General features: G+C 66.7%; 55 protein-coding genes and 1 tRNA gene (2 of these 56 cut by a window edge). 23 read left to right on the top strand and 33 right to left on the bottom strand.

What is annotated here, in order from left to right:
- The 3 genes from ON37_RS01375 to ON37_RS31435 all read right to left on the bottom strand — a co-directional run.
- A protein-coding gene (locus tag ON37_RS01375; protein WP_040715709.1) for a low temperature requirement protein A crosses the window boundary here: on the bottom strand, positions 1–769 show its 5' portion. The gene continues 440 nt to the left of window position 1, outside the view; only the first 769 of its 1,209 coding nucleotides appear in the window; it begins with the start codon at positions 767–769; its stop codon lies off the left edge, out of view.
- A gap of 67 nt (positions 770–836) precedes the next feature.
- Positions 837–1,295: an SRPBCC family protein gene (locus ON37_RS01380; protein WP_040715558.1), complete on the bottom strand. Its 459-nt coding sequence runs from the start codon at positions 1,293–1,295 to the stop codon at positions 837–839.
- Positions 1,296–1,575: 280 nt separating this feature from the next.
- Positions 1,576–1,761, bottom strand: a complete 186-nt coding sequence (locus ON37_RS31435; RefSeq protein ID WP_083892630.1) for a DUF1918 domain-containing protein — start codon at positions 1,759–1,761, stop codon at positions 1,576–1,578.
- Positions 1,762–1,948: 187 nt separating this feature from the next.
- Between ON37_RS31435 and ON37_RS01390 the strand changes: the two genes are divergently transcribed.
- On the top strand, positions 1,949–2,524 hold the full coding sequence (locus tag ON37_RS01390) for a dihydrofolate reductase family protein (protein ID WP_040715560.1): 576 nt from the start codon (positions 1,949–1,951) through the stop codon (positions 2,522–2,524).
- A gap of 126 nt (positions 2,525–2,650) precedes the next feature.
- Here the strand turns inward: ON37_RS01390 and ON37_RS01395 are convergent, their stop codons facing one another.
- Positions 2,651–3,067, bottom strand: coding sequence for a secondary thiamine-phosphate synthase enzyme YjbQ (locus tag ON37_RS01395; RefSeq protein ID WP_040715561.1), 417 nt, complete (start codon positions 3,065–3,067; stop codon positions 2,651–2,653).
- 389 nt (positions 3,068–3,456) lie between these two features.
- Here ON37_RS01395 and ON37_RS01400 point away from each other — a divergent pair, with 389 nt between their 5' ends.
- Both ON37_RS01400 and ON37_RS01405 read left to right on the top strand, forming a co-directional pair.
- Positions 3,457–4,722 carry an aspartate kinase gene (locus ON37_RS01400; protein ID WP_040715562.1) on the top strand — a complete coding sequence of 422 codons (1,266 nt, stop codon included), beginning with the start codon at positions 3,457–3,459 and terminating at the stop codon, positions 4,720–4,722.
- Positions 4,723–4,800: 78 nt separating this feature from the next.
- On the top strand, positions 4,801–5,835 hold the full coding sequence (locus ON37_RS01405; protein ID WP_040715564.1) for an aspartate-semialdehyde dehydrogenase: 1,035 nt from the start codon (positions 4,801–4,803) through the stop codon (positions 5,833–5,835).
- A gap of 59 nt (positions 5,836–5,894) precedes the next feature.
- Here ON37_RS01405 and ON37_RS01410 read toward each other — a convergent pair whose 3' ends face one another.
- Entirely contained in the window at positions 5,895–6,476 is a 582-nt protein-coding gene (locus ON37_RS01410) for a TetR/AcrR family transcriptional regulator (RefSeq protein WP_083892632.1), read from the bottom strand.
- A gap of 95 nt (positions 6,477–6,571) precedes the next feature.
- On the opposite strand from ON37_RS01410, the gene ON37_RS01415 reads away from it, so the two are divergent.
- A complete protein-coding gene (locus ON37_RS01415; RefSeq protein ID WP_157171321.1) occupies positions 6,572–6,988 on the top strand; it encodes a nuclear transport factor 2 family protein in 417 nt (138 codons plus the stop codon).
- A gap of 61 nt (positions 6,989–7,049) precedes the next feature.
- On the opposite strand, the gene ON37_RS01420 is transcribed toward ON37_RS01415, so the two are convergent.
- The gene (locus ON37_RS01420) at positions 7,050–8,396 is read right to left on the bottom strand and encodes a serine hydrolase domain-containing protein (protein ID WP_040715566.1); all 1,347 of its coding nucleotides are present in this window, start codon (positions 8,394–8,396) and stop codon (positions 7,050–7,052) included.
- A 433-nt stretch (positions 8,397–8,829) separates the two neighbouring features.
- Between ON37_RS01420 and ON37_RS01425 the strand changes: the two genes are divergently transcribed.
- Together ON37_RS01425 and ON37_RS01430 are read left to right on the top strand one after the other, a co-directional pair.
- On the top strand, positions 8,830–9,273 hold the full coding sequence (locus ON37_RS01425) for a Fur family transcriptional regulator (protein ID WP_040715567.1): 444 nt from the start codon (positions 8,830–8,832) through the stop codon (positions 9,271–9,273).
- A gap of 54 nt (positions 9,274–9,327) precedes the next feature.
- Positions 9,328–10,794, top strand: coding sequence for a catalase (locus ON37_RS01430; protein ID WP_040715719.1), 1,467 nt, complete (start codon positions 9,328–9,330; stop codon positions 10,792–10,794).
- Between the two features lie 90 nt (positions 10,795–10,884).
- Here ON37_RS01430 and ON37_RS01435 read toward each other — a convergent pair whose 3' ends face one another.
- Positions 10,885–11,103 carry a hypothetical protein gene (locus tag ON37_RS01435; RefSeq protein ID WP_040715569.1) on the bottom strand — a complete coding sequence of 73 codons (219 nt, stop codon included), beginning with the start codon at positions 11,101–11,103 and terminating at the stop codon, positions 10,885–10,887.
- A 93-nt stretch (positions 11,104–11,196) separates the two neighbouring features.
- A complete protein-coding gene (locus tag ON37_RS01440) occupies positions 11,197–11,805 on the bottom strand; it encodes a TetR/AcrR family transcriptional regulator (RefSeq protein ID WP_040715570.1) in 609 nt (202 codons plus the stop codon).
- 99 nt (positions 11,806–11,904) lie between these two features.
- On the opposite strand from ON37_RS01440, the gene ON37_RS01445 reads away from it, so the two are divergent.
- Complete coding sequence (locus ON37_RS01445) at positions 11,905–12,639, top strand: SDR family oxidoreductase (protein ID WP_040715571.1); 735 nt, start codon at positions 11,905–11,907, stop codon at positions 12,637–12,639.
- 712 nt (positions 12,640–13,351) lie between these two features.
- Here the strand turns inward: ON37_RS01445 and ON37_RS01450 are convergent.
- Positions 13,352–14,017, bottom strand: coding sequence for a LutC/YkgG family protein (locus ON37_RS01450; protein ID WP_040715574.1), 666 nt, complete (start codon positions 14,015–14,017; stop codon positions 13,352–13,354).
- Positions 14,018–14,278: 261 nt separating this feature from the next.
- Between ON37_RS01450 and ON37_RS01455 the strand changes: the two genes are divergently transcribed.
- A complete protein-coding gene (locus tag ON37_RS01455) occupies positions 14,279–14,779 on the top strand; it encodes a DUF4240 domain-containing protein (protein ID WP_040715575.1) in 501 nt (166 codons plus the stop codon).
- Between the two features lie 149 nt (positions 14,780–14,928).
- Here ON37_RS01455 and ON37_RS01460 read toward each other — a convergent pair whose 3' ends face one another.
- A complete protein-coding gene (locus ON37_RS01460; protein ID WP_040715577.1) occupies positions 14,929–16,563 on the bottom strand; it encodes a GMC family oxidoreductase in 1,635 nt (544 codons plus the stop codon).
- 324 nt (positions 16,564–16,887) lie between these two features.
- On the opposite strand from ON37_RS01460, the gene ON37_RS01465 reads away from it, so the two are divergent.
- Positions 16,888–17,379 (top strand): glutathione peroxidase, encoded by a 492-nt coding sequence (locus ON37_RS01465; RefSeq protein WP_083892634.1) that lies wholly within the window; start codon positions 16,888–16,890, stop codon positions 17,377–17,379.
- A 10-nt stretch (positions 17,380–17,389) separates the two neighbouring features.
- On the opposite strand, the gene ON37_RS01470 is transcribed toward ON37_RS01465, so the two are convergent.
- On the bottom strand, positions 17,390–17,956 hold the full coding sequence (locus ON37_RS01470) for a TetR/AcrR family transcriptional regulator (RefSeq protein WP_174362054.1): 567 nt from the start codon (positions 17,954–17,956) through the stop codon (positions 17,390–17,392).
- Positions 17,957–18,127: 171 nt separating this feature from the next.
- Here ON37_RS01470 and ON37_RS01475 point away from each other — a divergent pair, with 171 nt between their 5' ends.
- Complete coding sequence (locus ON37_RS01475) at positions 18,128–18,796, top strand: class I SAM-dependent methyltransferase (RefSeq protein WP_040715581.1); 669 nt, start codon at positions 18,128–18,130, stop codon at positions 18,794–18,796.
- 27 nt (positions 18,797–18,823) lie between these two features.
- Here the strand turns inward: ON37_RS01475 and ON37_RS01480 are convergent, their stop codons facing one another.
- The 7 genes from ON37_RS01480 to ON37_RS01510 form a co-directional block, all read right to left on the bottom strand.
- The gene (locus tag ON37_RS01480; protein ID WP_040715582.1) at positions 18,824–19,897 is read right to left on the bottom strand and encodes a glucosidase family protein; all 1,074 of its coding nucleotides are present in this window, start codon (positions 19,895–19,897) and stop codon (positions 18,824–18,826) included.
- Positions 19,884–20,615: a class I SAM-dependent methyltransferase gene (locus tag ON37_RS01485; RefSeq protein WP_040715584.1), complete on the bottom strand. Its 732-nt coding sequence runs from the start codon at positions 20,613–20,615 to the stop codon at positions 19,884–19,886. The genes ON37_RS01480 and ON37_RS01485 overlap by 14 nt, the downstream gene beginning before the upstream one ends.
- Positions 20,609–21,868 (bottom strand): glycosyltransferase family 4 protein, encoded by a 1,260-nt coding sequence (locus ON37_RS01490; protein WP_040715585.1) that lies wholly within the window; start codon positions 21,866–21,868, stop codon positions 20,609–20,611. The genes ON37_RS01485 and ON37_RS01490 overlap by 7 nt, the downstream gene beginning before the upstream one ends.
- An 83-nt stretch (positions 21,869–21,951) precedes the next feature.
- Positions 21,952–22,812, bottom strand: coding sequence for an LLM class F420-dependent oxidoreductase (locus tag ON37_RS01495; protein ID WP_040715586.1), 861 nt, complete (start codon positions 22,810–22,812; stop codon positions 21,952–21,954).
- Positions 22,813–22,862: 50 nt separating this feature from the next.
- Positions 22,863–24,347 (bottom strand): FAD-dependent oxidoreductase, encoded by a 1,485-nt coding sequence (locus ON37_RS01500; RefSeq protein ID WP_040715589.1) that lies wholly within the window; start codon positions 24,345–24,347, stop codon positions 22,863–22,865.
- 14 nt (positions 24,348–24,361) lie between these two features.
- Positions 24,362–24,814 (bottom strand): carboxymuconolactone decarboxylase family protein, encoded by a 453-nt coding sequence (locus ON37_RS01505; RefSeq protein WP_051031032.1) that lies wholly within the window; start codon positions 24,812–24,814, stop codon positions 24,362–24,364.
- A complete protein-coding gene (locus tag ON37_RS01510) occupies positions 24,811–25,734 on the bottom strand; it encodes an NAD(P)-dependent oxidoreductase (protein WP_040715593.1) in 924 nt (307 codons plus the stop codon). The genes ON37_RS01505 and ON37_RS01510 overlap by 4 nt, the downstream gene beginning before the upstream one ends.
- 391 nt (positions 25,735–26,125) lie before the next feature.
- Here ON37_RS01510 and ON37_RS01515 point away from each other — a divergent pair, with 391 nt between their 5' ends.
- The 5 genes from ON37_RS01515 to ON37_RS01535 all read left to right on the top strand — a co-directional run bounded on the left by ON37_RS01515 (position 26,126) and on the right by ON37_RS01535 (position 31,351).
- Positions 26,126–26,674, top strand: a complete 549-nt coding sequence (locus ON37_RS01515; protein ID WP_040715596.1) for a nuclear transport factor 2-like protein — start codon at positions 26,126–26,128, stop codon at positions 26,672–26,674.
- A 5-nt stretch (positions 26,675–26,679) separates the two neighbouring features.
- Entirely contained in the window at positions 26,680–27,921 is a 1,242-nt protein-coding gene (locus ON37_RS01520) for a hypothetical protein (RefSeq protein ID WP_040715725.1), read from the top strand.
- 39 nt (positions 27,922–27,960) lie between these two features.
- Positions 27,961–29,574: an acyl-CoA synthetase gene (locus tag ON37_RS01525; RefSeq protein WP_040715599.1), complete on the top strand. Its 1,614-nt coding sequence runs from the start codon at positions 27,961–27,963 to the stop codon at positions 29,572–29,574.
- A gap of 130 nt (positions 29,575–29,704) precedes the next feature.
- The gene (locus tag ON37_RS01530; RefSeq protein WP_040715601.1) at positions 29,705–30,388 is read left to right on the top strand and encodes an acetoacetate decarboxylase family protein; all 684 of its coding nucleotides are present in this window, start codon (positions 29,705–29,707) and stop codon (positions 30,386–30,388) included.
- A 195-nt stretch (positions 30,389–30,583) separates the two neighbouring features.
- Positions 30,584–31,351, top strand: coding sequence for an SDR family NAD(P)-dependent oxidoreductase (locus ON37_RS01535; RefSeq protein ID WP_040715602.1), 768 nt, complete (start codon positions 30,584–30,586; stop codon positions 31,349–31,351).
- A 91-nt stretch (positions 31,352–31,442) separates the two neighbouring features.
- Here ON37_RS01535 and ON37_RS01540 read toward each other — a convergent pair whose 3' ends face one another.
- Positions 31,443–32,264 carry a crotonase/enoyl-CoA hydratase family protein gene (locus ON37_RS01540; RefSeq protein WP_040715605.1) on the bottom strand — a complete coding sequence of 274 codons (822 nt, stop codon included), beginning with the start codon at positions 32,262–32,264 and terminating at the stop codon, positions 31,443–31,445.
- Between the two features lie 136 nt (positions 32,265–32,400).
- On the opposite strand from ON37_RS01540, the gene ON37_RS01545 reads away from it, so the two are divergent.
- The gene (locus tag ON37_RS01545) at positions 32,401–34,023 is read left to right on the top strand and encodes a succinic semialdehyde dehydrogenase (protein ID WP_051031033.1); all 1,623 of its coding nucleotides are present in this window, start codon (positions 32,401–32,403) and stop codon (positions 34,021–34,023) included.
- A gap of 127 nt (positions 34,024–34,150) precedes the next feature.
- Here ON37_RS01545 and ON37_RS01550 read toward each other — a convergent pair whose 3' ends face one another.
- Positions 34,151–35,494, bottom strand: coding sequence for a lipase family protein (locus ON37_RS01550; protein ID WP_051031040.1), 1,344 nt, complete (start codon positions 35,492–35,494; stop codon positions 34,151–34,153).
- A gap of 169 nt (positions 35,495–35,663) precedes the next feature.
- Positions 35,664–36,770 (bottom strand): Nickel transporter NicT, encoded by a 1,107-nt coding sequence (gene nicT, locus ON37_RS01555; RefSeq protein ID WP_040715608.1) that lies wholly within the window; start codon positions 36,768–36,770, stop codon positions 35,664–35,666.
- Positions 36,771–37,099: 329 nt separating this feature from the next.
- Between nicT and ON37_RS01560 the strand changes: the two genes are divergently transcribed.
- Positions 37,100–37,933 (top strand): SAM-dependent methyltransferase, encoded by an 834-nt coding sequence (locus ON37_RS01560; protein ID WP_040715612.1) that lies wholly within the window; start codon positions 37,100–37,102, stop codon positions 37,931–37,933.
- Between the two features lie 12 nt (positions 37,934–37,945).
- Here the strand turns inward: ON37_RS01560 and ON37_RS01565 are convergent, their stop codons facing one another.
- Positions 37,946–38,938 (bottom strand): isopenicillin N synthase family dioxygenase, encoded by a 993-nt coding sequence (locus tag ON37_RS01565; RefSeq protein WP_040715732.1) that lies wholly within the window; start codon positions 38,936–38,938, stop codon positions 37,946–37,948.
- Between the two features lie 250 nt (positions 38,939–39,188).
- Between ON37_RS01565 and ON37_RS01570 the strand changes: the two genes are divergently transcribed.
- Complete coding sequence (locus ON37_RS01570) at positions 39,189–40,229, top strand: ABC transporter substrate-binding protein (protein WP_085997206.1); 1,041 nt, start codon at positions 39,189–39,191, stop codon at positions 40,227–40,229.
- 149 nt (positions 40,230–40,378) lie between these two features.
- Positions 40,379–41,653: a low temperature requirement protein A gene (locus ON37_RS01575; RefSeq protein ID WP_040715613.1), complete on the top strand. Its 1,275-nt coding sequence runs from the start codon at positions 40,379–40,381 to the stop codon at positions 41,651–41,653.
- 12 nt (positions 41,654–41,665) lie between these two features.
- Here ON37_RS01575 and ON37_RS01580 read toward each other — a convergent pair whose 3' ends face one another.
- Complete coding sequence (locus ON37_RS01580; protein ID WP_157171322.1) at positions 41,666–42,001, bottom strand: hypothetical protein; 336 nt, start codon at positions 41,999–42,001, stop codon at positions 41,666–41,668.
- Positions 42,002–42,534: 533 nt separating this feature from the next.
- On the bottom strand, positions 42,535–44,307 hold the full coding sequence (locus tag ON37_RS01585; RefSeq protein WP_157171323.1) for a hypothetical protein: 1,773 nt from the start codon (positions 44,305–44,307) through the stop codon (positions 42,535–42,537).
- 78 nt (positions 44,308–44,385) lie between these two features.
- Between ON37_RS01585 and ON37_RS34425 the strand changes: the two genes are divergently transcribed.
- Positions 44,386–44,508 (top strand): hypothetical protein, encoded by a 123-nt coding sequence (locus ON37_RS34425; protein ID WP_281004666.1) that lies wholly within the window; start codon positions 44,386–44,388, stop codon positions 44,506–44,508.
- Positions 44,509–44,774: 266 nt separating this feature from the next.
- Here the strand turns inward: ON37_RS34425 and ON37_RS01590 are convergent, their stop codons facing one another.
- Positions 44,775–45,596 (bottom strand): protein phosphatase 2C domain-containing protein, encoded by an 822-nt coding sequence (locus ON37_RS01590; protein ID WP_040715621.1) that lies wholly within the window; start codon positions 45,594–45,596, stop codon positions 44,775–44,777.
- Positions 45,590–46,420, bottom strand: a complete 831-nt coding sequence (locus tag ON37_RS01595) for a nitrogenase iron-molybdenum cofactor biosynthesis protein NifE (protein ID WP_040715623.1) — start codon at positions 46,418–46,420, stop codon at positions 45,590–45,592. The genes ON37_RS01590 and ON37_RS01595 overlap by 7 nt, the downstream gene beginning before the upstream one ends.
- A gap of 224 nt (positions 46,421–46,644) precedes the next feature.
- Between ON37_RS01595 and ON37_RS01600 the strand changes: the two genes are divergently transcribed.
- Positions 46,645–46,950, top strand: coding sequence for a hypothetical protein (locus ON37_RS01600; RefSeq protein WP_040715626.1), 306 nt, complete (start codon positions 46,645–46,647; stop codon positions 46,948–46,950).
- A gap of 636 nt (positions 46,951–47,586) precedes the next feature.
- Here ON37_RS01600 and ON37_RS34860 read toward each other — a convergent pair.
- From ON37_RS34860 to ON37_RS01620, 4 genes are all read right to left on the bottom strand, one after another.
- The gene (locus tag ON37_RS34860; RefSeq protein WP_505785195.1) at positions 47,587–47,826 is read right to left on the bottom strand and encodes a hypothetical protein; all 240 of its coding nucleotides are present in this window, start codon (positions 47,824–47,826) and stop codon (positions 47,587–47,589) included.
- A gap of 241 nt (positions 47,827–48,067) precedes the next feature.
- Positions 48,068–48,141, bottom strand: a tRNA-Pro gene (locus ON37_RS01610).
- Positions 48,142–48,197: 56 nt separating this feature from the next.
- Entirely contained in the window at positions 48,198–49,172 is a 975-nt protein-coding gene (locus ON37_RS01615; RefSeq protein ID WP_040715630.1) for a DUF8017 domain-containing protein, read from the bottom strand.
- Positions 49,173–49,646: 474 nt separating this feature from the next.
- Positions 49,647–50,633, bottom strand: a complete 987-nt coding sequence (locus tag ON37_RS01620) for a metallophosphoesterase (RefSeq protein WP_040715737.1) — start codon at positions 50,631–50,633, stop codon at positions 49,647–49,649.
- 158 nt (positions 50,634–50,791) lie between these two features.
- Here ON37_RS01620 and ON37_RS01625 point away from each other — a divergent pair, with 158 nt between their 5' ends.
- A complete protein-coding gene (locus tag ON37_RS01625) occupies positions 50,792–51,256 on the top strand; it encodes a GatB/YqeY domain-containing protein (RefSeq protein ID WP_040715632.1) in 465 nt (154 codons plus the stop codon).
- Between the two features lie 20 nt (positions 51,257–51,276).
- On the opposite strand, the gene ON37_RS01630 is transcribed toward ON37_RS01625, so the two are convergent.
- Positions 51,277–53,646, bottom strand: coding sequence for a penicillin-binding protein (locus ON37_RS01630; protein WP_040715635.1), 2,370 nt, complete (start codon positions 53,644–53,646; stop codon positions 51,277–51,279).
- 281 nt (positions 53,647–53,927) lie between these two features.
- Between ON37_RS01630 and ON37_RS01635 the strand changes: the two genes are divergently transcribed.
- Positions 53,928–54,251 carry a WhiB family transcriptional regulator gene (locus ON37_RS01635; RefSeq protein WP_030516437.1) on the top strand — a complete coding sequence of 108 codons (324 nt, stop codon included), beginning with the start codon at positions 53,928–53,930 and terminating at the stop codon, positions 54,249–54,251.
- Between the two features lie 126 nt (positions 54,252–54,377).
- On the opposite strand, the gene bagB is transcribed toward ON37_RS01635, so the two are convergent.
- Positions 54,378–55,586 (bottom strand): ATPase BagB, encoded by a 1,209-nt coding sequence (bagB, locus tag ON37_RS01640; protein ID WP_051031034.1) that lies wholly within the window; start codon positions 55,584–55,586, stop codon positions 54,378–54,380.
- Positions 55,586–55,775: the final stretch of an ATPase BagA gene (gene bagA, locus ON37_RS01645; protein WP_051031035.1), read on the bottom strand. 848 nt of this gene lie beyond the right edge of the window; the window shows 190 of its 1,038 coding nt (coding positions 849–1,038); its start codon lies off the right edge, out of view; it ends in the stop codon at positions 55,586–55,588. Before bagA ends, bagB begins: the two co-directional genes overlap by 1 nt.

Here is a 55,775-nt window from a genome sequence, read left to right on the forward strand (position 1 = left end):
CCCGGGCGGCGACGTCGAAATACGCCCACCACAGCAGCGCCGAAACCGCCAGCGCCAGCAGCGATCCCACCGTGATCGGCCAGGAGATGGGCAGTCCGGCCACGCCGACGCCGATCGAGACGATGGATTCGCCCAGCGCCACGATCACGATGAGGCCGTGGCGTTCGGCGAAGTGCGAGGCCGAATTCAACCGCCAGTCGTTGCCGGCGAAGAAGGTCCAGACCATATCGCCGGCGATGGCGGCGATCCACAAAACGATCTGTACGGTGCCGTGCTCGATCGCTGCCACGACCAGCAGCGTCGTCCCGATCGTGATCGAGCCGATCGCCCAGCGGCCGACCTGACCACGCAACTGCCGGTCCTCGGTGCTGGCCAGCCAGAACATGGCCAGGTGGATCAGCCGGATGACGAGATATCCGATCGCGAACACCAGCGGCCCGTACCAGCCACCGGGCATATCGTGGAAGGCCTCCGGAATCACCTCGGCCACAATGAGTCCCGCGCCCATGGCGGCGAACATCGCCACCCGGGCGATGCCCTCGTCGGCCTTGACCACATTGCCCAGCCAGGCGTACGCGATCCACACCCACCACATCACGGCCAGCACCAGCAGGGCGCGCAGCAGGTTCGCCGCGGTGACCTCGTGCGCCGCCAGGTCGGTCACCTGGGTGAAGGCGAATACCAGAACGAGATCGAAGAAGAGTTCCAGCTGGGTCACCGAGGCGTTCTCGGTGACCACCTGTAAGCGTGAGCGTCCGACACCGGTCATTCGCACATCGTGTCAGGTGCCGGGCCGCCACGCGCGGGAGCCGAATCGCGCACCCGGCCTCGGTGGTTCAGCCGACCTCGTAGTTCTCGCCGAACGGAAATTTCTCGATGTATTCGATGAGGTTCTGCACCGCTTCGTCGTTGGCCCGCGACAGCGTGCGCTTGAGCAGCAGCCCCGGGACCGGAATGGGCAGATACACCTCGGAGTGGTACCAGACCTCGGTGCCCTCGTCGGTTTCCTCGATGTCGAACCAGCCCTTGCCACCGCCACCGGCGGCGCTCTCCACCACTTCCCAGGAGATGCGTTCCGGAGTGCAGGTGTACTGGAGGACCTGGCGGTCCGAATTGTTCAGCACCGTCACCGTCGCATACACCCGTTTCGGCCGGTCGAATTCGTCGCGGGTCGCCACGCGCACATCGCGATGCGCAGGGGACCATTCCGGAATCCGCTCGACTGCCAGCAGTGCTTCCTGAACCTGGTCGGGTTCGACGTCGATGATGAATCGGTGGTCGGTCTTCGTGCGCATGTCTTGCCCTCCACCCCCCGAACTGCTTCGGCCGATTGTCCCCAGCGTCACACTCGGACGTCAACCATCTGGTCTGTTCCGCGGTAACAGAGACCGACCAGTCTGATTTGGTGCGAGCGCGCGTCCGAGGTTTGCGGCGGCGCTGCGGGCGGGCGCGGGCGACGTGCGATTTCTTCCCGAACGGAAGGAATCGCCGCCGGATTGCGGGTCGCGTGGTAGCCGCGCAGCGGTCGATCGGCCCCCGCCGGGTAAGGGGGCTAGACGTAGCTCGTTGTCACAGTTACCGGTGGTGAAGGACTTCCCAGTCGGGGCCGGGGAAGACCAGACTTTCGTGTCCGTCGTCGAATCGGACCACGAACGGTGGGGTCCCGTCGCGACCCCGGGCCTCGAGGATTTCGCCGGTGCGCTCGGGCATCCCCACTGCATTGCTGTGCACGAGTATCTGATCGCCTACATGCGCCTGCATGCCGCCATTATCGACTCTTGTGATACTCATCACAACCCGCTCGAGATCGCCTGCGGCGACACGGTATCGCCGAGGTGATCGCCTGTCGGGTCCGTACTCGGCACACGATCCCCGGTTGACACCACTGCACTCGTAGTACTACGTTCAGACCACTACAAGCAGAGTGCAACAAGCAAGGCGGTATCACATGCGAAAGCTCGTCTACTTCGTCGGCGTCTCGCTCGACGGCTATATCGCCGGGCCGGGTGGGGAGTACGACTTCTACCCGATCGCCGAGGACATCACCGCATACGCGACCGCGCACTATCCGGAGTCGGTTCCGGCCCACCTGCGCTCTCATTTCGGGATGGCCACCGACGAACCCAACAAGGAATGGGACACCCTGGTGATGGGGCGCGGCACGTACGAACCGGCGCTGTCGGCCGGCATCGCCAGTCCCTACCCGCATCTGAAGCAGTACGTCGTTTCCGGCACCCTGGCCGACATCGACGATCCGGCGGTCGAGCTGGTGCGGGAGGATCCGGTCGGACTGGTGCGTCGCCTGAAACAGGAGGACGGCAAGAACATCTGGCTGTGCGGCGGCGGGCAGCTGGCCGGAGCGCTCGTCGACGAGATCGATGAGCTGATCATCAAGAGTTATCCGGTGGTCGCGGGGGCGGGTATCAGCGCGTTCTCCGGCAACTTCCGCCCGACCGCGTTCACGCCGGTGCGGCGTCGCGAATTCGACAGCGGCGCCCAGCTCAGCTGGTTCCGGCGGGCCTGACCGCGAAGCGGTCGCCCCGGATCCCGGTCCCTCCCAACCCATTGGCGGTAGATATGCGAAAGAACAACTCCGGCAAGCCGATTCACCAGCGGTACCCCAACCCGGCGGCGCGGGGCGCGGCCAAGATCAACTGGGCTCGCGCAGGAAGGAGAGGCGTACCCGGCGGATCGGGTTGTCGACGTTGAGGTCGACGAAGGCGATCGACTGCCAGGTCCCCAGTGCCAACTCGCCGTCGAGTACCGGCACGGTGGCGTACGGGGCGATCAGCGCGGGCATCACGTGTGAGCGGCCGTGCCCGCGCGAACCGTGGGCATGACGCCAGCGATCGTCGGCCGGCAGCAGGTCTCGCAGGGCGTGCAGCAGATCGTCGTCGCTGCCCGCGCCGAGCTCGATCAGGGCCACGCCGGCGGTGGCATGCGGAACGAAGACGTGCAGCAGGCCGTCGCCGGCGCCCGCCTCGCGCAGGAAGGTGGCGCACTGCGGCGTCAGGTCGTGAACGACCTCGCGATCTCCGGTGTGCAGCTCGATTTCGGTGCTCTTCATAGGGCCATCCTGCGCTTTCGCCGGGGGCGGGTGCGGGAAACCCGCGCAGAGGGTACGCCGACCGGGGGCTAAACCGGCTGGTGTGATTACTCACACCGGTACGCCGGCTGTTCGGCCGGCCCGGTCCCGAGCTATCCCGGTGGCGGTTGAAAGGGCTGGTCAGCGGGCTGATGCGGTCGATTTCGAGGTGGTCCGACCGTGCTGCTCCCGGGTCGGAGCCGGGGTCCGGCGCGTCGGAGGGGCGATCAGCGCTGGTCGGCGTATCGAACGGGGCGGGTTCGGCCGGCGGGTCCCGCGCTCGGGTGCGGAGGTAGCCGACCACCGAGCGGACTCCGATCGGTAGTCTTGTTGGCTGTAACAGCAGCTAGTCGATCTTGGAGGACCCCGCCGTGGCTCTCGTCGTTCAGAAGTACGGAGGATCTTCGCTCGAATCTGCCGAGCGGATCCGGCGCGTCGCTGAGCGGATCGTGGAGACGAAGAAGCAGGGGCACGACGTCGTGGTGGTGTGCTCGGCGATGGGCGACACCACCGACGAACTCCTCGACCTGGCCCAGCAGGTGGCGCCCGCGCCGCCGGCTCGCGAGCTGGACATGCTGCTGACCTCCGGCGAGCGCATCTCGAATGCGTTGGTGGCCATGGCGATTCACTCGCTCGGCGCCGAGGCGCGGTCGTTCACCGGTTCCCAGGCCGGGGTGATCACCACCGGCACCCACGGCAACGCCCGGATCATCGACGTGACCCCCTCGCGGGTGCGCGACGCCCTCGACGAGGGCATGATCGTGCTGGTCGCGGGCTTCCAGGGCGTTTCCCAGGACAGCCGCGACATCACCACGCTGGGTCGCGGTGGTTCCGACACCACGGCGGTCGCGCTCGCCGCGGCGCTCGAGGCCGATGTCTGCGAGATCTACACGGACGTGGACGGCGTCTTCACCGCCGACCCGCGCATCGTGCCGGACGCGCAGAAGCTGGAGCAGGTGAGCTTCGAGGAGATGCTCGAGCTGGCCGCCACCGGCGCCAAGGTGCTCATGCTGCGCTGCGTGGAGTACGCCCGCCGCTACAACGTTCCGGTGCACGTGCGGTCGTCCTATACCGACCGCACGGGCACCTACATCTACGGATCGATGGAGGACATCCCCTTGGAGGACGCAATTCTCACCGGCGTCGCACACGATCGCAGCGAGGCCAAGGTGACCGTGGTGGCGCTGCCGGACGAGCCGGGCTACGCGGCCAAGGTGTTCCGCGCCATCGCCGACGCCGAGATCAACATCGACATGGTGTTGCAGAACATCTCCAAGGTCGAGACCGGCAAGACCGACATCACCTTCACCCTGCCCAAGTCCGACGGCCCGCGCGCGGTGGAGTTCCTGACCAAGCGGCAGAACGAGCTCGGCTTCACCCAGGTGCTCTACGACGATCACATCGGCAAGGTCTCGCTGGTCGGTGCGGGGATGAAGAGCCATCCCGGCGTCACGGCGACCTTCTGTGAGGCGCTGGCCAAGGCGGGGATCAACATCGACCTGATCTCCACGTCCGAGATCCGCATCTCGGTGCTGGTGAAGGACACCGAACTGGACGAGGCCGTGCAGGTGCTGCACAAGGCCTTCGATCTGGGCGGCGACGAGGTCGCGGTCGTGCACGCCGGAACGGGGCGCTGACATGGTCGGGTCAAGCGCGGAGGCGGCAGCGCAGCGTAACCACGTAGCGCTCCCGAATATGTCGAATGGAGCGGAGCCATGGGAGTACGCGTAGGTGTGGTCGGCGCGACCGGTCAGGTCGGTGCCGTCATGCGGAAACTGTTGGAAGAGCGCAACTTTCCCGCCGACGAGGTGCGGTTCTTCGCATCCTCGCGTTCGGCCGGGAAGAAGCTGCCCTGGCGCGGCGGCGAGATCGTGGTCGAGGACACCGAGACCGCGGATCCGAGTGGCCTGGACATCGCCCTGTTCTCCGCCGGCGCGACGATGTCGCGGGTGCAGGCGCCGCGATTCGCGGCCGCCGGGGTGACCGTCATCGACAACTCGTCGGCCTGGCGTAAGGACCCCGAGGTGCCGCTGGTGGTCAGCGAGGTCAATCCCGAGCAGACCCGCAACCTGGTCAAGGGCATCATCGCCAATCCGAACTGCACCACGATGGCGGCGATGCCGGTGCTCAAGCCCCTGCACGACGAGGCGGGGCTGCAGCGGCTGATCGTCTCCAGCTACCAAGCCGTTTCGGGCAGCGGACTGGCCGGCGTCGAGGAGCTCGCGACCCAGGCGCGGGCCGTGATCGACGATGCCGAGAAGCTGACCCACGACGGCGGCGCCGTACAGTTCCCAGCGCCGAACAAGTACGTCGCGCCGATCGCCTTCAACGTCCTGCCGCTGGCGGGCTCGCTGGTCGACGACGGCTCCGGGGAGACCGACGAGGATCAGAAGCTGCGCAACGAGAGCCGCAAGATCCTCGGCCTGCCCGATCTGCTGGTCAGCGGCACGTGCGTGCGGGTTCCGGTGTTCACCGGGCACTCGCTGTCGATCAACGCCGAGTTCGCGCGGCCGCTGTCGGTGGAGCGCGCGAAGGAGCTGCTGGCCGGCGCCGCCGGCGTGAAGCTGGTCGACGTGCCGACCCCGCTGCAGGCCGCCGGTATCGATGAATCCCTCGTCGGACGGATCCGCCAGGATCCGGGTGTGCCGGACGGGCGTGGGCTGGCGTTGTTCGTCTCGGGTGACAACCTGCGAAAGGGCGCCGCGCTCAATACGATTCAGATCGCAGAGGTACTGCTCTCGCAGCGCTGAGCGTCGAAGCCGACGAGCGGGCCGTCCGATCGCGGGCGGCCCGCTTCGCTGTGTGCCGGCTAGTGAGTGCGCAGGCCGTCGAAGACGACGGCGAAGGCGCGACCCCGCTGCTCCTCGGTGGCGGTCTGGGTCGCCGCGAAGGTGCCCTTCAGCACTCGCATCAGATCGTCGACGTCGATATCGGAACGCACGGCGCCGGATTCCTGCGCGCGCCGCAGTGATCCGGCGATCGCGGCCTGGAATTCTCGGGTGGGGCCGGTGATCTCGATCGTCTCGTGGCCGCCGAGGGCGTCGGCGAGATCACGCTTCACCCCACCCTCGGTGACCATGTGGTCCAGGAGATCGAAGAAGGCGGCACCGGGATCCGCGGTCTTTTCCAGACTGCGCGCGTAGTCGATCATCCGCTCGATGTTGTCGACGATGGCGGCCTGAAACAGCGCCTCCTTGGTGGGGAAGTGGCGGTAGACCGTACCGGGACCGACCCCGGCGCGCCGGGCGATGTCGTCCAGTGGAACCGAAATGCCCTCGGCGGCAAAGGCTTCCCGCGCCGCCGCGAGAACCCGCTCCCGATTCCGGCGGGCGTCGGCGCGCAGGGCTCGGCGCGGCTCGGCCGCCGGGTCCGCTAACTGTTTCTCCGCCACAGCGCGAGTCTACCCGGCGCTGTTGACAAACGGGGCGAGCGTTCCGGATCATAAGCGGGGCGATAGTTCCGCTTATGATCGGTGAGGAGTTTGTCATGGTTTCCAGTTCAGCGCGCAGCCCGCGCGAGGTGGTCGAGCGATTGTTCTCGACATTGCCGGTGCGTGATGCCGATGCGTTCGTCGCGGCGCTGGCGCCCGACGCGGTCTTCGAGATTCCGTTCTCGATTCCGGGAATGCCGGAGCGCATCGAGGGGCGGGAGGCGATTCGCGAACATCTCGCCCAGCGCTGGTCGGGTCTGTCCGGCATCGAAGTGCACGGCGTCTACCCGCGGGTGTACGAATCCGCCGAGGACGGCGTTGTTTTCGTGGAGAACGAGGTGGAGATGACCCTGCCCGGCGAACCGCGGGCGCGGGTCCGAACCTCGGTCAACGTGGTACACGTGCGCGACGGCGAGGTCACCCTGTTCCGGGACTACATGGATACCGCTCGGCTGGCGCGAATAGCGCGCTGAAACCTGCCGACGAGACGGGCCCGGCGATCGCCTTCGACGGCCGGGCCCCGCTCGTGTGGAGTTACCGGATGCCGGGCGTGCGCGGGTCCGGCCCGAGGCAAACCAGCAGGACACAGCCCGGCGGGGCATCGGAGAACGGCGGTGCCAGCGGGGCGCCGAGGCAGGACAGCACGGTGCAACCGGGATAGGCATCGGGGCCGATGCCGAACACCGCGAGCGTGATGTCGGGATCGAAGAAGGCGCGCGGATCCAGCGTCACCGGCGGCTCGACATAGGGACCGGGATCCGCGATCGGTGGCCGGTCGAAGGCGCCGAGCAGCCGGCGGAAGAACTCCCAGGTCAGTTCGGTCAGATTCTGCACGATGCCGGTCGGTCCGCCCGAACTCCGGTTACCGAAGACGCCCGTCCACACCACGGTCAGGTCCAGGCTGGGGATGAAGAACGCATTCTGTAGTCCGAGGCCCGACATCGCGAAGACGTCGGCCGGCAGAAACGACGGCATCTCGATACAACCCGGATGGGCCCAGAACAGGTAGCCGTAGCAGGTGCTCCCCGGCGGCGTGCCGGTCGCGCGGTGCAGATACTCCGCCGAGATCACCCGGGTGCCGCTCCACTCGCCGTCGTTGCTCACCAGCAGGGCGAGCTTGGCCAGATCGTCCGGCGGGATCAGCAGATGCGCGTAGCCGTAGGTGTGTCCGGATCGATCGCGCGCCCAGTAGTAGTCGCCGCGCTGGATGCCCAAGGGGGAGAACAATTCCCGCTGGGCGAACTGCTGCAATGGTTCGCCGACGGCAAGCTCCACCACGTACGACAGCAGATCGACGTTGCGCTGACTGTAGGAGAAGGCCGTGCCCGGCGCATTGTCGAGCGGAACGCCGAGCGCCTGCACGGCACTGTTCGGATCGACCGGGATCACGCCGGAGATACCCTCGTTGATCACTCCGACGCGCAGCCCGGACCGTTCGGTCAGCAGATCTTCGACCGTGATGGCGCGGTGCGCTTCGTCGCCGAGCCCGGCAGGTAGGTAACGCCCGATCGGTGCCTGGATATCCAGTTTGCCCTGATCCCAGGCAATTCCGGCGATCATCGAGACGACGCTCTTGGTGACACTCCAGATATTCCAGGGCGTGGTATCGGTTTCGGCGTTGTGCGTGCCGGTGCCGATCAGGCAGTTGTGCCGGAAGATCTTGACGTTCAGCCGGTTCCGCTCGTCGGCGAACCGGATCGCCGACGCCAGTCGGGTCGAGTCCAGACCGACGGATTCCGGTGTGGCACGGTCGAACTCGCGTCCGGACGAGACCGCGCAGGTCGTCGTTCCTTCCGCTGCCGCCGGGGCCGGGGTGGCGCACACTGCACCGACCGTTCCGACCACGAGTACCCCGATCACCCAGCCGAGTAGGCGTCCCATGCTGCCGAGGTTAACTTCGAGCATTCGGTGCGACGGTCAACACGCAACGCTCGCAATCAAATCGGAACCGGGGCCGTCGATGGCTGTGGGTGCCGCGCGGGGTTGAGGGAGACGCCGCCGGACGGGGGGATCCGGCGGCGTCGGACGCAGCACTACTGCGCCGAGCGGACGGATGCCACGCCGGCTCCGCCGCCCGATATGCCGACGCCCGACAAGCGCCTCTCGGCGAGTGGTCGCTCGCAGCGACGAAGGGTGCGGCCCGGGGCTGTCTCGACGTCGGCAAGCAGTGACAACCGGAGTCCCGGTGGATCTATTTCCCGCACTCGATGTGATCTGGACAACGGACCAACTGAGCCGGAGGCGCAAGGTGAGTGACAAAACATCCCAACGGGTCTTTTCTTGACTTATTCCAGAAAATGGGCAGACTGGGTTCATGCACACCGGTCATTTCGATCCGCGCGAGAGGTTGCGTGCGGTCGGCCTGCGGGTCACCCGCCCGCGCGTCGCGGTGCTGAACGCTGTTGCCGCCGAGCCGCATTCGGATGCCGATCGGGTTGCCGCCGCCGTCCGGGCCGAGCTCGGCTCGGTGTCCACGCAGGCCGTGTACGACGTCCTGCACGCCTGCGTGGAGGCCGGACTGTTGCGCCGGATCGAGCCGGCCGGGTCGGCGGCGCGGTACGAGACCCGCATCGCCGACAACCACCACCATCTGGTGTGCAGGAACTGCGGCACGGTCGTGGATGTGGACTGTGTCGTGGGGCATGCTCCCTGCCTCGACCCGTCGGATGCGCACGGGTTCACGGTCGACGAGGCCGAGGTCGTGTTCTGGGGACTGTGCCCGCAATGCCGTCGCGCCGACGACACATCATCCCGATAGCCCGGGACCTTCCCGGATGACAGCCCACGACAGGAGGCTTCGATGACAGAGGCGATTACCGGGCCGACCACCACCAACACCGGTACCCCGGTCCCCAGCGACAACGAATCGCTGACCGCCGGCACCGAGGGGCCCATCGTCCTGCACGACCACTATCTGATCGAGAAGCTGGCCCAGTTCAATCGCGAACGGGTGCCGGAACGGATCGTGCACGCCAAGGGGGCCGGAGCCTACGGTGAGCTCGTCGTCACCGGCGATGTCAGCCGCTACACCTCGGCCAAACTGTTCCAGCCCGGTGCTCGCACCGAATCGCTGGCCAGGTTCTCGACGGTCGCCGGCGAGCAGGGCAGCCCGGACACCTGGCGCGATCCGCGCGGATTCGCGGTGAAGTTCTACACCACCGACGGCAACTACGATCTGGTCGGTAACAACACGCCGGTCTTCTTCATCAAGGACCCGATCAAGTTCCCCGATTTCATCCGCTCGCAGAAGCGCCTGCCGGGCAACGGGCTGCGCGATCACAACATGCAGTGGGACTTCTGGACACTCCGGCCGGAATCGGCGCATCAGGTGGCCTGGCTGATGGGCGACCGCGGTATCCCGAAGACCTATCGCCATATGAACGGCTACGGATCGCACACCTACCAGTGGATCAACGCCGAGGGCGAGCGGTTCTGGGTGAAGTACCACTTCAAGACCGATCAGCGTATCGAGTATCTGACCCAGGCCGAGGCCGACCGGCTGGCCGGCACCGACCCCGACTATCACCGCCAGGATCTCTGGGAGGCCATCGAACGTGGGGACTTCCCGAGCTGGACGCTGTATGTGCAGGTGATGCCGGTCGGTGAGGCCGCGAACTACCGGTTCAACCCGTTCGACCTGACCAAGGTGTGGTCGCACAAGGACTACCCGCTGATCGAGGTCGGCACGTGGACGTTGAACCGCAACCCGCGCAACTACTTCGTCGAGATCGAGCAGGCGGCGTTCGAGCCGTCGGCGATCGTGCCGGGTATCGGCTACTCGCCGGACAAGATGTTGCTCGGTCGGGTCTTCGCCTACGCCGATGCGCACCGCTACCGCATCGGCACCAACTACCACCAGTTGCCGCCGAACCGGCCGCGGGCGGCCGAGGTGAACTCCTATTCCAAGGAGGGCGCCATGCGTTACGACTTCAACGAGCCCGATGTGCCGGTGTACGCGCCGAACTCGTTCGGTGGACCGCACGCCGATCCGGCCCTCGCGCCGGCCGAGGCGGCCTGGGGTTTCGAGCCCGAACAGATCCGGGCCGGCTACGTCACGCACGCCGAGGACAGCGATTGGGCACAGCCGGGCACGCTGGTACGTGAGGTCTACAACGACGAACAGCGGGCGCGGTTGGTCGACAACGTCGTCGGGCATGTGCTCGGCGGGGTGCGCGAACCGGTGCTGAGCCGGGTATTCGAGTACTGGAAGAACATCGATCCGGAGATCGGCAAGCGGATCGAGGAAGGTGTGCGTGCCGGCCTGAACGGCAACGGCTGAGCGCACGGAAACCGCGGGCCCGCACCGGATTCGGTGCGGGCCCGCGATTCGTCGACCGCTTCTGCGGTCAATGGGCCGCCGTGCCCGGGCTCACTGGCACCAGGCGGGCCCCTGGTTCATCAGCATCAGGCGAACGATGGTGCACATGATCGACTGAGTCGACGAACCGGTGCCGCCGTCGACATCCATCTGGGCCACGGACCGTTGCGTGCCGGTCGGCAGCGGGGCCTGCGCCTGCGCCGGAGCGAGCGGGAGCAGCGTCGCGCCGCACACCAGCGCGCCGACGGTGAACCGCGAAACTCGAGTCATTTGAGATATGCCTTCCGTCAAAGGGTTTCGGTCCGTGAGAACGGATCCGCTCAACCATCGGCGGCTGCCCGTGCGGTGTTAACCGTCGCCGTTTCACGGCGGTGGGAGCAGGGTGCGGACGAGGTCGGCGGCGGTGGTGCGGTCCAGGGGTGCATGGCCGAGCAGGAAGCGATACCAGAACAGTCCGTAGAGCAGGTCCACCAGCAGTTCCGGATCGGTGTCGGCGGGTAGTTGGCCGCGAGCGGTACCACGGTCGAGGATCTCGCGCACGGCCGCGCGGCGACCGGCGGTGAAGGCGCCCAGCAGTTCGGCCAGATGCGGGTCGCGCGCCGCCTCCCGGACCAGTGCCCGCAGCGCGGCAGCGGTCGGTTCCTGCTGGGCGCCGGAAAAGGTCGACTCGACGACGGCCAGGAAATCCGTGTGCACCGATCCGGTATCCGGTATCGGCACGTCCGCACGCGCCCGGTCGAGCAGCGCCTCCAGCAGGACCGCGCCCTTCGACGGCCACCATCGGTAGATGGTCTGCTTGCCGACGCCCGCCGCGGAGGCGATCGAATCCACCGTGATCGTCCGTCCCTCGGCGGCGGCGAGCTGTGCGAGGGCGGCCGCGAGAATCGCACGGCGGGTGGCCTCGTTGCGGCGGCGGCCGGTGTGGGGGCGTCTGCCGGACGGCGAATCCGGTTGCGAGGGTGACGATCCCATGGCGTACCTCCCAGCGGTGGCGGGATGCGGAATACCGCACCGGCTACGCTCGTTGTCGAGACTGTCAGTCTCGACAAACTGTACAGGACAGGAACAGTAATGAGCGCTTCCACCAGCACCCCGCGCGTCGTCGTGATGGGCGGCAGTTCCGGTATCGGCGAGGCCACCGCCGCGCGGTTCGCGCGGGAGGGCGCCGAGGTCGTCGTCACCGGGCGCAGCCAGGAAAGACTCGATGCGGCGGTGGCCCGGTTGGGTGGTAAGACCAGTGGCTACCGGATGGACGCGACCGATAGCGAGCAGATCGCGGCCTTCTTCGCGCAGTCCGGCCCCATCGACCACCTCGTCGTCGCGGTCAGCGGTTCGGCGGGCAGTGGTCCGTTCGCCGAACTCGACCTCGACCACCTCGCCGAGGGGTTCGACGGGAAGTTCTGGCCGCAGGTGCGAATCGTGAAAGCGGCCCTGCCGCAGCTGGTTCCGAACGGATCGATCACCCTCATCACCGCGGCGTCGGCGCATGCCGCGTTCCCCGGCACGGTCGGCTTGGCCGCGATCAACGGGGCGCTGAACGCGATGGTTCCGCCGTTGGCCGTCGAATTGGCCCCGCTGCGAGTCAACGCGGTGGCGCCCGGTGTGATCGACACCGAGTGGTGGCAGCGGGTGCCCGAGGAGCGGCGGCGCGAGCTGTTCGACGGCCTCGCCGCGACCACACCGGTGGGGCGCGTGGGGGATCCGAAGGAATTGGCCGACGCCGTTCACCTGCTGGCCACCAACGGCTTCATCAGCGGAGTGGTGCTCGACGTCACCGGCGGCGCGAACCTGCCCACCGGCCGGTGATCCGCGCGCGGTCCTCGTTGGGCCGCCCGGCGCGGCGGCTGCCCGGGCGGCGGGGCGGGTTCAGGACCTGCGCCGCCGCACGGGCACGCTCGTCCGGGATCAGGCCGAGGTCGTCGTCGAAATCGTGCTCGGCAATTCGGCTGGAAGGCCGCGATGATCGAGCCAGCGGCCAGCACCGGCCAGGACCCTGCTCGAAGCCGGCCCGGCGATGGCCGTCGCGGTACTACGGATGCGAAATGTGAAAGATGGTGTGGTGCAGGAGGAAGCGGGTTCGCCGGACGAGCTGGTCGGCACGCGCTGACCGGTCGCGACGGATCTCGTCTCGACGGGCGAAAGTTCGCGGCGAGCCGACGGGCCGCGGTGGGGTCAGAGCAGGCCCCACCAGTAGACCAGGCAAGCCAATACGAAGACGACCGCAGTTTCCATGACTCCATCATTACTCGAGATCGGCGTCCGCGTCGTTCCGCCCGGTCTGTCACCCCTCGTCGACAGACCGAGCGGATCGACTCGGTTGCCGCCGGTCGGTGATCCTGCCGCCCCCTCTCGCGGCAGGAGCACCTCCCGGTGTCGACAACGACAATGCCGGGCGGCCCTTGCCGCACCCTTAACGCGCGCTTGTGGATGAAAGTCGCAGGTGGATGAAAGTGGAGCCGGATGATGTGGTGGTGCAGCGCCTGTCGGCCGAACCCATCGGCGCTGGAGCCGCCGGGGCTCAGTCGACGATGACGACGACGAGTCGCCGTTCGGTCTCCTCGATGGCACCCCCGACGCGACCGGTATCGGCGTCCGGGTCGGGCATCGCGGTGGGGCCGCCGAACCAGGTGATCGGGCGGCGCGGATCCAATTTGTCGAGGACCTGGGGCAGCGAGTAATCGATCTGCTCGACGCGAACCACGCAGATGTGGCAATCGGCGAGGACGGCGGCATCGCGGCGGCACTGCCCCGCACCACCGTCGAGAATCAGCGTTCCGGCATCGGCCACCGCGCCCGCGCAGCCGGTGACGACGGCGTCGGTGCGTTCGCGGTCCAGAATCGACAGCTGCGGCTGGTCGTCGAGGACGCGGTGCCCATCCGACAGGGCCCAGCTGGACAGCCATTCGGCGGGCAGGCCGTCGGGCGCCAGCGCCGAGCGGGCGCCGTGCGCGCGCAGGGCGAGTTCGATCGTCGCCGGGATCTCCTCGACCGGCACCCGATGTACTTGCGCGCCATGGAATTTGAGGCGATCGATGAACAGCTCGACGATCTCGGCCTGGTCCTCGGCCGAGGTCACCGGCGCATTGCGCTGATAGTTGCGCGGTACCGGGACCATCCGTTCGTCATCGGGTAACGCCTCGAGGGCATCGCGCACTCGGCGCAGGAATTCCTCCCGCGAGGTCACCGTGAATCTCCCGTTCCATTGCTCCGGCTCCTCCCGCCGGATCGTGCTTCGCGAACCAGGCTACCGTGCGGTAGTAGATCGCGAGCTCAGCCTACGGATTTGCGGCTGCTCCGATGCCCGGCGTCGTGGCCGGGACGCGTAGAGCACCGCGTCGACCGATCGGCGCAGCGGCACCGCCGCACGCGATCTGTCGAGTCGGGGCTCCGCCCATGGGAAGGCAGTGTGGTGATTCGTGGGCGGGCTTGGGCAGGATGTGAAGGCATGGACAACGACGAGTTCTGGGGTTTGATCGAAACGAGTCTGGAGCATTCGGCCGATTGCGACGAACGGACTTCGTACCTGCGTGATCAGCTTGCGACCTTATCGGTGGAAGAGATCGCCCACTTCGACATCCTGTTGTCGGCTGCCTGCGCCGCGTTGGACAGTGCCGAGCTCGTCGAAGTTGCCCAGCAGATCTACCGTGGTGTGGTCGGTGACGATCTCTTCAACGATTTCAAGCTGTGGATCATCGGATCGGGACGGGATACCTTCGCTCGAGTACTCGGCGATCCTGCCCAGGTGACGACGCTTCCGGGCGTCGAGGCGCAGGACGATCCGGATCCGTCCTGGGAAGAACTGGGTTACGTGGCAAGCTACGCATTTCTGCGCAGGCACGGGGTGGACCACGAGGCGGACGATGACCGGCGCGGGAACCTCGATGCGGAATTCGAGGCTTTGGTGAACAACCTGCAGAACGAGGTCGGCCGGCAGTTCGTGAACTGACCCGGGCGCCAGCGGCGACTTTTCTTCAGGCGGCGGTGACCTCGTGGCCGTTCGGCACCCGGTCCGTGTTCACCGTCCCAGGGCGCCTCGTGAAAACGGCCGGTCCCCTGTGGTGGTCAGTGGCACCACAGGGGACCGGCCGAAAGCAGTTACGCCGAGGCGGTGATGAGCTCCGCCGCCTTCTCGCCGATCATGTAGCACGGCGCGTTGGTGTTACCGCCGGTGATGCTCGGCATGATCGAGGCATCCGCCACCCGCAGGCCCTCGATGCCGCGCACCCGCAGCTGCGGGTCGACGACCGCCCGCTCGTCCACGCCCATCCGGCAGGTGCCGACCGGGTGGTAGACCGAGTGGATCCGCATGGGCAGTTCGCGCCGCAGCGCGGTCTCGTCCTTGAACGCGGGGCCGGGGGAGAACTCCTCGGTGATATCGCCGGCGATGGCCTTGTTGGCGGCGGCCTCCCGGATCATGCCGATCGCCTCCACCAGGAAATCCACATCGGCCGGATCCGACAGATAGCCCGGGTCGATCAGCGGCGAGTCGAGCGGGTCGGTCGAGGCCAGCCGCAGCTCGCCGCGGCTCTTGGGGTAGATCAGCGTCGGGAAGACGGTCAGCGCCTCCCGTCGGTCGACCATGTGCAGCTTGTCCTCGTCCTGGTTGGGCGTCGGGTAGCTCCACGGCAGGGTGTGGATCTGCATGTCCGGGATGTCCTTGGCGAACGAGGTCCGCACGAAGCCCACCGACTCGAATACCGTGCGCCCGAACCACGAACTGCCCGGGCGGCGCAGCTCCTTGAGGAAGCCGGCGGCGAAATGCGACGGAATGCCGCGGTGCAGCGCCTTTTTCGAAATGAAGGTCATCGGCACGAACAGGTGATCGTGCAGGTTCTGGCCGACCGGCAGATCGGCGTGCACGTCGATGCCGAGATCGCGCAGGTGCCCGGCCGGGCCGATACCGGACAGCAGCAGGATGTGCGCCGAACCCATCACACCGCCGGAGACCACGACCTCCTTGGCGGCCCGGATGACGCGGCGGCCCTTCTTCTCGATGACCTCGACGCCGGTCGCCCGGCCCTTGTCGATCACCACCCGCGCGACATGGGCTCCGGTCACGACCTTCAGATTCGGATTCGGCCGGTTGGTGATGAAGCCGCGCGACGAGCTGTAGCGCAGCCCGTCCTTCACGCTCTGCTGGAAGATGCTGATGCCCTCTTGGGACTCCCCGTTGTAGTCCTCGATGACGGGGACGCCGAAGGTGTCGGCCGCGGCCTCCATCCATTCCTGCGCGATCGGGGTCAGTTCCTTCTGCCGGGTCACCTCGATCGGGCCACCGGCGCCGCGCAGTTCGCTGGCGCCGCCCTCCCAGTTCTCCAGCCGCTTGTAGGCCGGCAGGACATCCTCGTAGCTCCAGCCTTCGCAGCCCTCGGCCGCCCAGGAGTCGAAGTTGGCCTTGTTGCCGCGGACGAAGAGCATGCCGTTGACCGAGCTCGATCCGCCCAGCACCTTGCCCCGGGTCATCGGCACCCGGCGTTCGGCGGCGTGCTTCTGCGGCACGGAGTACTGCGACCAGGTCACCCGGTGCTTGAGCTGGGGAACGGTGTGGACCGTCGTGATCATGCCGGGGACGCTCACCAGCTTGGTGTTGTCCTTGCGGCCGGCCTCCAGCAGGATGACGCTCGCACCCTGTTCGGCGAGCCGGCTCGCGACGGTGGCACCGGAGCTGCCCGCGCCGATGACGATGTAATCAGCTTCGCTGGTGTCCGCGGTCCGCGGAGAGTCGGTCATGTTCGGTTACCTCATCCTCGAAGTGCTAGCGCATGTCGCGGCGGCGCTCGGCGCGGGAGCGTGCCTTGGATCACTGTAGAACAAGTTCTAATATTGGTGAAGACGCGCGTGCCGGAAAATGATCTCCATGGGCCGGTCCGGCGCTGATTTCCGCCTCCCGACCAGCGTCGTCGGCTGCGTCACATCCTAGAACAGGTTGCAGTTGGACCGCCGCTGCGGCGCGTCGACGGGCGGGTGTGGGGGTCGTCTCCCGCCGGTCCTGGGGCGGGTCCGCAGGCCAGCAGGGCGACTCGCGAGCACCGCGCACCGGCCTATCATTTGCCCGTGACCGATATTCGTGACATTCCCGTACAGACCCTCGCCGGTGAGCCGGCGACGCTGGGTGAACTCGCGGGCGACAAGGCGCTGCTCGTGGTCAACGTGGCCTCGAAATGCGGCCTGACGCCGCAGTACACCGGCCTGGTGGCGTTGCAGCAGGCGTACGGATCGCGCGGCTTCAGCGTGATCGGGGTGCCCTGCAATCAGTTCATGGGTCAGGAACCCGGCACTGCCGAGGAGATTCAGCAGTTCTGCTCCACCACCTACGGCGTGGATTTTCCGCTGCTGGCGAAGACCGATGTGAACGGCCCCGACCGGCATCCGCTGTATCGCGAACTGGTGCAGACCGCCGATGCCGAAGGCGATGCCGGCGATATTCAATGGAATTTCGAGAAGTTCCTCGTCGATCGCGACGGTAAGGTCGTCGGTCGCTTCCGGCCGCGCACCGAACCGCAGGATCCGAGCGTGATCGCCGCCATCGAAGCGGTGCTGCCGTAACGCGGCGGAATCAGTCGCGCAACACCTGCCGTGCGGATTTCTCCAGCCGATCGGCGATTTCTGCGTACGAGGCGTAACCCACGCCGGCGCGTACGAGGGCGCCCGCGTACAGCAATTCCAGGGTTTCCAGCACATCGGGATCGGCGTCCGGGCCGAGCGCGTCCAGCAGGCGCCGCCGGATCTCGGCTCCGATCCGGGTGCGCAGGTGGGCGACGTCGGGATCGGTGCCCAGTAGCGCGCTCGTGACCGCGCCGGCGAGTGCCGGTTCGTCGGCGACGAGCATGGCGATCTGGCGCAGCACCGCGACCACCCGGGTGGTCCGGTCGGAATCGGCGTCGGGCGCCGGCGGCGCGTCGGCCGCGAGCCGCCGCCAGAAGACCTCGGCGACCAGGTGTTCCTTGGAGGAGAAATAGGTGTAGGCGGTGGCCGTACCCACTCCGGCGGCCGCGGCCACCATGCGCACGGTGAGACCGGCGAAACCTTCCCGCGACAGCACTTCCAGCGCGGCCCTGGTCAGCCGGTCGACGGTATCGGCCTGCTTCTCGGTGAGGCGGCGGCGAGTAGCCTCCATATTCACCGGAGTAGGCTCGGTGGAAATGGGATCGGACACGTGTCCGGATGCTACTATGGTGCAGCTTCGTTAGCAACTCGCTTACGCCTCCACGAGTGGATACGGTCGCGAATTGCAAATAATTTGTACCCCGCTCGCAGATATGTGAAGAGATGGGTTCGGAAAGGTGTTCTGCTGATGACTCGTGCCGATTCCGTAATTTCCGCGGCGACCGAGCGATTGTTCGAACTGGCCGAGCAGGCAACCGGATTCATGCCGGTCGACGAGGGTCGAGCACTGTACGAGGCGGCGCGCCGATATGCCGGTGACGGAATTATCGTGGAAATCGGAACCTACTGTGGTAAATCGGCGATTTATCTCGGCGCGGCCGCGCGGGAAACGGGTGCCACGGTTTATACGATCGACCATCACCACGGATCCGAGGAGCATCAGCCCGGCTGGGAATATCACGATACGTCGCTGGTCGATCCGGAAACCGGGCGCTTCGATACCGTCACACAATTCCGGCGGACCATGGTGCGGGCCGAATTGACCGATACCGTGATCGGCGTGGTGGGTCCGTCCGCCACGGTGGCCCGGCACTGGCGCAGTCCGATCCGGCTGCTGTTCATCGACGGCGGTCATACCGAGGCCGCGGCGCAGCGCGACTACGACGGCTGGGCGCACTGGGTGGCCGCCGGTGGCGTACTGGCCATCCACGATGTGTTCCCGGATCCCCGCGACGGCGGTCAGGCGCCGTACCACATCTATCGAAAAGCGTTGGACAGCGGCAACTTCCGGGAAGTGGCAGGGGTCGGTTCGCTGCGTCTGCTGGAACGGCACGCCGGGTGCGGCGGCAAGGGCTGATCGTCGGCCGATCGCTTCGATCCGGGTTCAGCTGCGGGAGCGCACGCAATCGCAGCTGAAGTCGGTCGTGATATCAGCCCCGGGGAGCGGGTCGCGGAAGATGCCGCTGCCCGGGGTGACCCTGGTCAGCGCATCCGCGGCCAATATCATCGCCGCCCCGGTCCAGGTGGTGCGTTCCTCCGGCCAGCGCTTACCGTCCGCGAAAACCAGCCCGGTCCAATAGGACCCGTCCTCTTCCCGCAGATGCTGCATGCTCCCCAGCAGGCGCGCCGCGCGGTCGGTGTCGCCGAGGGTGTCCAGGGCCAGGGCGAGTTCACAGGTTTCGGCGCCGGTCACCCAGGGTCGGTCCGCGACACAGCGGATCCCGATCTCGCCGACGACGAAATCGCCCCAGCGCGAGGCGATCCGGGCCTGCCCCGCCGACCCGCGCAGGGCCCCGCCCAGTACGGGGTAGTACCAGTCCATCGAATATCGGTCCTTCTCGGCGAAGGCTTCCGGATGGTGGCGCAGGGCATGACCGAGTCGCAACGCCGCCACCTCCCACTCCGGCTGGGCGATGCCGAGCAGTTCGGCCAGTGCCAGGGCGCAGCCGATGCTGTGGAACATGCTCGAGCAGCCGGTCAGCAACGCCTCCGGCAGGGCGCCGTGTTCGGTGTTGAGCCAGTAGATTTCGCCGTTTCGCCCCTGCTGCAGCGAGATCACGTAGTCGATCGCGGCGCGGACCGTCGGCCACAGCGAATCGACGAAGGCGCGATCGCCCGTGCAGCGGTAGTAATGCCAGACACCGGTGGCGATATAGGCGCAGAAGTTGGTGTCGGCGTCGGCGTTCTCCACCACGTCGCCGCGGAACTGGGCGGGCCAGGACCCGTCCGCCCGCTGGGTGTCGGCCGACCAGTAGTAGGCGGCGCGGGCGGCGTCGCGCAGCCCGGCCACGGTCAACGCCATGGCCGATTCGACATGGTCCCACGGATCGGTGTGCCCGCCCTGGAACCACGGGATGGCGCCGTCGCTGTGCTGTTGTCCGGCAATGGATTCCGCGGTGGCCAGGCATTGCCGGGCGGTCAGTACACCGGGAACCGAGGGCAGCTCAGCGGCGCGCACCGGAGACCGCCGGCTTGGTGAAGTACAGGGCGACGCTCTTGCCGATCACCGGGTCCAACGCCGATTCGGCCGCGCGGGTCAGCCAGGGCCGTTTCATCATGTCCCACACCAGCATTCGGTGGTACAGGCGCACCGGCGCAGCATCCGGCTTCTCGACGCCGATCAGACACTTCAGCCACCAGTACGGTGCGTGCAGCGCGTGCGCGTGTTCGCTGTGGATGAATCGCATACCCCGCGCGGTGATCTTGGCCCGCAACTCGTCGGCCTTGTAGATGCGCACGTGGCCGCCCTCGTTGGCGTGGTACTCGTCGGAGAGCAGCCAGCAGATCCGCTCGGGCAGCCACCGCGGCACCGTGACCGCCAGGGCCCCACCGGGTTTGAGAATGCGCACCAATTCGGCGATGGCGCCCTCGTCGGCCGGGATGTGCTCGAGGATTTCCGAGGCGATGACCACGTCGAACTCACCGTCCTCGAACGGCATGGCCAGGGCGTCGCCCTGCACCGTCTCGGCCCGCGCGTACTCCGGCGCCTCACCGGCCTCGACCAGGGCGCCGAACATGATCTTCACGTCGGCGAGGTCGTCGGCGTTCTGATCGAAGGCGACGATATCGGCACCGCGCCGGTAGGCCTCGAACGAATGCCGGCCCTGGCCGCACCCCACATCGATCACCCGCGCGCCCGGCCCGATTCCCAATCGGTCGAAATCGACGGTCAGCATACGTTCGCCTCCTGTGTTTCCGGGGTGAGGTCGGCGCCCTGACGACGGGCGATCGCGCGTTCGTAGACCGAAACCGTCTGGGCGGCAACGGCTTCCCAGCTGAAGACGGTGAGCGCCCGGTGCCGCCCGGCCGCGCCCAGTTCGTCGATGCGACGGGGTGAGTCGAGCAGGCGGCCGAGGACGGCGGTCAATTCGTCGACATTGCCGGGCTCGACCAGTTCGGCACAGTCACCGGCCACCTCGGGCAGGGCGCCGGCCCGGCTGGCGACCAACGCCGTACCGCTGGCCAGCGCCTCGACGGCGGGCAGCGAAAAGCCTTCGTACATCGAGGGAATGCACGATATCCGCGCCGAGGCGAGCAATTCGGCCAGCGCCTCGTCGGACAGTCCGCTGGAGACGGTGACGATATCGGAGATACCCAGTTCCGCGATCAGCTTCTCGGTCGGGCCGTTGGGTTCGAGCCTGGCCACCAGTTGCAGTTCGACCTCGTGCGTGAGCCGCAACCGGGCCAATGCCTGCAACAGATGCGAAATCCCCTTGAGCGGTTTGTCGGCACTGGCCACCGCCACGATCCGGCCGGGCACCCGGCGTTCGCGCGGGCGGAACAGATCGGTGTCGACGCCCAGCGGGACCACCCGCAGCTGGGCGGCGTCCACGCCGAAATCGTCGGCGATATCGGTGGCCGAGGTGGACGAGACCGTGATCAGGTCCGGAATCAGCCGCGCCACCCGCTGCTGCATCCCCAGGAAGCCGTACCAGCGGTGCACGAACGCCTTGCGCCGCCAGGGCGCCGCGGCGAGATCGACGGCGCGATCGCGGGTGATCGGGTGATGGATGGTGGCCACCAGCGGCAACCGCCGCGCGATGTCGAGCAGCCCGGAACCGAGGCACTGATTGTCGTGCACCACGTCGAAATCCGCCGTCCGCGAGCGCAGCAACCGGGCGGCCCGCAGGCTGAACGTCCGCGGCTCCGGGAAGCCGGCGGTCCACATGGTGCCCAGTTCGAGCAGATCGATGCGATCGCGAATCTCGCTCGGCCGGGGGGTGCGGAAGGGGTCGGAATCGCGATACAGATCCAGGCTCGGCACCTCGGTCAGCCGCACCCGGGGATCGAGCAGTTCGGGATACGGCTGGCCGGAGAACACCTCGACCTCATGGCCGAGTTCGGCCAGGCCGTGACTCAGTTTCCGGACATACACCCCCTGCCCGCCACAGTGGGTCTTGCTGCGGTAGGACAGCAGGGCAATACGCACGTCTTCGGCTCACTTCCTGTTCAGGCGCCCGTCGGACGTTCGGGCGCGTGCGCGCTGATGCTCGAGCGCTTGCGCACCGATCGTCAAGCGCTTTCCCGCAGCGGCGCCAGCTTGCCCGCCAGGCGGTCCAGATAGGCCAGCACTTCGGCTTCGGACTTGTCCGGCAGTCCGTACAGTACGTCGGTCACACCGGCGTCGCGCCATTCGGCGAGCCGCTGCGTGTCGGGCTTGCCGTCGAGGGCGACCACGCGCGGAGTGTCCGCGCGTCCGGCCTCCTGCCACACCTTGGTCAGCAGCCGCAGCCGTTCCAGCAGGGTGTGGGTCTCGTAGGGGGTGGTGATCCAGCCGTCGGCCGACCGCGCGATCCAGCGGAATCCCTGCTCGGTGCCCGCGGTGCCGATCAGCACCGGAATCTTCGCCTGCACCGGTTTCGGCCATGCCCAGCTGGGGCCGAATCGGACGAACTCGCCGTCGTAGGCGGCCTCCTCCTCGGTCCACAGCGCCCGCATGGCCTCCAGGTATTCGCGCAGTACCGTGCGGCGCTTGTTACCCGGAACCCCGTGGTCGGCGAGTTCGTCGGTATTCCAGCCGAAGCCGGCGCCCAGGCTGACCCGGCCGCCGGACAGGTGGTCCAGGGTGGCGATGGTCTTCGCCAGCGTGATCGGGTCGTGTTCGGTGGGAAGGGCCACCGCCGTCGACAATTCGATGCGCTGGGTGACGGCGGCCGCGGTGGCGAGTGCGACCCACGGGTCGAGGGTGCGCATGTACCGATCGTCGGGCAGGCTCTCGTCGCCGGTCAGCGGATGGGCCGCCTCGCGTTTGACCGGAATGTGGGTGTGCTCGGGCACGAAGAACGACTCGAAGCCGCGCTCCTCGGCGGCCGCGGCCGCGACCGCGGGCCGGATGCCGCGGTCGCTGGTGAACAGGACGATGCCGAAACGCATGGGGTTCCTTTCGAAGTCGTGCGGGACACCCGCACCCGGTCGCACCGAGATCAGCTCGATGCCGGACCGTCGTTGGCCGCGGCGCGCCCCGCGCGGCGACCGTAGAAGCTGCCGTCGCCGAGCGAGGTGCCGCTGGCGTAACCCCCCGCGCACACGCCGGAGGTGCAGCGCCCGGCCGCGTACAGGCCGGGAATGGGATCGCCGCTCACATGCAGCACCCGCGAATCGAGATCGGTGCGCAGGCCGCCGAGGGTGAATCCGGCGGTGAACCCCCGCATGTCGAAACCGGCCAGCGGCGTGCCGATCGGTTTGACCCACTCCGGCTTCTTGCCCAGCAGCGGATCGACCCCGGCCGCGGCGTGCCGGTTGTAGACCTCGATCGTGGCCTGCAGGGCCCCGGCGGGCAGACCCATCTCCTCTTCCAGCTCCTCGACCGTTTCGGCGGCCCAGGTCGGTGGCTGGCGGAAGTACGGGGAGCTGGTCTCGGTCTTCAGCGCCTCTTCCAGCGCCTCTTCGTCGATGATCAGATAGGCCTGATTGTCCTGCTGGATCAGGGTGGCCTGGCCGATGCGGCCGGGATAGGTGTCCTCTGCGATATAGCGTTGCCCCCGGCCGTTGACCAGAATCCCGCGCACCATGGTCTGCGGGTCGCCGAAGAAGGCGACCTCGGTGGCATCCATATGGGCCAGCTCGGCGCCGAGGGCCTGCGCCACCCGGATACCGATACCGTCGTGCTCCTCGATCGCGGCGGCCGGGCGGCCGATCAGGCGCGGGGCGTACCCCTCGATCATCCGCTTCTCGTAGGCGAAACTGCCGGTGGCCAGCACCACGCCGCGCCGGGCCCGGACGTTGAGCAGGGTGCCGTAACGCTTGGCGACCACGCCCACCACGCGGTTGTCGTCGTCGATGATCAGGCGCTGGATGCGGATATCGTATTCCGCACGGACACCGAGCTTTTCGGCCGTATCGGTGAGCGGCTTCATCAGCATGTAGCCGCCGCCCTGTTCGCCGGTGCGCTTGTTCTGCATCTGTGGCAGGTGTCCGCGCGGCGCCGGCGTGGCGATCGCGTTGAAGGGCGCGGCGTTCTCGCCACCGGAGTACATCAGGCCCTCGTCGTGCGGCGGCTCCCAGCCCGGTTCCCCCCAGAACTCCTCCTTGAACGGAACGCCCTGGGCCACAAGCCAGTTGAAGTGTTCGACACTGCCCTGGCAGTAGTCGTGGATCTTGGCCTCGTCCACCCCGGGCCCGAGCGCGGCCAGCATGAACTTCTCCATGTTCTCCGGGGTGTCCTCGAAACCGAGGGCCTTCTGCAGCGGGGTGCCGCCACCGAGATAGATGAATCCACCCGACAGCGAGGCGGCGCCACCCCAGCCGCCGGTGCGCTCGAGGACCAGCACATCGGCGCCGGCCTGCGCGGCCTCGATCGCGGCCGCGACACCGGCGATGCCGTAGCCGGCGATCACCACGTCGGCTTCGTAGTCCCACTCGGTGATGTCGGCGGCGCGTTGTGGTCGCACACCCAGGGTGTCGGACATGGTTTGTTCGTTCCTCACTTCTCGGCGGTCTTCGGCGCGGCGCTGTCGGTCTTCGGCGTGCCGCTGTCGGTCCTCGCCGCGGCGGCCGCCTTCTTCTCGGCGGCGACGACCTTGCCGACGACGCTGTCGAATTTCGTCCCGGCCGCCCAGCCCGTGTAGTGGCACAGGAAGATCGCGATCTCGCGCAGCTGTTCCTCGGTCAGTTCCCCGTTGCGCAGGGCCGCGCTCACCTGGATCTCGCTCACGTCGTGCAGCCCCTGCGCGGTGAGCGCACCGAGCAGCAGCAGGCGGCGATCCCGCACGGACAATTCCGGGCGGCTCCAGATATCGGCGAACAGGTGGTCGACGGTGACCGCGAAATGGGCGCCGGGCCCGTCGGCGACCTCCCAGCCGTAGACCTCGCTCATCTTTGCCAGGCCGCGGGCGCGTCGCTGCTCTGGCGACAGGCAGTCGGTTTCAGCGCTCATTGCTCTCCTTGCCGAGTGTCGGTGGCGGTCTGTGCGGCGCGGGAGATGTCGCCGGGCCCGACGCCGAGCCCGTCGCCGAGACCCGCCAACGCCATCCGCGCGAACGGTAGTTCGACGCCGAGCCGCTCGCCGAGGGCCAGTGCCAGGGACAGATCCTTCTCGCCGAGGTCGCGGGTGTGGGTGAAGATCGGATGCCAGAAATCCTCGGCCGCGACCGGGGCGGTGGTGTCGCGCAACATGATCGCGCCCGCGCCACCGGTGATCGCATCGGAGTGCCGCACCACCTTGCCGAGGTCGGCGATGTTCAGCCCGGCCGCCTCGGCCAGCCGCTGCGCCTCGGCGGTGGCGGTGAACGAGACGAAGTGCAGCAGGTTGCGGGCAAGTTTCATGCGGGTACCGGCCCCGACCTCCCCGGCGTGGACGACCAGTTCGGCCCAGTACCCGAACGGTTCGCGCACCTTCTCGAAGGCGGCGGCGCTGCCACCGACCATCACCGCGAGCGCACCCTTCTTCGCGCCCGCGCCACCCCCGCTGACCGGGGCATCGACGAAATCGACGCCGCGATCGGCGCAGACGGTCGCGAGTTCGACCGCGGTCCGATCGCTGATGGTCGAATGCACGGCGATCACCGTGCCCGGCCGTGCGGTGGTGAGCAGTCCGTCGGTGCCGGTGACGACCGCTCGCACCTGCGCGTCGTCGAGTACGACCACCGAGATCACGCCGGCCCGCTCGGCGACCTCGGCCGCGGATTTCGCCGGGTGGGCGCCGCCGTCGACGAACGGCTGCATCGCCTCGGTTCGGGTGTCGCAGACGATCAGGCCACCGGGGCGGCTCAGCAGCCGCTCGGCCATCGGCGCACCCATATTGCCCAGGCCGATGAAGCCCGCAGCCTCGGTGCTGTCGTTCGTGGACCCGCTCATGGGCGCCTTTCGGAGCTGTCTGGACACGTGTACGGAACTATAGGTTCGCCCCGGATCCCGGCGCAAGAACTTGTTTCAATTCTGTCGCTCGCGGTGGGTTCGCTCCACCGCTGCCCACCATGGCATCGACGGTGCGGGACGGCGTGGGTGGGGCCGGTCTTCCGGTGGCAAAAATCGTCGATCCGTTGTCGCGTCCGGCTTGCGGTGGTACGGTCCAGACACATGTCCAGCAATGTGTCTTCCGCGGCTGTCCGCGAGGGATATTCCGGCCTGAACTCGTTCTCGAAAACGGGCTGACGGACCACCGACTCCCGCGATCGCCCGGATGCGGCGGTTGCCCGACTCAGGCCGCCGGTGACGGCCGGTGACACCGAATGTGAAGGATGCTGCGATGTCCGGATTTCCCCGCGACGAACTCGACGAGATGGTCCGCCGGTGGGTGGTGGAGAACGAGCGCTGCGAGCAGGCCGGCGATTGGCGGCCGCTGGCCGACATGTACACCGAGGACGCCACCTACGGTTGGAACTACGGCCCGACCCAGGAGTTCATGGCCGTCGGGCGCGACGAGATCCGCGAGCTGGCGCTCGGGCAGGAGATGGACGGGCTCGAGGGCTGGACCTATCCGTATCAGGAATTCGTCGTCGACGATCGCAGCGGCACCGTCATCGGCCTGTGGAAGCAGGTCAACGAGAACACCCGCCCGGACGGGCGGCACTACAGTCCGGAGGGTATCGGCGGCAGTTGGTTCCGCTACGGCGGAAACTTCCAATGGTCCTGGCAGCGTGACTTTTTCGACTTCGGCAACGTCTCCGCGCTGTTCGTGGAGATGATCACCGCGAATGCGCTGTCGGAGGGGATGCGCAAGCGGATCGAGCGGTCGGCAGCCGGACCACTACCGGGGTGGTACAAGATCGGCGAGTCGCCGGTCCCGCTGTGGTGAGCTCGATGAACGCGAGTCGTTTCGCCGACCTGAGCCGGGACCAACTGGCGCTGCTGGTCCCGGAACTGCTGTTGTGCGGACATCTCATCGACCGCTCGGGTATGGCGCATTCGATCGGCGCGTTCGGCCGCGACGGCATGGCGGCGGTGGCCATCGAGGAGTGGCAGCTCGCCAGCCCGATCTACACCCGCCGGATGCGGGCGGCGCTCGCGATTCCGGGCGACGGGGTGGTCACGATATTCAAAGGGCTGCAACTGGATATCGGCGCCCCACCGCAGTTCATGGACTTCCGATTCCGGGTCGACGACGACCGCAACGGCGAGTTCTGGCTGGACCACTGCGGTGCGCTCGCCGATGTCGAGCCGATGGGTGAGGACTACGTGGTGGCCATGTGCCACACCATCGAGGACCCCACCTTCGACGCGACGGCCCTGGCCACCAATCCGCACGCCCAGGTGCGGCCGATCCACCGGCCGCCGCGACACCCCGCCGATCGGGTGCCGGTGTGCGCGTGGATGGTTCGGATCGATCCCGGTAACGAACCGCCGGCCGTGCCGGCCAACGCCGAGCGGATGTCGCGCTTCGCGGCGGCGCACCTCGAACTGGCGCCGATCGAGCCGGGCGGGCCGGGCCGGTCCGACTACGCCGGTCCGCTGCTGAGCGATATCGACTTCGCCGAGTTCTCCCATTCGGCACTGGTGCGGATCGCCGACGAGGTATGTCTGCAGCACCATCTGCTGAACCTCGGCTTCCTGATCGCGGTGGGCGATCGTGCGGACGCGCAGACCGCCGCCGCGATCGCGCGCAAACAGTTCACCGGTATCGCCGGGCTCACCTCCGAACGCCTGCGTGCGGTCCTCGGGCTCGGCACCGGCTTCGAGGATCTGGCCCGCGTTCTGCGAGTGCACCCGGCCTGGAACCCGCTGCCGTATGTGGACATGCGGGTCGACGCCTATCACGATTCCGCGGTGCTGCGCATCGCCCGGGACAGCCCCGGCGTGCGCGACGGCGGCTGGCCGGCCGCGATCGACGCCGATCATCTGGAGCCGCTGGCCGCCATGGTGCGCGGGGTGAATCCGAGATTCGACGTCCACGCTCGCGCGGGCGGCGACGACGAACTGGTCGTCGAGATCACCGCGGCCGCAACCGCATTCCCGGAATCGCCGGAGGTGGCGATCACCCGGTTCAGCACCGGGGCGGACTTCCGTTTCTCGCCCCGCCAGTCGCTGCCGCTGACCGTCGTCTGACGACCGGCACGAATCCGCAATCGACGAGAGATCTCAGATATGCCGAACAATTTCGCCGACCTGTTCGAGCACGCCGTGGATGCCATGCCGGATCGGGTGGCGTTGATCCAGGGTGAGCGGCAGGTGAGCTATCGGGAGTTGGAGAACCGCGCCAACCAGCTCGCCCACCACTTCGCCGCCGTGGGGCTGGGGGAGGGCAGCCACATCGGCTTCCAGATGCACAACAGCATCGAGACGATGGAAACGCTGATCGCGGCGTTCAAGCTGCGGGCGGTGCCGATCAATATCAACTACCGCTACGGCGCCGAGGAACTGCGCTACGTCTACGACAACGCCGATCTCGAGGCGGTCGTGCACCACCGGTGCTACGCGCAGGTCGTCGACCAGGTGCGACCCCAGGTCACCACGCTGCGGCACGCCTTCGTCGTCGACGACGACCAGGGTGGCGCCGGCCTGCCCAGCGAGTCGGCCCCGTATGCGGAAGCCTTCGAGAACACCTCCGCCGCACGGGATTTCGGTGAGCGCAGCGCCGACGATCTGTTCATGATGTACACCGGCGGCACCACCGGCATGCCCAAGGGCGTGATGTGGCGCCAGGAGGACATGTGGCGGGTGCTGGGCGGCGGCATCGACTTCTACACCAACGTGCCCGTCGCCGACGAATTCGAACAGTCCCGGGTCGGGGCGCAGAACGACCCGCTGCGCTGGCTGATCCTGCCGCCGCTGATCCACGCCGCGGCGTTGATGCCCACCTTCACCGCGCTGTGGTCGGGTAACACCGTCATTTACGAGCCGCGATTCGACGCCGACCGGGTGTGGCAGGTGGTGGCCGCGCGGCGCGCGAATATCGTGGTGATCACCGGCGATGCGATGGCCCGGCCGCTGTTGAACTCCTACCGGCGCTCGCCGGTCGACACCTCGTCGATGGTCGCGCTGGCCTCCGGAGCGGCACTGCTGTCGCAGCCGGTGAAGAACGAGATGCTGGAGTTGTTCCCGCACGCGGTGATCACCGATTCGATCGGCTCCTCCGAAACCGGCTTCGGCGGTATCGGCGTCGCGCAGAAGGACGACGATCCCGGTCGCGGCCCCCGGGTGCAGACCGGCCGCGGGGCCGTGGTGGTGGGCGAGGACGGCCGGGAAGTGCCGCCGGGTGAAGAGGGTTGGCTGGCCAAGACCGGGTCGGTCCCGCTGGGCTACTACAAGGATCAGGCCAAGTCGGACAAGCTGTTTCGCACCGTCGACGGCGTGCGGATGGTCATCACCGACGACCGGGCCCGGGTGGAGGCCGACGGCACGATCACCCTGCTCGGCCGCGGCAATATGGTGATCAACACCGGCGGCGAGAAGGTGTTCGTCGAAGAGGTCGAGGCCGTGGTCAAGGCCCATGACGACGTGTACGACGTGGTCGTGATCGGTGTGCCGCACGAGCGCTGGGGGCATCAGGTCGCGGCGGTGCTGTCGGTGGCCGGGGACGGTCCGCTCGATTTCGCCGACCTCGAATCCCATGTGCGCAAACATCTCGCCGGATACAAACTGCCGCGCAGAATCTGGGTGGTCGAGGCGGTCGGCCGTACCCCCAGCGGGAAACCCGACTACCGCTGGGCCAAGTCCCATGCGCAATCACATCCGCCCGCCTACACGGTCGGCTCCTGAACCCGCCGTCTGCTCGCCGGACGTCGCATCCGCGGCGTTCGGCTCTGGCGTGTCCGGGGGATCCCGCTGAGTGAGATTTCGGGCTCGATCGGGCCTGTGCAATCAAATTGGAACGTGTTCTACTTGGAGGATGACAGCGGTGCATTCGGTACTCGGTGAAAAAGTCAGGATGCCGGTCGAGATCCGCGATGCCGACGCGTGCGCGGCCACCTTTCTCGTCGATGCGGCGGCGGCGCGCGAGATCGTGGCGCCGACCGGGCTCGAACCGCTCACGGTCGCCGGCCGCGGGGTGTGCTCGCTGGTGTTCGTGCGCTATGTCGACGGCGACCTCGGTCCCTACCACGAATTCGGGCTCACCCTGATGGTGCGCGGACGAGACCGCGAGCCCGGCGTCTACATTCCGTGGCTACCGGTGAATCAGACCTTCACCTGCGCCGCCGGTCGGGAGATCTGGGGTTTCCCCAAGGAGATCGCCGATATTCGGATCACGCCGGTGCGCCGCGGGAAGCGGTGCGAGGTACGCATCGACGACCGCCTGGTGGTGGCGATGGAGGTCGGCGGCGGCGTGCCGTCACCGGGTGGAATGGGCGGCGCGTCGATCGCCGCCTACACCCTGATGGACGGCGTCCTGCGCCGCACCCCGTGGGTGATGAATCCGGCCCAGGTGCGAATGGGGTTGGGCGGCACCAGGATCGAGCTGGGCGATCATCCCGTGGCGCGGCAGATGCGGGCGCTCGGGTTGCCCAAGCGCGCGCTGTTCAGCAGCCGAATCGGGTTGCTGCGGATGACATTCGAGGACGCGTCCGTCGTGTGACGGCCGATCGCTCGAAGCGCTGCGCGGATCCGGCCCGACCGAGCGGGGCACGACAGATTCACCGAGCGGGGCTCGACAGATTTCCCGAGCGGGCTCGGCACATTCACCGAGCGGGCTCGACGGATTCTTCGGCAGGGTCGACGACCCGTCCGGCGCAGCCGGCTCATCGGCTCGGTACGGATTTCAGGAGGTTCAATGAGCAAGACAGCAGTGGTGACGGGCGCGGCCAGCGGAATGGGGCGGATGGCGGCCCAGCGGCTGGCGGCCGCGGGTTATCGCGTGGCCGCACTCGACATCAACGAGAACGGTCTGGCGGAGACGGCGCGGCGCTCGCCGAATATGAGCACCTACCTCTGCGATGTCGCCGACGACCAGGCGGTCCGCGCGGTAATCGACAAGGTCCGCTCCGATCTCGGGCCGATCGAGCACGTGGTGCACGCGGCGGCGCTGTGCCGGGTGGGATCGGCGCTGACGCATGATATTTCGGAGATGCGCCGGGTGATGGACATCAACTACGGCGGCACGGTCAACATCTGTCAGGCCATCGTGCCGGAGATGAAGAAGGCCGGGCGCGGGACCCTGGTGCTGTTCGCCTCGGTGGCGGGCTGGCTGCCCTCGCCGGGCCTGGCCGCCTACTCGGCTTCCAAGTTCGCGGTCGTCTGCTACCACGAAGCGCTGGCGCAGGAGTTGAACGGGACCGGGGTGCGGGTCATCTCGATCTGCCCGCCGATCGTGGAAACTCCGCTGCTGGACGGCATTCGGGCCGCGAACGAGGCGGTGGTGGCGGGGCAGAAGGGGATCTCGCCGGATCGGGTGCTGGACGCGGCCGAGCGGGCGGTAGCCGATCCGAAGGCGCCCCTGTTCGTCTTCCCCGGCCCGGCCAAACCGCTGTGGCTGGCCCGTCGCTTCGCGCCGAATTTCCTGCGCAAGCAGGTCACCCGCATGGTGCAGCCGGAGCTGTGACGGTGCCGACACTCTTCGTGCGAACCGCGGCCCGAAAGCGGATTTTCCCACCATCGGGCCGAGGTGTGCACGATCCGTTCGGCGGCCGGTGTCAGCGGCCCTTGAACTCCGGCTTGCGGCGTTCGGCGAAGGCGCGCGGGCCTTCCTTGGCGTCCTCGCTGCGGAAGACGGTCAGGCCGAGTTGCGCATCGATCTTGAACGCCTCGTTCTCGTGCATGCCCTCGGTATCGCGCATCGTCTTCAGAATCGCCTGCACCGCCAGCGGGCCGTTGGCGTTGATCTTCTCGGCGATTTCGAGCGCCTTGTCCAGGGCGGTCCCGTCCGGCACCACGTGTCCGATCAGGCCGTATTCCTTGGCTTCGGCGGCGGTGATGTGGCGCCCGGTCAGCAGGATGTCGGCGGCCACGGTGTAGGGGATCTGGCGCGGCAGCCGGACCGCCGAACCGCCCATCGGGAACAGGCTCCACCGGGCCTCGGACACACCGAATTTCGCGCTCTCGCCGGCGATTCGGATATCGGTGCCCTGCAGGATCTCGGTGCCACCGGCGATGGCCGGGCCCTCCACCGCGGCGATCAGCGGTTTGGTGAGCCGGCGGCCCTTGAGCAGGCCGGGAATGTTGGTGGGATCGAAGGCTCCACCCGCACTCATATTCTTGGCCGGATCCTGCTTGGTCATGGCCTTCAGGTCGGCGCCCGCGCAGAACGCGCCGCCGGCGCCGGTGAGGATGCAGGACCGGATCTCCGGGTCGTTGTCGACGGTGTCCCAGGCCTGCACCATCAGATCGAGCATCTCGGCCGAGAGCGCGTTGCGCACGGCCGGGCGGTTCATGGTGACGATCAGGGTGGCGCCGCGTCGCTCCAGCAGCGCGTGGGGTTCTGTGTTGCTACCTGTTTCAGTTGCTGCCGTCGTCATCGCCGACCCACTTTCCTCATGGCATTACTCGTGTTTTGCGGACGAAGTTACCCCGCACCGTTGTACAGAACAATAACGTGTTCTAGTTTGGATCATGGTGACCGCCGTCACGGGCGGCAAGTTAGGGAGATCGCTGATGGAGACAACGACGCACAGCGGCGGCGCAGCCACGTCGCACAGCGGCGCGACCACACTGCCCCCGCGCATCACGAAGGCATTGATCGACCGCCTGACCGGGATGGTGACTGCCGGGACGGCCGGCGCCGCGCGCGAACCCTACGAGATGATCGAGGTGTACACCGGCGCCGTCGTCGGTGAGCTGCCGCAGTCCTCGCCCGAGGACGTCGTGGCCGCGACCGAGAAGGCCCGCGCGGCCCAGCGGGAGTGGGCGAGCCGGTCGGTCAAGCAGCGGCTGCGGGTCTTCGAGAAGGCCCATGAGCTGATCCTGTCCGAACTCGACACCATCGCGGATCTGATTCAGATCGGTTGCGGTAAGACGCGGCGGATGGCGATCGAGGAATCGTGCGATCCGCCGATGGTGATCAGCCACTACCTCAAACACGCCGAACGCATCCTGAAGCCGGTCCGCCGCGGCGGCGCGATGCCCATCATCTCCACCTCCACCGAACAGCACCGTCCCAAGGGCGTCGTCGCGGTGATCGCGCCGTGGAATTTCCCGTTCGCGATCTCGATCTCCGATTCGGTGCCGGCGCTCATCGCGGGCAACGGCGTGGTGATCAAGCCGGACAACAAGACCGCGCTGTGCACGCTCTACGGCGTGGAACTGCTGCGCAAGGCCGGGCTGCCGCGCGATCTGATCCAGGTGGTGTGCGGCACCGGACCCGATGTCGGGCCCACCCTGATCGACAACAGCGATTTCGTGATGTTCACCGGCTCCACCGCCACCGGCCGCACCATCGGTGAGCGCGCCGGCCGCAACCTGATCAGCTGCAGTCTCGAGCTCGGCGGCAAGAATCCGATGATCGTGCTGGAGGACGCCAACCTCGACGAGGTGATTCCGGGCGCGATCTTCGCGGTGTACGGCAACTCCGGCCAGGCCTGCATGCATATCGAGCGGATCTATGTGCACGACCGCATCCACGACGAATTCGTGCGTCGATTCGTGGCCGCGGCAGCGGAATTGGGGTCGAAGGCGGGTGCGTCCTATACCGCCGATCCGGAATTCGGCTCACTGGTGTCGGTGGATCACATGCGGCGCGTGGCGGCGCATGTGGACGATGCGGTCGCCAAGGGCGCGACCGTGCTGACCGGCGGCAAGCCCCGCCCGGATATCGGCCCGGCGTTCTACGAGCCGACCGTGCTGACCGGCGTGACCCCCGAGATGGAGCACGCGACCGTGGAGACGTTCGGGCCGGTCGTCACCATCTACCGCTACACCGACGAGAACGAGGCGGTTCGTCAGGCCAACGCCACCACTTACGGTCTCAACGCCAGCATCTGGAGTTCGGACCTGGCCCGGGCGGAGCGGCTCGCGGACCGGCTCGAGGCGGGCAACGTCAATGTCAACGACGGTTTCGTCGCCACCTACTCGGCGAAGATGACGCCCTCCGGCGGGGTGAAGCAGTCCGGCGTCGGTACCCGGCACGGCGATGCCGGCCTGCTCAAATACACCGACACGGTCAATGTCGGCGTGCAGAAGAAGCAGGTGCTCTCGGCCCGGGCGGGCATGCCGTTCGAGAAACAACTCAAGAGCACCCTGCTCACCCTGCGGCTGAGCCGGCGGCTGCGCATTCGCTGAGACGGCATCCGGCTTCGCCGACCGACGCGGAACGGGCCCGTTCGTCTCCACGAACGGGCCCTTCCACTGCCCGGCGGCACGTGGCGATCGATGCCGATCGAGCCGGGACGGCCGGAGGTGTTCCCTCCTACTTCACGCCGATCGGCTTACCGAAGAACGAGGCGAAGGTTTCGCCGAAGGTGGCGGCCAGCATCTGGAAACCGTTGGGGTCCAGCAGCAACCAGCCGGCGTCGGCGATGTGACAGCCCGGCTGAGCGGGAACGCCGTTCAGCCGGTCCCGCAGCCACAGCATCGCCGCGCCACCACCGGAGATTTCGGTCGCGACATGCTCGGCGAAGTGCTCCCGGGTGTATTGCACAGTGGCGGAAGGGTTTCGGCAGTAGCTGCCGACCAGGTCGTTCACCTGGCCGACCGGGATGATCTCGTCCGGATTGCCCTGCCAGATGTACATCGGCATATCCGGCACCGATTTGCCCATCCGGGTCTTGTCCAGCACATCCACGACCGCGGGCTGCTGCATCGGATCACCCGGCACGCGCAGCATCCCCTTCAGATTCAGGAACGGCAGTAACGAGCTCACGTACTGCACACACAGTCCGCTCTGAATGGTGGTCAGGCCCTTGCCCAATGGGTCCATATGCTCGTCGACAAAGCGGGCGAACTCCGGATACTCTCGGGTGAGTCCCATGATCGCGGCCAGCACCAGGCCCGAGGTCGCCTGGCCGTTGGCCACATTCAGGGTCATTCCGAGGTCGGCCGGGACTCCGCCCTCGGCCGCACCGACGATATTCAGCTCCGGCGCGTAGCTGCTTTTCAGCTCGGCGGCGTGCCCGGTCGCGATCGCGCCACCGGAGTAGCCGTAGAGACCGATCCGGGTGTCCGGTCGCAGCCGCATCGGCTCGAAGTCGCGGGCCGCGCGCACCCCGTCGAGGGTGATCCGGCCGGCGAGTGGGCCCGCGGCGTACGCGTTGTTCGGCCCCTCGTGATCCGGGATCACCACCGCCCAGCCCTGCTGCAGCGCACCCTGTGCGATGACGAATTCGGCCGGGGCGACGATTTGGCCCAGGAACGGGGCGGCCGAGAAGTGCTGGATCGCATAGGAGGGCGCGCAGTACCCGGCGAGCGAATCCTCGGCGATCTGCATGGAGACCAATTTGTCCGGGGCTGAACCGCGTGGTTTCAGAACTGTGGCCACCGCCGGGATCGGCTGGTCGCGACTGTCGTTCGATCGGTAGGAGATCTGCCACGCGTCGACGTTGACCGGGATCAGGCCCAGATTTGCCACCCGGACCTCCCGGGCGGCGATGATCTCGCCCGGCTGCTTCGCGGCGACGATGTCGGCCGCCGGGTGGTAGAAGCCCGGGTCCAGTTCCGGTGGCAGCGGAACGGGAACGGCGGGTGCGACCGGTGCGGGGTCGGCGATGGCATGCGGTGGCCGGGCCGTCCCGCCTGACAGGACGGTCAGCGTCATGACCGCTGCGAGTACGCCGGCCGTCCGGCGGATGCGACGCGTCCAGGCTTCGGTCACACTCGTCTCCTTCGCTGATGCGAGACTGTTCCGTCTCACATGTGCAGCGAACTATGGCACAGGTGTGATGGCCGTCGCAAGAACCTGGGCGCGAATGGAGGGAAGCCGACGGTCAGGCGGTTTCCTCGCTCGCGGTGGGCGCCCAGCGCTGCTCCACCTTCGCCAGGCGCCAGTAGGCCACCGCGACGATCCAGGCCACGACGAACAATGCGACGATCGCGAATCCGGCATTGTTCAGATCGATCCCCGCGATCCACTCGGCGATCGGCCCGCCGAAGCCGGTGTCGTCGTGCAACACCTTGATCAGCTCGATCGAGCCGATGAACAGCGCCACCGCGATCGACAGCGCGGTGATGGCGAGGTTGTAGAAGATCTTGCGGACCGGGTCGGAGAACGCCCAGTCGTAGGCGACATTCATGAACAGCCCGTCCACGGTGTCCATCAGGCTCATCCCCGCCGCGAACAGCAGCGGCAGGACGACGATCGCGTACCAGGGCAGCCCGGCCGCGGCGCCGGAACCGGCCAGCGCCAGCAGGGCGACCTCGGTCGCGGTATCGAATCCCAGGCCGAACAGCACGCCCACCGGATAGACGTGGACCGGCCGCCCCACCATCCGCATCACCGGCGCCAGCAGGCGGGCGAGGAAACCCCGAGAGTCGAGCGCGGCCTCCAACTCGGCGTGGTCGTAGCCGCCGTCCCGGCGCAGCCCCCGGAACACGCGCCAGATGCCGACCAGCGCAACCACATTCAGCAGACCGATCAGATACAGGAACGAACCCGAGGCGATCGTCGAGATGGTGCCCAGCGTCTTGCGCGTCGGCGATTCGTCGTCGACCAGCGTGCCCACCACGTGCGCGCCCGCGACCACCAGGGCGGCCAGGGCGAACACGATCGTGGAATGGCCCATCGCGAACCAGAATCCGACGGATTTGGGACGTTTGCCGTCGCTCATCAACTTGCGGGTGGTGTTGTCGATGGCAGCGATGTGGTCGGCGTCGAACGCGTGTCGCAGCCCGAAGGTGTAGGCCGTGATGCCCAGTCCGATCCCGAAGACCTCGGTTCCGATTCGATAACCGTGCGGCGCGATAGCGCCGAACAGCAGACCGAAACCCACCACGTGCATCAGGGCGACCACGCCGAGCAGCACGGCCGCGTCCAGCCAGTCCCGCCGGGTCCAGTCGCGGAGGACATCGCGAAGCATTCGGCGACGAGTGGACATGTGCCACAACCCTTCTGGGGAACCCGCGTCCCCGTCCGTGCACAGCGACGAAAGGGGTCTGGCTGACAGCGTGGGCTGAACACAGTGGCGCGACCGCACCGGAATTGCACCGGTTTCCCGTTCCCATCGCGAGAACTTGTCTGCGGACTATATCAACGACCGGCCCCGTACCGGCCCGGCGTTCGTCGTCCGGTGCTGCGCCGGAGCCGGAAAATGCCGAGGTATACCCCCGAAAGTGGCGAAAGTAGGGGAGACTCGGCGTAACGCAATGTGTAGGTCGGCAGTCGGTCGAAGTCGTCGGTGTTTTCGCGCAGTGTCAGGGGAACCTCATGTCGCAGCCCTCTGCCGCGTACCCGAGTGTGGTGCCGGTCGGAGTGGATACCGCTCGTGCCAGCATCGCCCGCGTCTACGATGCGGCCCTGAACGGCAAGGACAATTTCGAGGTCGACCGCGAAGTGCTCGCACAGGTGCGCACCGTCGCACCGCAGGTTAACGATCTGGCCTGGGCCAATCGAGACTTTCTGATCCGTGCCTGCCGTTTCCTGGCGGCGCAGGCCGGTATCGAACAGTATCTGGACCTGGGCTCCGGGCTGCCGACCGCGGAGAACACCCATCAGGTGGTGCAGCGAATCCGGCCCGAATCGCGGGTGGTCTATGTCGACAACGACCCGATGGTGTTGGCGCACGCGCGGGCCCTGCTCGAGGAGAATCCGCGGACCAGCATCGTCTCCGGCGACATCTTTCGCCCGCACGAAATATTGACCAACCCCACCGTGCGCGCCGAATTGGATTTCACCCGGCCGGTGGCCCTTTTCCAGATCGGCACCCTGCACCATTACCTGGGCGACGACGGGCCGGCGCTGATGCGGACCTATATCGACGCACTGCCCTCGGGCTCCTACCTGGCGATCGCGCATTTCTACGATCCGGAAGAACCGGGCCTCAGCGAGCTGGCTCGCAAGATGGAGGACAAATTCGTCCACAGCCCGATGGGTAGCGGGCGGTTCCGCACTCGTGCGCAAATCCAGGCGATGTTCGGCGATCTGGAGATGGTCGAACCCGGTCTCGTGCTCTGCGACGACTGGTGGCCGGACGGTCCCCGGCTGACTCCGCTGTCCGACGTGCGGCGCTGCATCGTCGCCGGTATCGGCCGTAAGCGCTGATCCGGCTGCCGTTCAGTACGAGCCGCCGGGCCCGGCGGCCTTGATGCCGTGATGGAGTTCGGCGACGTCGGGGTGGGCGCGGGTCCGGGATTTCCAGGCGTTCTCCCCGTAGGTGTCGAAGATCGGATTGGCCGGGTCCGCGGTGACGCCGCGGGCAGCGGCGGCCAACTCCGGCGGCAGCGGCAACAACGGAATGCGGGCGTCCAGCGCCGGATTCAGGAAATACGGGATGGAGATCCGATCGGTGCCGGGTTCGGGCGCGAGCACCCGATGCCGGGTCGCCCGTAGATAGCCGCCGGTCGCGACCTCGAGCAATTCGCCGATGTTGACGATGAACGCGCCGGGCAGCGGCGGGACGTCCACCCACTCCCCGGACGACAACTCCACCTGCAGCCCATGCGAATCCGGCTCGACGAGAAGCAGGGTCAGCACCCCGGAGTCCTTGTGCGCGCCCACGCCCTGCGGGTTGTCCGGGTTGCCCGGGTAGCGCACGACTTTGATCAGAGTCGACGGTCGATCGGCGAAGGCCGGATCGAAGAACTCCGCCGGGGCGCCCAACGCCGCCGCCCAGTGCCGGAGCAATGCGCGCCCGACCGCCGCGAGGGATCGGTCCCACGCCTCCACGGCGGGGCGGAGTTGCGGAAGCGCGGAGGGCCACAGGTTGGGCCCCTGGAGTCGCCAATACCCTTGTGCGTCCGGGATCGCCTCGGCCTCGGGGCCGATATCGATCTGTTCACGCCAGTCGACCTGCCCGTTCGTCAGCTCCCCACCCAGCCGGGAATATCCGCGGAACTGCGGGCTCCGCAGTTGGCTGATCTCCTGTTTCGCCGCCTCCGGTAGTGCGAAGAATCGTCGGGCGAGGGCGAGGAGTTCGTCGCTGCGCGCGGCCGAGACGCCGTGACCGGTCAGGTAGAAGAAGCCGAATTCGTGCGTGGCCGAGCGTAATTCGGAACGGAAGCGCGCCGGATCGGAATCCGCGGTCGCGAGATCGAGTACCGGGAGTATGCGGTCCACCATCGAAAGCTCCCTCCTCGTGCCGTCCGCATCAGCTTTACCGCGAACGCGCCTGCCTCGAAAGGGTTGGGCTCGCGGCGAATTCAATTGTTCGTGCGGTGCGGCCCGCGTATTCGGTGCTACCCGCCGGAACGGAATCCGCATGATTCAAAGGGGTCGGTTCCATCGTGGCGGCTCCTATGCTCGGCCGAGCCGACCGGCACCTCCGTGCCGTCGTGCGCAGTGTCGAGAGGAATTGTTGATGTCCGGTCGTATCCGCACCGCATTATCGATTGTCGCAGCCGGTACGGCTGCCACGTTGCTACTCGCCGCGTGCGGCAGTGGCGGATCCGCCCATACCGAGAACGGGGTGACCTCACTGCGGTATCTGGGCTGGACCGACCAGGTCACGCCACCGGAACTCGCGGAAAGTCTCGGATTCTTCGACGGCAAGATCAAGCTGGATTGGTCCGGCAACACCATCAGCGGGCCGCAGGAGATCCAGACCGCCGCCACCGGGCAGATCGACTTCGGCGGCGCCTTCGCCGGCGCGGTGGCGAAACTGGCCGGTGCCGGGGCGCCGATCACGGCGGTGATCAACTACTACGGCTCGGACGAGAAGTCGTTCCAGGGCTACTACACGCTCGACAACAGCCCGATCCGGACCGCCGCCGATCTGGTCGGCAAGAAGGTCGGCGTGAATACGCTGGGCGGGCAGAACGAGGCCGATATCCACGACGCGCTGAAGAAGGCGGGACTGAGCGTCGAACAGATCAAATCGGTGCAGCTGGTCGCGTTGCCGCCGCCGAATATCGAGGCCGCGCTACGGCAGGGGCAGATCGATGCCGCCGCACTGAACGGTCAATTCCAGCAGCGCGCGGTCGCCGTCGGCGGGATCCGCCCGATATTCACCGAGCTCGACGAATACGGCGGGCCGATCAACGGCGGGCCCTACGTGTTCCGCAACGATTTCATCGCCAAGAATCCCGATGTCGTCCGCACCTTCACCACCGGTGTCGCGAAGGCGTTGGAATGGGAGCGCGTCACCCCGCGCGATCAGGTGATCGCGAAGTTCACCGAAATCATCAACGGGCGGCACCGCCCCGGGGAGGACACCTCGACGCTGAAATACTGGCTGTCCGTCGGTGTCCCGGCTCGGTACGGCAAACTTTCCGACGAGGATTTCACCCGCTGGCAGAGCTGGCTGGAGGACACCGGGGCCATCGATCACAAACTCGAGCCCGGCAAGTTCTACACCAACAAGTTCAATTCGCTGCTGCAGCAGGATAATTCGGGCAAGTAGGCAACGGCGTCGGGGGACTCTCGTCCGAACCGAGTACGGACGAATGGGTCGCCCCGGCGACGATCGGGCGCAGTCCCGTGCGCCAGGCCCGAGCGAAATGGCACGGCGGTACCGACTTCGTGCCGTTTGGTGCGGCATCATGGGTGCACATGAGCGAGTCCGTATCCACCGGCGGCGGTCGCGGGGTGGCGCACCGCCTGGTCCCGATGATCGGCCGCGACCCGGACGAGCCGGGGCGCGTGTCCTCCCCGTTGGAGCTGCTGTTCGATCTGACCTTCGTGGTAGCGGTCGGAACCTCGGCGTCGTACTTCGCCGAAATGGTGGCGGCCGGGCATCCGGGCAAGGCCGTGGCCGCCTTCATCCTGGCGATGTTCGCGATCGTCAACGCGTGGATCAACTTCAGCTGGTTCGCCTCCGCCTTCGCGACCGACGACTGGCTGTACCGGGTCCTGACGATGGTGCAGATGATCGGGGTGGTGGTATTCGCCCTCGGTCTGCCCGCGATGTTCCATTCGGTCGAGCACGGCGAGCATCTCGAGTTGCGGGTGATGATCATCGGCTATGTCGTGATGCGCGTCGCGATGGTGCTGCAGTGGTGGCGCGCCGGGCGGGAATCGCCCTCGTTCCGGCATGTCGGTTATGCGAGTATCCGCTGGACGATCATCGCTCAGGTCGGCTGGATCCTGGTCGGTTTCGTCAGCCTGCCGATTCTCGTTGCCGGGGTGGGCTGTGTGCTCCTCGGTGTGCTGGAGTTACTGGTTCCGGTGTTCACACAGGGGCGGGCGAGCGGAACTCCGTGGCATCCGCATCACGTCGCCGAACGGTACAGCCTGTTCGCGATCATCGCGCTCGGCGAGGGCGTGGTCGGCACCGTCGCCTCCTCCGGCGGACTGCTCGGCGGCGCCGACGGCACCGAATGGAGCGCCGCCGCCATCGCGATCGTCGTCGCCGGCGTCGGACTGACCTTCGGTATGTGGTGGGTGTATTTCACGACGCCGTTCGGTGAGATCCTGGTGCACCGGCGCGACCGCGGTTACCTGTTCGGCTACGGCCACATCCCGCTCTTCATGGGAATCGCGGGCGCCGGGGCGGGGCTGCACGTGGCCGGTCTGCAGTTGGAGCACCATTCGCATATCGGTCCGGTCGCCGTGGTCCTGTCGCTGGCCCTGCCCGTAGGCCTCTATCTGCTGATGGTCTACCTGCTGCACACGCTGTTGCTGTCCGCGCCCGACCCGTTCCACGTCCTGTTGATCGCGCTCACGGCCGTGGTCTTGGCGGTCGCGGTCGTCCTGGCCGCCGTCGGCGTCTCGATCGCGATCTGTCTGCTGGTGGTGATGATCTCCCCGTTCATCACGGTCGTCGGCTACGAAACCGTCGGCCACCGCCATCAGCGGGCGATGCTCGATGACCTGGGAGTCGAGTAATTCGGCGCCGACCTACCGGACCGGGGGTTGCTGCGGCCACTGCGGGGCCTGATGCTGCGGCGCATAGTTCGGCTGCGCATAGTTTTGAGGCGCCTGGTGCTGGGAGGCCTGGTTCTGTGGTGCATAGCCCTGCGGTGCATAGCCCTGCGGTGCATGGTTCTGGGCCTGGCTCCACTGGTTCTCGGGCTGCTGCGCCCGATTCCACAGGGCCCCCGGCCCCGCCTGCGTCACCGCGGCGTCCGGCGCTCCCTTCCCGGACCCCTTGACCACGCTCACCACCAACAGCACCGCGCCGGCGACGAGAATGAGGATCCCGAGGATCACCATCAATCCGATGATTGCAACCACGACTGCAGTTGTAGCACGGCGATCGGCACCGTGCGCGAAATCGGCTCCGCGATGGGGGAATTCGGGTGCCATGCCCGGTCGGAGGTGAGCTGATCGTGCAAACCTCGCCGAGTCTTCGGGTTCTCCCCCTTTTCCGCGGGGGTTTGCACGATATGTTCGGCCGCCCGGGATCAGCGTCGGCGCACGGTCACCACGACGTGCTGGGAGCGCAACCGGAAAGCAAGAGGCCCTGACCAGTGGATTGGTCAGGGCCTCTGCCGTGTCTCCACACACGAGTCGGGGTGACAGGATTTGAACCTGCGACCTCTTCGTCCCGAACGACAGGTCAGGCTGTTTTCTCTGAGTCTGGTAGGTGCCGAAATTGTTGGATCTGCTGCCTGATCAGGTAGCAGTTTCGATGGTGGCGTTGGGGCGGATTGAGCCAATCCGATTCTGTTGCGGACGAACTGCGGACCGTTGCGATCGTCGCAGTGAACGGTTGGGATGGGCGCTTGAGTCCGCTCGGCGATGTTCGCCGGGGCATGATGTTCGCCTCAAGAGTTCCCCGACGGATCTGCATCGTCAGGATCTTGCGGCGTGATTCGGCGCGTGAGAACTCGACCGTCATAATTCGGGTTTTTAGCGACCAGCCGTTCGCGGACTGGTGCGCCGCCCACCGGTCGGACCACAACGTAACCCGGACCCGACTCGATAGCCTCCACTCGGTCGCACCGTTCCTCCACTGTCGCGTCCAGTTCGATCCTGTGCCCATCCAACTGAATCGTGAACGGAGCGAACGCGATCAATTCACTCTCACCAGTCATCGGGACGTCCGGATTGTGTTGGACGACACGAAGTGTCTCCCAGTCCCGTTCGATAGGTCCTTCTGCCTCTGTGAGCGCTGCTGCGCGCTGGAGCATATCGAGTTCTGCGCCTGTGACAGATTCAGGCACTTTGAGCTGGAAGGCGCACCACCGTTGCGCGGTCATGATGTGTTGCGCAATCATCGCCCAGTCTTCGGCAGCTTGGGCATCCTGGCTCCGCCGCGGGGTGGGTTGTGGTTCGACCAGCGCTGGCCCGCATGGGATGCCAACGCCTACTTGGTATTCGCCGGACCACAAGAACTTGGCGAACCACAGTGAGGCGAGTATTCGGTGCGGAAGCTGTCCAGCGATCGGGACCTGCCAGGTATTCAACCTCAAGGCCGGCGGATCGAGCTTGATGGTTAGGTCGACACCGATCGCGCCAGCAGTCCCGGTCATGTTCCGGCCTGCGGCTCCTTCGGTCGTCACGATATCGACCACCTCGACGAATGGCGTTATCTCGGCCTGTCGTTCTTCCTCCGAGGCGGGCATCAGGTGGAGCGCCAAGCTTTCCCACGGGCTCGGCACGGTCTGGTCTGGTAGGTGGACAATCACATCGCCAAGCGGTAGCGAGACGCCAGGCGGGCCCACCGCCGCAGTGACCCGCGCCGTTACAGGCTCCGGCGGAGCTATGCCGTAGTCGACAAACGCCTGCAAATCTTCGCGATTGTCGTCGCCGACAGGCAGTTGAAGGTCGACACGCATCGGTGAAGGATTGAACTCTTCAGCCTCGACCGAAACCACTGAGACCGTTGTCCGTACAAAGTAACGGTCGGATACCCGCCGATAGTTCTCCAAGCTGGCGCCGGTGGTGAAGAGCGAACGACCCTCGACAGCCGGTGGTGTCGGCACCTCCTCAGCGGGGACCAGTGTCAGGCGATACTGGTAGAACGGGCTGATCTTATCTAGCTCTTCTTGCAGCTGGAGGTATCGCGCTGCGAACACCTCAAGCCCTTCTGCTTCCGTCACGCCCTGCGCGCGCGGAGTCAATGCGGTAAGAGAAGCGAGAAGCTTGTTGATCTTCTCGACCCCATCCTCGAAAAACAGTTCGACCAGGCTGCGATGCCGGGAGCACATCCCGTCGAGATGTTCGCGACCGAACCACTGCACCGGGAAGGTTGCATCCTTGGCGAGTTCGTCTTTTAGCCACTTCTCGCGTTTCTCGGTGGGGCCCCACGGCATCGTCAGGAACCAGCCGGTGATCTTGTTGGTTGAACCGAAGCTAGTGTTGACGCGAGCCCACGAGTCCTCGATGCTCTTCACCTGCCTGGACGTGGGTGCCGAAACGTACTTCTTCACCTGATAAACGTCGAATCCATCGCCATTCGGGACTTTGATGTCGACGCCACCGTCGCCTTGCGCAGGTGTGATTCGGGTTCCGCCGGGATGGTCGAGAAGGATCATCGCGGCGATGAATCGTTCGACGTCGTCGCCTTCAAGGTCGCCCCAGGGCACCCTGGCCATTGTCACCTCCGCCGTAGTGAACCATCACGACCCTTGCTGGCCGGTCGGGTTTCATGTCAGATCAGTATGAGCGGGAGCATGATTCGTTACACCGAGGAAGTGCTGACCATCGCGTCGACGTCCTTCGTGCTGCTGTCCGCCAAATCGTCGCTGAAGCAGTCGATCCCCGGCGATTTCGATGAAATGGTCTTGGTGGACTGAGATTTGGTCGGACTGTGCGCCCCCAAAACCATCCCCCACCAGTGGTTTTCGTGTGGTGTCGCAGAGCGACAGTTGGCATTTGGACTGTGGGGGAGGGTTTCGGGGGCGGATTGTGTATTACTGAGCTGACTGGACGAAGAGACCGGCACGGGGAGAGTGGTTGCGAGACTTGGACAGGCTGTGGTTGGGAGACCCGGCACATGGATGACCGGCACCGGGGAAGTTGGTCGGCTGTTCCGGTGAGATGCCCGTCTTCCGTTGATATGTCAATCCATGAATCGCGCGACGGCAATCGTCTTGTCGTCGTGGCGCTTGGCGCGAGGCAGCTTCGCTCCGCTCGGATCGATCTCGGCTTCCCATCTCTGGCACCGGGCGAGGAGGTCTGTTAGCTCGGCGGAGCCGAGCGGGGCGATCTCGTGCCATGGAACGTCGAGGGCTGCTATCAAGTCGGCAGCGCCGTCCGTGGCGAGGATGATCCAGGCAACCTCGGTGACTACTAAAGACTTCGTTAAGGCGTGACGTGCGGCTGTCGGATTGGCCGAGGCGATCCAATAGCCGCCCGGAACGTTTCGGTAAGTGCTTTGTGTCTCTTGCAGTTTTGCAAGTAGCGACCGGTGCGCTTCGTCGTATCCGCTGCCGGTACGAAGGCGAGATCTGTACTGCTCAGACATTGGGAGTCCGAGCTTTTCGAGCCGATCGTCGCAGAGAATTTCAGCCGGCGAGCCGTCCGCACGTCCGATGACGATGAGGGAATCGCCCAGCGCGAGGGCATCGAGCCGTCCCGAATCCTCTCGCATCCTGAGCCACGCAACGGTGGACGATGGCCCAGACCCGTTCTTAGCGTCCATGCCCAACGAGAGTGCCGTGTCTCTGATTGCGTCTTCGAGGATCTCGACCGCGGAGGCTTCCGGTCGCTCGTTGGCGGTGATACTCGCGCCCAACTGCTGGGCATAGCGACCGGCGGGCACGTCGCTTCCTGCGAAAGACGTGGCTCCGTCGAGCACGACCACGCTGTTCGAAGTGATGACGATGCGATCAGCGTCCGAACTGGCTGGCAGCTGAGCGAAGTGGACTTGCAGGTTCACCATGGGTACGGCCCGGCAACGAGTTTGCTACCGGTGATCGTGTAGTCATCGTCGAAGTCGCACTCGACGAGCCCGGCGACAAACCTCGAGCCGGCGTCGTAGATCGTCGCCACGTTGCTGTCCAGCCAGTGGGCCACGCCGAGTGAGCCGACGCTGGTGATCCCCGCGATATGGACCACGACGCGGTCCTGTGCGACGCGACGTGAGAAGTAGCCGACGTCGCGGTGGTCCGCCGAATTGCGCTGGAACTGCGAGGAATGCCGCAAACCTGTACGGGCGTCACTGATCGACCACCCCTCATCGGTGTTCTCGAATGCCAACACCTCATCGTCGGCCAACAGGGCGTGGGCGAGTGGCGCCGATTTCGGTCCACAGACGACGATGACATCGCCCGCCGGGATGTCGCTGCTGTCGGGATCGACAACGAACGTGCTGGAGGCGAGCGACAGCCGCGTAAGGATCCGGTCGAGCGCGTCCCGGGTTGCCTGATCGGTGGCATCGAAAAAGGGCCTTCGGCGCCCCTCCTCGAGGCCAAACCGTCGCGGGATGCCGATGGCGACCGGACCTACGCCGAAGAAGGCGCGCTCGGGCGGTGGTGCGCTGGTTCGGATTTGGCTGATCCGGCCTTTGGTCAATCCGAGCAGTTCGGCGATTTCGGTATAGCTGCGGCCGTACGCTGAGTGAGCTTCCTCGATCGCGGCTTTGCGCAGTCTGGCCAGCTCCGTAGCCCGTTGCTGGTACGCGACGATCAGTTCACCAGCGCGTTGTGCACGCCGGATCGGATCCGCGTAACCCCGGATCTCATCGAACTCGTCTCGGATAGCCACGTCGCCGAGTTTAGAGGCGCTTGACGCCGACCTCAGGGCTACTTACCATCGGTTTATGGCCTATAAACAGCGTCTCTTCTTCCTTGCTCAAGCGGTTTATGGGTCATAAACCACAGTGGTCGGTGGTGAAGAGCTCTAGGTCTGGGACTCCTGCGGAGCAGTCCGTACGAGTTGCTCGCGAACGTAGGTCATTGGTTGGCGGTTTTCGAACGGAGGGGTGAGCGATGCGATTTCAGCCGACCGCACTCGGGTGGATCGATCCAGAGGCGAGTATTGCGCCGGTCTGGGAGCGGGCGCAGGTTGCACGGCTCGCGCGGCAGTTGGGTTACATGCTGGAGTGGCCGTCCGATGACAGCGTGCTGAGCCTGGTCGATGTCGTCATCGCTGCCGACGTCGATGCATTGATCACACCGGCGCCGAATCATCTCGATGCGCTGCTACTCGACCGGCTGATGCATGTGGTGACAGTCGAAACCGTCTGGCCGCGTACATCATTCGATCGATGGTGCGCGATCGGCAATTGGGCATGAAGCCGCCGGAGATTGCAATCCTAGCTGTGCTCGAGCCGGGAGGAGTGCTTTCGACCGCCCAGATTCAGCGTCAAGCGGCTTTGTCGGCATGGCGCGCTCGCCGGGTGCTCGAGCAGTTGCGGGGTCGTGGGCTCGTGCTGGTCGATCCTCGCAGGGGGTGCTGGCAGATAAGCGCGCGGGGGCGGGCGTTCGTGGCGAAGCGGAGCCGATCCTCATGAGTGGATGGACGTTGTTGGGCTTTGCGGTCGCGGCAGGTCTACCGCTGGCAGTTCTCATCGGAGCGTTGTTCTGGCCTGTGCGCGAAGGCGACGAACCCTTGGACGAAGCCGAGAAAAGTAAGAGGCCCTGACCAGTGGATTGGTCAGGGCGTCTGCCGTGTCTCCACACACGGGCCGGGTGACAGGATTTGAACCTGGGATCGGGGCATCGGTGCGGGCAGTGCCGCTGAGCTGCGAATTCGTGTCGCTTCGTATCACCTGTTTGTGGCCGTTGTCAGGGCGTTCGTTGTCTTCCCGCCGCCTCGGCTGGTGGCAGATGGCTTAGTGCATACAGCGCAGTCTTCGGCCCGAGGTGGGTAGCCGCTGCACGTCGCCGCAGCGTGTTCGATGAACGCATCGATTGCGGCTGTCGCCTGCATCAAGCGCTCGTCGCGATCCTCCCGGCTCTCGGAATGGTAGATCGCCCGGGTTGACCAATCGCCTGGTGCCCAAGTTTTTCAAGGTGAACATCGCTGCTCAGCAGCTTGATACGAAGCAATTCGGTCCGTGCGGCTGCGCGCTGCGCATGTGCGGCCGCCGTGGCCGCTCGAGCGTCACGTCGATCTGCGAGTGCACTTCCGCGGATCTGTGTGAGGGTTCGGAATCTCGTTCGCCCCATGACGGAATGGCACCGCACAAGCGCTCCTCATCGGGCACGAGAACGTTGCCGCGGCCTACGAGTAATACAACGGCAAGACCCACGATCGGCGCGGTGCGTCGGTAGATGGGCAACGAGTGAACCGCCATGCAGCTTCCTGCTGCTTCGGCGGGCGCTGACGGGATGACAGTGATCCGAGAAAGCAAGAGGCCCCTGACCATGTGGACTGGTCAAGGGCCTCTGCCGTGTCTCCACACACGAGTCGGGGTGACAGGATTTGAACCTGCGACCTCTTCGTCCCGAACGAAGCGCGCTACCAAGCTGCGCCACACCCCGTGAGTTGAGCCTGTCGTAGCTTACAGCAGGGGCGGCCGGAACATTAAATCCGCTGGTCAGCGGGCAGGAAGGGGGCGGATGCTGGAGAGGATGCGCTTGGCGGTCTCCTTGTCCAGGGCCTTGTCGACGCCGGTGTCGGCGGCGATGGTCATCACGAAGTTTCCGTTCTCGCTCGGGAAGGCGAAGGCGTAGATCGAGAACGTGGTCGCACAGCCGGGTGCCGGGGGCGGGGCGCTGCCCGTGGTCTCGACGAAGGAGCCGTGCAGCTGGCCGTCCAAGGAGACCATCGGCTCGGCCGTGCCGGGCTTGGCGACGGAATTGGTCCAGCCGAAGGTGGCCATCCGAGTGCCGATATCGGCGGCCGCCGCGGCCGGGTCGGCCTGTCCGGACATGGTCAGGAACGCGTTGGTGCGGGTGTAGCTGGGGCAGTAGTTCTTCCCGTCCTGCGCCAGGCCGGCGATGACCAGTGGGTTCGATCCGGTGCCCCAGGTCGCCGTCCCCGCCGGGTCGACCTTCCAGTCGGCCGGCGCGTCATAGGCCGCACCGCGATCGAGGATCTGCACGACCTGATAGCCCGGAATCACCGGCGATGCGGCGGCGGGCGCCGGTTTCGCCGACTTGGACGGTGCGGAAGTCGTTGTCGGAGCCGCACTTCCGCTGGTCAGGGCGCTCACCATGGACGGAGTCCGGGAGCCGGCAGTGGCCGTCGGCTCCGAGCCGCGACCGGCCACCACCGCGACCACGACCCCGGCGACGACCACGAGCACCATGCCGATCCCGCCGAGCAGCAACGCTTTCCGGCGGCGCGGCGGCGGAGAGCCGGGCTCGCCCGCCACGGGCAGCATGGCCGTGGGCGGATGCTGCGCCGGCGGCATGGACCACGACGGGGGCTGCTGGGGTGTCGGCGGTTGCGGATGCGGCTGCAGATTGTGACCGAATTCCGGTTGCTGCGGTGGAAGATTCGTGCCGGGCGAGGGTGACCCGGCGACCGGACCGGGCCGCGGTGCACCCGCTCCGATCCCGAATGCCATTGTGGGCGCATCGGTTCCGCTGAACCCCGGCCCGGGATGCGGGCCGGCGGGCACAGGTCCGGGGGGAGCTGCCGGGTGGGACATGAACTCCGTCGTCGCGGGAGTGTGGTGGTCCGCCGGGCCGCCGGGGCCTGGGTTCATGACCGGCCGTGCCCACGGGGAACTCTGCGGTGCAAGATGATTCGCGTCGGGCGCGCCGAACGGAGGGTGGGAAGGTGCCGCACCCTCGGCCGGCGGAGAGCCGGCCGGATGCCACTGGTTACCCTGCGCCGCAGCGGGACTCGCGTCGTGCGGACCCCGCTGATCCTGCCGTGGCGCCGCGCCGGGCGCGCCGGGCATACGCCGAATCGCTTCGGTCGGTGCCGAACCGGAGTCCGGTGGGGTGGGTCCTCGCATCGCGCTCGGGTCGTCGTGCTGCTCGAACCCACTGCTCACCGTGTACCCCTGCCTGCTCTCGTGCCTCGGCAGGTCACACTAGCGCGCCACGGCCTCCGACTCCGACACCCCATGGCCACTGTCGGCGACGGGCCCCTTGGGCGGCGCGGCGACCAGCGTCAACAGGGTGGCCTCGGGCCGGCAGCAGAACCGGTACGGCGCCCACGGCGAGGTGCCCAGACCGGCCGATACGTGCAATCGGGTGTGCGCCCCCCACCGCGAGGGCCCCTTCACCCGAGACCGGTCGATACCGCAGTTGGTGACCAGCGCGCCGAATCCGGGCAGGCACAGCTGGCCGCCGTGAGTGTGACCAGCCAGCACCAGGTCGTAGCCGTCACCGGCGAACCGGTCCAACACCCGCGGCTCCGGCGAGTGCGTGAGACCGATGCTCAGATCGGCCAGCGGATTCGGGCTTCCGGCGATGGTGTCGTAGCGGTCGCGCGTCAGGTGCGGATCGTCCACTCCGGCGGTGGAGATCTTGATTCCGGCGACCTCGAGATCGCGCCGCACATGGGTCAGATCGAGCCAGCCGCGCTCGGTGAACGCGGCGCGCAGATCCTGCCACGGCAGCGGATCACCGTGCACACGCTTGTGGTTCTTGTCGAAATACTTCAGCGGATTCTTCGGAACCGGCGCGAAGTAGTCGTTACTGCCGAAGACGAAGATGCCCGGCCGCGACAGCAACGCCGACAACGACTGGACCACCGCCGGCACGGCCTTCGGGTGCGCGAGGTTGTCACCCGTGTTGACGACCAGATCGGGTTCCAGGGCCGCGAGTTCGCGAATCCAGGCCTGTTTGAGCTTCTGACCGGGGGTCATGTGAAGATCGCTGATGTGGAGCACGCGTAGGCTCGACGAGCCCGGCTGGAGCACCGGCATCGTGGCCTCACGAAGGACGAAGGCATTGCGTTCGATCAGCGAGGCATAGCCGATTCCGGCCACTGCGGTACCGGCGGCCGCGGCGGCGACCTTAGCTCCGGAGCCCAGCGCTGCTCGTCGAAGTGCGGGGGACGAGAATACGGGCATCAGCCCAGAATAGGCGACCTGTGTGACGAATACCGAGTGTGATTCCGCACAGGCATCCGGATTGTGCCGCTCACCGGTGAACTCCGTGCCGCTCGACACGCGTGCCCGCGTGGTAAATGCGGTGGGAGGGCACACTCGCAGCGGCTACCGTGTGGCGCATGTCGGAACTCAAATCGAAGTTGCGCGCCGATCTGACCACGGCGATGAAGGCCAAGGACGCGCTGCGGCTCAACACGCTGCGCATGCTGCTGGCCGCGGTGCAGAACGCCGAGGTCGCGGGCGCCGAGGCCAAGGAACTGACCGATGCCGAGGTGATCGCCGTACTCGGTAAGGAGGCCAAGAAGCGCAACGAGGCCGCCCTGGTCTACGAGCAGGCGGGCCGCGGCGAACTGGCCGCCAACGAGCGGGCCGAGCAGGAGATCATCGACGAATACCTGCCGACCCCGCTGACCGACGCCGAGGTCGCCGATATCGCCGACACCGCGATCGCCGAGGTGGCCGAACAACTCGGCGAACGGCCCGGGATGCGGCAGATGGGCCAGGTCATGAAGGCCGCGACCGCGCTCGCCGCCGGCCGTGCGGACGGTTCGCGGATCTCGGCCGCCGTGAAAGCCCGGCTGTAGTTCCGGCCTCTCGTGCCTCGCTATCGAGGTATCGGAATCGGGATGGGAATCGGTGGCAGCCTGGGCACCGGGGGCAGACCGGGCAGCACCGGCGGGGCCGGTGCCGGGCCCGGACGCGGAATCTCGCGCTGGGTGCCGTCGCTGACCAGCACTGTGATCACCGAGCCCGGAATCGCGGATCCGTTCGGCGTGGTGCCGGTGACCGTTCCCTTGGCCGCCGAACCCGGGGAGGTCACCACCGACACCTGGAAGCCCGCGCCGATCAGGACCGAGCGCGCCTCCGCCTCGGACATGCCGGTCACGTCGGGAATCTGCGCGTTGTTGGAACCGCGTACATATTTGTCGTCCACCGGTGGCAGTGCCGACGGCGGGAACTTGTCGAGCACCGGCTTGATTCCGGTGAACCAGCTGCGGGCCGGCTCGTTACCGCCGTAGAGGTTACCGTCACCGCAGCTGCGCAGCGGGAACGAGCAGATCTCGCCCGGGGTCGGGGAGTCGCCGTAGATGTAGGCCGCGCCGGCCATCGAGTTGGTGAAGCCGAGGAAGGCCGAAGATCGGTGGCTTTCCGTGGTTCCGGTCTTCGCCGACACCGGCACGTTCCAGGCCGCCGCATGGGCCGAACCGGCTGCGGTACCACCGATCGCGTCCTGGCTCAGGGCATTGGCCAGTGTATTGGCCAGGCCGGGCTCGACCACCTGCTCACAGGCCTGCTGAGTGAGCGGCACCTGCTTGCCGTCACGGTCGAGCACCTCGGCGATCGGCGAGGGCGGGCACCATTTGCCGCCGGAAGCCAGAGTCGCGGCGACGTTCGACAATTCCAGCGGGTTGATGGCGACCGGGCCGAGCGTGAACGATCCCAGGTTCTGCTGTTTGAACATGTCGGCCAGGCTCTGGTTGCCGTGACCGGAGGTGCCGGCCTCGGCATAGGTGCGCATACCCAGCCGGATCGCCATATCGACGGTCGGGGTGACTCCGACGTCCTGAATGAGTTTCACGAATGCCGTATTCGGCGACTGGGCCAATGCCTCGGTCACCGACATCGGCGATCGGTAGTTGCCGGCGTTCTTCACGCAATAGGTCGCGGGCGGGCAGCCGGCGGCGCCACCGTTACCCATACCCTTCGCCGCGTAGAACGAGGGCACGTCGAGCTGGGCGCTGATTCCCAGTCCCTTCTCCATCGCCGCGGCCGTGGTGAAGATCTTGAAAATGGAGCCCGCGCCGTCACCGACCAATGAATACGGCTGTGGTTGGACCGTTTCGTGCTTGCCCTGATCCAATCCGTAGGTCCGGCTCGAGGTCATCGCGAGCACGTGATGGGAATCCTGGCCGGGGGCGATGATGCTCATGACCTCGGCGATATCGTCGAGATCCGGTGGCGTCACCGCGCTCACCGCGGCCTTGACCGAATTCTGCACCGCCGGATCGAGGGTGGTGCGAATCAGATATCCGCCCTTGTCGATCTGGTCCTTGCTGATTCCGGCATTGGCCAGATATTGCAGGGCGTAGTCACAGAAATACCCGCGGTCACCTGCGGCGATGCAGCCGCGCGGCAGGCCCTTCGGCTCCGGCAGCACACCCAGCGGCTGCTCCTTGGCGGCCCGGAATTCGTCCGCCCGGCTGGGGATGTTCTGAATCATGGTGTCCAGCACGGTATTGCGCCGTTCCAGCACACCCTTGGGGTTCGTGTACGGGTTGAGTTTCGAGCTGGACTGGACCATGCCGGCGAGCATCGCCGCCTGAGCGACCTTCAAATCCTTGGCATCGACGCCGAAATAGGTCTGCGCGGCGTCCTGAATTCCGTACGAGCCGTTACCGAACGGCACCAGATTCAGGTACCGGGTCAGGATCTCGTCCTTGGTGAGTTCCTTCTCCAAGGTCAGCGCCATGCGAATTTCGCGCAGTTTACGAGCCGGGGTGGTTTCGATCGCGGCGCGGCGCTCGGCATCGGTCTTCGCGACCACCAGCAGCTGGAAGTTCTTCACGTACTGCTGATCGATCGTCGAGGCGCCCTGCTGCACCTCGCCGCTCGAGGTGTTGGTGAGGAATGCCCGCAGCGTGCCCTGCCAGTCGACACCGCCGTGTTCGGCGAAGCGTTTGTCCTCGATGGAGACGATCGCCAACTTCATATCGTTGGAGATCTTGTCGCTGGGGACCTCGAAACGTCTCTGCTCGTACAGCCAGGCGATCGGGGCCCCGGTCGCGTCGACCATCGTCGACACCGCCGGTGCGGTGCCCTCCACCAATTCCGCGGAAACGTTGTCCACGGCATCGGCTGCCCGGTTCGACATGTACCCGAAACCGCCGGCAAGCGGGAACAGCAATCCGGCGACGAGTACGGCCGCTAGGACGCAGGCGCCGGCGAGCCTCGCGAGCGTTTGTGAGATCGGCACGCGCCCCAGCCTAATTGGCCCTCCGTCACACGTGCGGTGCGCGGTCGGGGGTGAGCCATGACGGCTGGTCGGGACCGCTGTGCAGGGACGGGCGTACCAGAAAATCCGGGCATGGTCTTGCGCTCGCCCCATACCTTTACCTAGATTGAGAACCTAGTGTGATAGAGCTAACACTCAAAGTGGAATGTGGTGCGGAACGCAGCGGGGTTGGGTTGCTGTGGGCTGCACGCGATTCCGGAGCGCCGTTGACCCGGTGTTCGGACTGCAAAGGGGCACACCAAATGCACATGACTACCCCCATCGCTCGATTGGACGTGGAGCAGGCCGAAGCGAGAATCGCCTGGGTGTCCCAGGCCCGATGCAAGGAAGTGGATCCCGACCAGTTGTTCGTGCGTGGTGCCGCCCAGCGCAAGGCGGCCACCATCTGTCGGCACTGCCCGGTGCTCATGGAGTGCGGTGCCGACGCTCTCGACAATCGAGTGGAATTCGGTGTGTGGGGTGGGATGACCGAACGGCAGCGGCGAGCGCTGCTCAAGCAGCATCCCGAGGTGACCTCCTGGGCGGACTTCTTCCGGGCCCAGCGTCAGCAGAAGGTCGCGATGTAGTCGACGAGCAGAACGGTCCGAGCCCGCGGTTGCGGGCTCGGACCGTTTTACGGCCGGACGGCGTGCGGAATCGGGGCCGCACGCCGGGCAGCCGGAGAGATTGTGTCGAGGCCGGTGAACGGCGTGTCAGGCCGCCGGCGGGCCGGCCAGCTGGTCGCCGACCGCGCGCAGCGCGTCCAGGTCCGACACTTCGAAGGGCAGCGCGGTGACCGTCACGATCGGCACCCGCGGATGCGCACCGGTGAACCGATGCAGCAGATGTTGTTCACGCTTGGCGGTGACCGCGCGATGGGCGTGGATGCGCAGCACATCCGCGGTCAGCGTGGCGGGTTCGGTGGCGGCCTCGGCGGCCGCATCGGCCTCCGCGCGGGTGCCGTCGGCATCGCTGCCCGCACCGGGGCTCAACCGGTCGGCGGCGGCGATCGCCTGAGCCGGCGACAGCGTGCACAACACCGGATGGGTGCGGTTGAGGACCAGACCGGCCAGCGGCATGCCGTCGGTGGACAACCGGTCAACGAAGAACGACGCCTCGCGCAACGCGTCCGGTTCGGCCGCCGCGACCACCAGGAAATGCGTCCCCGGCCGGGACAGCATCGCGTAGGTCCGCTCCGCGCGGTCCTGGAAGCCGCCGAACATGGACTCCAGCGACTGCAGGAACAGCGAGGCATCCTTGAGCATCTGCCCGCCGACGACCGTGGACACGCCGCGCACCGCCAGACTCATCGCACCGGTGACGAAGCGGCCGACCCCGCGACCCGGCGCCATGATGACCCGGATCATCCGGCCGTTGAGGAAATTGCCGAGCCGCTTGGGCGCGTCGAGAAAATCGAGTGCGTTGCGTGACGGCGGGGTGTCGACGACGACGAGATCCCAGTCTCGCTTGGCGACCAGTTGCCCGAGCTTTTCCATCGCCATGTATTCCTGGGTGCCGCCGAAGGACGAGGCGACGGTCTGATAGAAGGGGTTGGCGAAGATCTGCTCGGCCTTCTCCTGGCTGGTGTGCTCGAGCACCATCTCGTCGAAGGTGCGGCGCATGTTGAGCATCATGGCGTAGAGCTCGCCCTTGGCGGTCTCGGGCAGCTGCACCCGCTGCGGCGCGTTCCCGAGATCGCTGACCCCGAGCGACTGGGCCAGCCGCCGCGCCGGGTCGATGGTCAGCACCACGACCTTGCGGCCCTGTTCGGCGGCCCGCAATGCGATCGCTGCGGCGGTGGTGGTCTTGCCGACGCCACCGGAGCCGCAGCACACCACGACCCGGGCGGTCGGATCGCCGATGATCGCCTCGACGTCCAGTAACGGGGTCGCCGGCGGAATCAGGGGGCTCGGGTGACTCATCAGCGGACTCCCTGCGCGCTCAGATGTTCGGCCAATTCGTACAGCCCGCCCAGATCCATGCCGTCGGGCAGCGCCGGCAGGTAGAGCCGGCTGATATCGACCTTCGCCAGCTCCGCCGAGCTGTCGTCCTGGGCCTGAAGAGTGGCGGAATGTTCCACCGCCTCCTGGATCAGACCGTCGAAGTCCTTG

It is taken from the genome of Nocardia veterana NBRC 100344 (assembly GCF_000308855.1).
Lineage (GTDB): Bacteria > Actinomycetota > Actinomycetes > Mycobacteriales > Mycobacteriaceae > Nocardia > Nocardia veterana.

Excerpts from the sequence above, each read along its gene's own strand:
- ON37_RS01380 (WP_040715558.1), bottom strand. The coding sequence starts at position 1,295 with ATGCGCACGAAGACCGACCACCGATTCATCATCGACGTCGAACCCGAC.
- ON37_RS31435 (WP_083892630.1), bottom strand. The coding sequence starts at position 1,761 with ATGCAGGCGCATGTAGGCGATCAGATACTCGTGCACAGCAATGCAGTG.
- ON37_RS01390 (WP_040715560.1), top strand. The coding sequence starts at position 1,949 with ATGCGAAAGCTCGTCTACTTCGTCGGCGTCTCGCTCGACGGCTATATC.
- ON37_RS01395 (WP_040715561.1), bottom strand. The coding sequence starts at position 3,067 with ATGAAGAGCACCGAAATCGAGCTGCACACCGGAGATCGCGAGGTCGTT.
- ON37_RS01405 (WP_040715564.1), top strand. The coding sequence starts at position 4,801 with ATGGGAGTACGCGTAGGTGTGGTCGGCGCGACCGGTCAGGTCGGTGCC.
- ON37_RS01415 (WP_157171321.1), top strand. The coding sequence starts at position 6,572 with ATGGTTTCCAGTTCAGCGCGCAGCCCGCGCGAGGTGGTCGAGCGATTG.
- ON37_RS01420 (WP_040715566.1), bottom strand. The coding sequence starts at position 8,396 with ATGGGACGCCTACTCGGCTGGGTGATCGGGGTACTCGTGGTCGGAACG.
- ON37_RS01425 (WP_040715567.1), top strand. The coding sequence starts at position 8,830 with ATGCACACCGGTCATTTCGATCCGCGCGAGAGGTTGCGTGCGGTCGGC.
- ON37_RS01435 (WP_040715569.1), bottom strand. The coding sequence starts at position 11,103 with ATGACTCGAGTTTCGCGGTTCACCGTCGGCGCGCTGGTGTGCGGCGCG.
- ON37_RS01440 (WP_040715570.1), bottom strand. The coding sequence starts at position 11,805 with ATGGGATCGTCACCCTCGCAACCGGATTCGCCGTCCGGCAGACGCCCC.
- ON37_RS01445 (WP_040715571.1), top strand. The coding sequence starts at position 11,905 with ATGAGCGCTTCCACCAGCACCCCGCGCGTCGTCGTGATGGGCGGCAGT.
- ON37_RS01455 (WP_040715575.1), top strand. The coding sequence starts at position 14,279 with ATGGACAACGACGAGTTCTGGGGTTTGATCGAAACGAGTCTGGAGCAT.
- ON37_RS01460 (WP_040715577.1), bottom strand. The coding sequence starts at position 16,563 with ATGACCGACTCTCCGCGGACCGCGGACACCAGCGAAGCTGATTACATC.
- ON37_RS01475 (WP_040715581.1), top strand. The coding sequence starts at position 18,128 with ATGACTCGTGCCGATTCCGTAATTTCCGCGGCGACCGAGCGATTGTTC.
- ON37_RS01485 (WP_040715584.1), bottom strand. The coding sequence starts at position 20,615 with ATGCTGACCGTCGATTTCGACCGATTGGGAATCGGGCCGGGCGCGCGG.
- ON37_RS01495 (WP_040715586.1), bottom strand. The coding sequence starts at position 22,812 with ATGCGTTTCGGCATCGTCCTGTTCACCAGCGACCGCGGCATCCGGCCC.
- ON37_RS01500 (WP_040715589.1), bottom strand. The coding sequence starts at position 24,347 with ATGTCCGACACCCTGGGTGTGCGACCACAACGCGCCGCCGACATCACC.
- ON37_RS01505 (WP_051031032.1), bottom strand. The coding sequence starts at position 24,814 with ATGAGCGCTGAAACCGACTGCCTGTCGCCAGAGCAGCGACGCGCCCGC.
- ON37_RS01510 (WP_040715593.1), bottom strand. The coding sequence starts at position 25,734 with ATGAGCGGGTCCACGAACGACAGCACCGAGGCTGCGGGCTTCATCGGC.
- ON37_RS01515 (WP_040715596.1), top strand. The coding sequence starts at position 26,126 with ATGTCCGGATTTCCCCGCGACGAACTCGACGAGATGGTCCGCCGGTGG.
- ON37_RS01520 (WP_040715725.1), top strand. The coding sequence starts at position 26,680 with ATGAACGCGAGTCGTTTCGCCGACCTGAGCCGGGACCAACTGGCGCTG.
- ON37_RS01525 (WP_040715599.1), top strand. The coding sequence starts at position 27,961 with ATGCCGAACAATTTCGCCGACCTGTTCGAGCACGCCGTGGATGCCATG.
- ON37_RS01530 (WP_040715601.1), top strand. The coding sequence starts at position 29,705 with ATGACAGCGGTGCATTCGGTACTCGGTGAAAAAGTCAGGATGCCGGTC.
- ON37_RS01535 (WP_040715602.1), top strand. The coding sequence starts at position 30,584 with ATGAGCAAGACAGCAGTGGTGACGGGCGCGGCCAGCGGAATGGGGCGG.
- ON37_RS01540 (WP_040715605.1), bottom strand. The coding sequence starts at position 32,264 with ATGACGACGGCAGCAACTGAAACAGGTAGCAACACAGAACCCCACGCG.
- ON37_RS01545 (WP_051031033.1), top strand. The coding sequence starts at position 32,401 with ATGGAGACAACGACGCACAGCGGCGGCGCAGCCACGTCGCACAGCGGC.
- ON37_RS01550 (WP_051031040.1), bottom strand. The coding sequence starts at position 35,494 with ATGACGCTGACCGTCCTGTCAGGCGGGACGGCCCGGCCACCGCATGCC.
- nicT (WP_040715608.1), bottom strand. The coding sequence starts at position 36,770 with ATGTCCACTCGTCGCCGAATGCTTCGCGATGTCCTCCGCGACTGGACC.
- ON37_RS01560 (WP_040715612.1), top strand. The coding sequence starts at position 37,100 with ATGTCGCAGCCCTCTGCCGCGTACCCGAGTGTGGTGCCGGTCGGAGTG.
- ON37_RS01570 (WP_085997206.1), top strand. The coding sequence starts at position 39,189 with ATGTCCGGTCGTATCCGCACCGCATTATCGATTGTCGCAGCCGGTACG.
- ON37_RS01575 (WP_040715613.1), top strand. The coding sequence starts at position 40,379 with ATGAGCGAGTCCGTATCCACCGGCGGCGGTCGCGGGGTGGCGCACCGC.
- ON37_RS01585 (WP_157171323.1), bottom strand. The coding sequence starts at position 44,307 with ATGGCCAGGGTGCCCTGGGGCGACCTTGAAGGCGACGACGTCGAACGA.
- ON37_RS34425 (WP_281004666.1), top strand. The coding sequence starts at position 44,386 with ATGATTCGTTACACCGAGGAAGTGCTGACCATCGCGTCGACGTCCTTC.
- ON37_RS01590 (WP_040715621.1), bottom strand. The coding sequence starts at position 45,596 with ATGGTGAACCTGCAAGTCCACTTCGCTCAGCTGCCAGCCAGTTCGGAC.
- ON37_RS01600 (WP_040715626.1), top strand. The coding sequence starts at position 46,645 with ATGCGATTTCAGCCGACCGCACTCGGGTGGATCGATCCAGAGGCGAGT.
- ON37_RS34860 (WP_505785195.1), bottom strand. The coding sequence starts at position 47,826 with ATGGGGCGAACGAGATTCCGAACCCTCACACAGATCCGCGGAAGTGCA.
- ON37_RS01615 (WP_040715630.1), bottom strand. The coding sequence starts at position 49,172 with ATGGCATTCGGGATCGGAGCGGGTGCACCGCGGCCCGGTCCGGTCGCC.
- ON37_RS01620 (WP_040715737.1), bottom strand. The coding sequence starts at position 50,633 with ATGCCCGTATTCTCGTCCCCCGCACTTCGACGAGCAGCGCTGGGCTCC.
- ON37_RS01625 (WP_040715632.1), top strand. The coding sequence starts at position 50,792 with ATGTCGGAACTCAAATCGAAGTTGCGCGCCGATCTGACCACGGCGATG.
- ON37_RS01635 (WP_030516437.1), top strand. The coding sequence starts at position 53,928 with ATGCACATGACTACCCCCATCGCTCGATTGGACGTGGAGCAGGCCGAA.
- bagB (WP_051031034.1), bottom strand. The coding sequence starts at position 55,586 with ATGAGTCACCCGAGCCCCCTGATTCCGCCGGCGACCCCGTTACTGGAC.